Genomic DNA, 57,671 nt, shown 5'->3' with positions numbered 1-57,671 from the left:
CCTGCTGCATCGCGGGAGCGGGCCTCTTTAAACTGCATGGTGCCGGCGGGGTCTTCCAGCCAGCTGATTTCATCATTGGTGAAAATATACTCTGCTGTGGTGTGGTTGATGTGTACAGGGCGCTGTGCCTGCACGCTGGTGGAAATACAGAAGCATAATAGCATTGCTATAATACAGCAGCGTATCATTTTTGAATACAGTGGCATGTTGGTTGAATGCATCGTATAAGCATAATAGTTATACCGTATTGCGGTATAAGGTACGTGGAATAACGGCGAATCTATTTAGGTATCGTTGACGCCCTAAATTAAGGAAAGTCGCGGATTTCTGGCATCGTATCCTGAAAAGAAATTAGTTTGAAGAGGGGATAAGCGTCAATGGTGAAAATAAAAAGCCGCCTCTACTGCGTAGAGACGGCTTTTTGAATGGCGGAAAAACAGGTTTACCTGCTGCTTTCAGCGGCTGATACTGCTTTTAGCTTTTCAGCCATGGCATTGGTTTTTGTGGGATCTTTTTTTGCGAGATTGTCTTTCTCGAATACATCTTTTTTAATATTATAGAGCTGTGGTGCCGGATCGGTACCCATTTCGATCTGAACCTCATCGGCATATTTACGGCCATTGGAAGGGGTGATATATTTATAATCTCCTTCTATGAGTGCGAGTGCATTTCCCTGTGTGATAATATAGGGGCGACTCTTACCCGATTTTCCCAGCAGTTGTTGCAGCATATCGAAGCTGTCCGGTGCATCATCATTCGCGATAGGCTGACCGGTGAGTTTTGCCAGCGATGAAAAGAAGTCTATCTGGCCTATCAGGGCATTGGAAACGGACGGCTTTTTAATAGTGGCAGGCCATTTAACGATCAGCGGAACGCGTGCGCCGGCTTCAAAGCTGCTGTATTTACCGCCTCTGAGCGGGCCTGCGGGCTTATGGCTGCCAACGAGTTCAACTGCCTGGTCGAGGTAGCCGTCGTTGAGAACAGGTCCATTATCACTGCTGAAGATGATCATGGTGTTTTGTGTCAGCCCGAGGGAATCCAGTGCATGAACGATCTGGCCTACTGTCCAGTCGAGCTGCAGGATGGCATCACCACGGAGTCCCATACCGCTTTTACCTCTGAACATACTGTTAGGGTAGCGGGGTACGTGGATATCGCCGCTGGCGAAGTAGATAAAAAATGGGTTCGTTTTATTTTCTCCGATGAAGCTGATGGCTTTTTGTGTGATGATGCCTGCGATATTTTCATCTTTCCACCTGGCGCTGTTGCCTCCTGTCATCCAGCCGATGCGGCTGATACTGTCGATGATGGTCTGGTCGTGACCCTGGTGGGGATCTGTGCGCATACGTAGCTTTTCCGGATTTTCTTTTCCGGTAGGATCGTTGCCTACTTTATGTTTATAGCTGACGGTGATAGGGTCATTTTTGTCGAGATTGACGACATGGTGGTTCTCCACGAAAACGCAGGGCACGCGGTCGAGCGTTGCCGGCATGATAAAGGAGTAGTTGAACCCTACTTCGTTGGGGCCTGGTTTCAGTTCGGTATTCCAGTCGATGGTGGTACCCGGATTTCCTATGCCCAGGTGCCATTTGCCGATGGCTGCGGTGTGGTATCCGGCATCCTGGAGCATCCCTGGCAGCGTTTTATGGTCTGTTGGTATGATCAGGGACGCATCGCCGGGAGCGATGCCGGTGCCTTTCTGCCGCCACGGGTAACGGCCGGTGAGTATACCATAACGGGAAGGTGTACACGTAGCACTGGTAGCATAGCCATTGGTAAAGCGTACACCCTGCCGGGCGAGCTGATCGATGTTAGGCGTCTGAATTCTTTTCATACCATAGCAGCTGATATCGCCATAGCCCAGGTCATCGGCATAAATGACGATGATGTTGGGCTTTTGCTGCGCGGATAGTCTGGTGGTGGTTCCCAGCAGGAAGAATATCCCTGCTGTGAACAGATACAATCTTTTCATATGCTTATTGCTGAGTTATTGCAACTTTGGATTGATATTTACTTCTGACAGCGGTACCGGCCATTTTTCATCTGTGCCTGCTCTGAAAGCCTTGCTGGTGACGTACCAGCGGCTATAAGGGTCTACGGTGCCGGCGGCATTCTTACGCAGGTTCTTTGCGTTCGGGAATGGAGCGCCATAGAAATCACCTTTTAATACCTGGGCGGCAATACCCCAGCGCAGGAGGTCCCAGTAACGGAGGCCTTCCATGGCGAGTTCGTTGCGGCGCTCACGGCGAAGGACAGGCCGCAGGGTAGCGGCGTCTGTAACCTTTACCGGTGGCATATTCACTGCTGCACGGCCACGTACTTTGTTGATGGTAGCATCGAGTAACGACTGGTCAATGGCATCTCCGGCTTCCAGTTTAGCTTCAAGGTAACTGAGCAATACTTCTGCATAGCGGATCACGGGAAGGTCGATGCCTGAGTTCTGCAGGTCGCCAGTGAAGGTTTCACTGTTATATTTCCTGATACAGAAGCCTGTTCTGGTGGCTTGTTTGGTGGTAGTCAGCTGGTCGCTGCTGCTGACGGAATCCGGATGTGATACATAGCGCAGGTTTTTAAATAAATTCCCGTTATACAGGATATTCAGTTTCAGCCTGGGATCCCTGCCGGCACCAAGATCATTCGGGTTGTAACGGGCATCAGTAAACGAAAATGGGGTGCCGTCGTTGAATTCATATGATTCTACCAGGCTTCCCAGCGGACAATACAGGTGCCAGCCGCCGGCTACTGCCGGGTACATATGCTGTAACATGGCATTGGAGCCATAATCCACTACATATTGCGTAGCGAAGATGATCTCCTTGCTGGTTTCATTGCTGCCGTTAAAAAGGCCCGCATAGTCCGGGTCAATGATGTTGTCGTTATAATCGATGATCTGTTTGTAGGTACTGGCTGCCTGTGCATATTTTTTTTCTGAGAGATATAATCTTCCGAGAAAAGCCAGGGCAGCCTGCTTGGAGGCACGGCCACGCTCTGTTGATGCAAGGTCTTTGTATTGCGGAAGATCTGCCACGGCGGCATTTAATTCATCGATCACAAACTGAACGATGGAATCTTTGGGCGCCTTTAAAACGTGGTTGGCTTCATATGCAGACAGCGAGCGGGTTACAAGGGGTACCGACTGCCAGAACTGCGACATGTAAAAATAGGTGCAGGCACGCAGGAAGCGGGCTTCTGCTGTCAGGCGGGCGAGTTTATCTTTTGATACAGGCGTTTTGGCCACATTCTCCAGGAAGTAATTGGCTCTTGCAATACGGGTATAGCTGGCCGACCAGTATTCACCGAGGACACCAAGATCATTGGTCATGGTGCCATTACTGAGACGGTTAATGGCGGAATTATCGCCACGGCGGTCGTAGGCATTGTCGGACGCAAACTCCTGGAACAGCAGCCCGTAATACGACCACCAGTCGGTGGCAGTGAATTCTGCAGCCTTGTTCATCTGGATATTTCCTCTGTAAACACCTGTTAAGGCAATCATGGCATTTTGCTCACTGGTCCAGAATGTTTCGTTGGAGTAAGTGGTAAGGGGAGAGGTATCCAGGTCTTTTTTGCAGGCACTTATGGCAAGTAGCAGCAACAGTAAAACTGTTGTTGTCAGCGATGTATATTTTTTATGAATAGTCGTCATGATAAGCAATTTTGTCGGTTAGAAAGTGACGTTCAGGCCCACGGTGTAGTTGGCAAGGATAGGGTAATAGGCGCCGCCGGTATTGATTTCAGGGTCCCATCCTTTGCGGTAATGGCTCCAGGTATGCAGGTTTTCTCCTGCCGCGAAAATGCGCACACTGCTGATGTTGATCGTTTTCAGCAGGTCTTTGGAGAAGGTATAACCCAGCTGCACATTTTTCAGACGCAGATAAGAGCCATCGAGCAGCCAGTAGGAGGAGGTTAAAGTATTGCCTGTACCCTGGTTGCTGATGATTTCCATACGAGGATATTTTGCGTTTCTGTTTGGATTGTCAGCTGTCCAGCGGTTATCCATCTGCCAGCGCTGTACGTTGCCGTTGCTGTATAATGCATAGCCTGCATAGCCGTCCAGGCGGCCTTTTACACCGGCAACGCCCTGCAACATCATGCTGAGGTCGAAGCCATGATAGGCTGCACCGAGTGAAGCGCCAAAATTGTATTTAGGAATGGTAGAACCAAGTACAACGCGGTCATAGTCGGCGGAAACTTTTCCATCAGGTTTGCCACCGGGGCCGCTGATATCTTTATAACGGATATCACCAGGCTTAGGGGATGGACTGATAGCAGTCATGTTGTTATTCTGCTGCCATGCTGCCACGTCAGCAGCGTCTGTAAACAGGCCATCAGCAACATATCCATAGTAGGAGTTGAGTGGGTAACCGATGAAAATATTGCTGCCATTGCCTACCAGCCCGTTCGGCTGTACTACGTTGCCCACGCCGAGGTCGAGTACTTTATTTTTTGTAATGGAGAAATTGCCGTTGACGAAATAATCGACCTGACCAACATGATTTTTATGGCCGATGGTAAATTCCCAGCCGCGGTTCTGCAGTTTTCCGGAATTCTGGTAACCAATAGCAGTACCCAGAACGGCGGATACACTACCGGAAGGTTTAACCAGGATATCATAGGTGTACCTGTCGAACCAGGCGGCACTGAAAGTAAGTTTGTTGTTGAAGAGGGCACCATCGATGCCGATGTCTTTGGTGCGGGTGGATTCCCAGTGAAGGGTAGTATCGTTTAGTGTCAGGCGTACGGCGCCTGGACTGGCAACACCGCCAAAGGCATAGTTGTAGCCGGTTGTCAGGGTATTCTGGTAAGGGTAGGTGCCGATGTTCTGGTTGCCGAGGGTACCGTAAGAGCCTTTAATTTTAAGCTCGTTCAGCCATTTGATTTTATCTTTTATAAATTCTTCTTCAGAGATACGCCAGCCTATTGCGGCAGAAGGGAAGAAGGCATTTTTTTTATTTGCCGGAAAGCGGGATGAACCGTCATAACGCATATTTGTTTCGAAGAGGTATTTATGCGCGAAGTTATACTGGATGCGGCCGAAGAAGGATCTCAGGGCGGAAACTTCGTTGTTGCTTCCATTGGTTTGCGTAGCCACATCACCGAGTGGTAGTTCTGTCAGGTCGTTGCTGGGCAGGTTAGACCTGCCGGCACTCAATGTTTCTGTATTCCATTGCTCAAACGCATATCCTGCCAGCACAGCGATTTCGTGCTGTTTGATGGCTTTGTTGTATTCGGCGAGGCCCTGTACTGTTTTATATTGACGATATCCTGTACCCATTGTCAGAGAAGAGGGGGAAAGGAAGACGGTGCTGTTGATCTGTTGTGTAGCGAGGAAATTTTTTGTTTGTCCCTGCGTTTGTGTGTAACCACCGATGGCAGAGAGTTTCAGGTCGGGGATCACAAACCAGTCGAGGCGTGCGTTGGCATTCAGGTCAGACTCCCTGTCTTTATAGAATGAGGCGCTGTTCAGCCATGATACGGGATTGCCTTTGTTTACTACGCCTGCGCCCCAGCTACCGTTGCTGAGTTTGATCGGGAAGGTGGCATTGGTACGCACCACACTGGAGATGATGTCTGTCATGCTGGTGGCGTCCAGCGTAGCAGGGGTGTTGGGTTGTTCCAGGTTCGACTGGATATATGAAAGCCTGGTCGTGAGTTTCAGCGTAGAGGTGATATTGGATTGCAGGTTAAATCTTGCGCTGTATTTCTTGTAATCGTTTTTAGCTACCACACCATCCTGGTTGAGGTACCCGAGCGAGAGCATGTATTGCGTGTTGTCGTTACCGTTAGACAGGCTGACGTTATGGCCTGTTTGCATGAAGTGCTTCTTGAAGGTAGCGTCGATCCAGTTGGTGTTTGGGTAGTTGTCGGGATCGGAGCCATCTTTGAATTTAGCGATCTGGTCTGCGGTATAGGAGCCGGGCTGTGCTTCGTTGACCATCTGTGCATATTCCCAGGAATTCACAAAATCAGGTGTGGCCGTTATTTTTTGCATACCTACATAGCCATTATAGCTGACTTTCATTTTCTGTTTGCCACCGGTTTTAGTAGTCACGAGTACTACGCCGTTGGCGGCTCTGGCGCCATAGATAGCGGCGGAAGAAGCGTCTTTCAGTACAGAGATACTCTCGATATCGTTGGGGTCAATATCATTAAAGGAGTTGGTGGGAATGCCGTCTACGAGCACCAGTGCTTCAGTAGATGCACCGAAGGAGCCTACACCACGGATCTGGATGGTACCGGCTGATCCGGGGGCACCAGTACGCTGGATAACGCTAACGCCTGGCATCTGGCCGGTGAGTGCCTGTGTGATGTTAGGCACAGGTCTGTTATTGATATCTTTACCAGTTACCTGGGAAACAGAACCGATGAGCTGTGTTTTTTTCTGGGTACCATAACCTACTACTACCAGTTCATCTGCCTTAAAACCCTTGCGCTTTAAGGTGATAGATAGTGCTTGCTGGCCGGTATAGGGCACTGTCAGTGTTTCATATCCAAGAAAAGAGATTTCCAGTATAGCCGGCGACGTTGGTATATCGAGCGTGAACCTGCCTTCCGTGTTGGTGGTCGTACCTTTGCCGGAGCTTTGAATGCGCACGGTGGCACCCACCAGCAGCTGACCATCTTCATCTTTAACAGTGCCTTGCAGCAGCTGACGGATGTTTTCCGGGGTGAGTGGCTGCAGGAATGGGGATGTATTCTCCGCCGGTTTTATGACCACAATTTTATCAACGATTTCAAAGGTGAGGCCTTGTTGGGGGAGGTACTTACTCAGCAATGTTTTGATGTCAGCATTGGCTACGTGAACATCTACCGGATGGGTATCCTGCAATAATTTCTCTTTAAAAAAGAACTGGTAACTGCTTTGTTGCTCAATCTTTTTGAAGAGCGTTTTTATAGCGATTTTGTTTTCAGAAATAGAGATATTCTGAGAATAAGATTTGGCGCTGATTTGTAGGCATAGTACCAGGTTCAGGACGATTGACCACTTCATGGCGAGCAGTATTTTGGAGGTAAGCCCCCGTTTTTTCGGCGGGGCATAAAATTTCGCTTTTAATAGCATAATTTTGATTGATTTCGGTGAAAAATGTAGATCCTCAAATGTTTACATCCGCCCAATCACAGGTCGGCAGTGCTGGAACACTGCCGGCCATTTTTATTTCGGGGGAATGTGGTTATTGCGTTACTGTAATAACTTTGCCGTTAATAGAACAATGCACGCCGTTCAGGTCGAGTACCTTCAGCACTTTCTCCAATGGCACATTCCGTGAAATGGTGCCCGTGAAGCCGTCTTCTGATGGTTGTCCCTTGTAAACGATGTCTACATCATACCATCTGGAAATTTCTTTCATCAGAGATGATACGCTGGTATTGTCAAATTTGAAATAGCCGTTTCTCCAGGCGAGTACCTGGGAAAGGTCCGGATGCGTATTCAGCAGGATGTCTGGTTGGTGGCTGATGACAGCCTGCTGTCCGGGTGAAAGTACTTGTTGTGAATGGCCGCTGCTAACTTTTACAGCGCCGTCTATCAGCGTGGTGGCACTTTTATCGTCGTCTTTATATGCTGCTATGTTAAACGCTGTTCCTAAAACTTCTATGGTCCCTTTATTGGTGATATGTACACGGAAAGGTCTGGTGGCATCGGGAACTACCTGGAAATAGGCTTCTCCGCTGATGTTTACGCTACGTTCCGTTTTTCCAAAGGTGGCCGGGAATTCCAGGCTGGTGGCGGAATTAAGCCATACCTGGGTGCCATCGGAGAGGCGGATGGTAAAATGATTGCCCCTGCCTGTTTTCAGTGTATTGTATACCAGCTGTTGTGCGTTGCCGTTACTTTCGTAATGCAGCTGCCCCTGTTGTAATCTTACCTGGGTATTGCCCTGCTGTGGCAGTGTTGCGCTGGCGTCAGTATCCAGCGTTACCGTGGTATTATTGCCCAGTATCAGCGTAGCTTTTTCATTGGCAGGCTGGATATTGGTTTGCAGGGTAGCCACTCTTTCCGGAGGATGGCTGCTACGTTTAAAGGTAAGCGTTGTAACAACGATTCCTGTCAGGATAGCGGCAGCAGCGGCAGCAGCGGTGGCATATTTCCACCATCCCCGGCGGGCAGCTGCAGGGGAAGCTGACTGTAAAATAATTGCCAGCATTTCCTGTGCTTTTACGGGAGATGTCACCGGATGTATATCGTCCAGTTGCAAACCTTCTGCTGTAATCAGATCGCCCAATGCCTCCGGGGCCGCATGGGATAAGTATTCCATGAGCAAGGATCGTTCCTCCTGGCTGATCTCATTATTGTAATATTTGCGGAATAACTCCTGTAGCTGCTGTTGTTCCATAGTCCACTATTCATATACAGGACAAACAAACACGTAAAAAAGGGGGAGGGGGGTACAGAAAAAAATTATATATTTTTTCTGACAGATGATTATTTGAGAAGAGAAATGATGGTAATCGCTAAGGTCAGTTTAAGTTGTACATGCCTGGAAATGTGTCTGGTGGCTGTTTCCAGGTGTGTTTTAACTGTTTCCCTGCTGATGTTTAACTGAGCAGCAATCTGCTGGTAGGTAAACCGCTGGTGTCTGTGCAGCAGGTAAATTTCTTTTTGCCTGGGCGACAACTGATCTATGGCTTCATCTATCAGTTCATATAAGTCAGCATCAGGTTCAGCGGCATCTGCCGGTTGTCCGTTTTCTATGCTATAGCGTTCGAGTGCGCTGAATTCCCGGGCTTTTTTCTGTAATGCATTGATGGCATGATTACGTGAAACTACCAGCAGGTAGGGTTTGAACTGTTTTACATCCAACAATGCGCTGCGGTTATGCCATATTTTTAGGAAAACATCCTGCACTATTTCTTCGGTCAGTTGTTTACAGCCGGTTACACGAAAAATATGGGAATCCAGGTATGGATACCAGGCATTGAATAATTGGGTAAATGCTGCCTGATCGCCATGGGCCACGCGTTCAAGCAAAACCTCGTCAGCTTCATATACCTTGTTCACTATATCAGCTAAAATTTTGGTGATAAAATACAAAAGGGCAGACCCTGGATGAATAGATTGGTGGAATTACAGATTAAACGCGATCAATACGAATGTAGGAAATTATTTGAAATTGAAAAATCCCGGGAAGAATTTCCTTTGATTGGGCGGGAGCGCTAAATGGAAAAGCATTCGTTAATTCTGCGAATATTTTGTTATGATTCGCTTGCTTTGGACTCTGGTAAATAATAAAAGTCCCGATCAATTTAAATATTATGGAAGCGCCGGTTATCATTGCCATAGTTACTGCTACTGCGTCTTGTGTTGTTGGGGTTATCAGCCTGGTGTCTGCCAGAAGTATAAGTACCAGGAATGCAACGGTAACGCTTGAATTAGAGCAACTCAGGTTCGAACTGGAACAGAAGAGAAAAGCTGCCCAGATCAAATTCGAATTAAGGATGGCGCAGTTAATTACTATTGGTCGGGTAATCACCATCATGCAGGATGCTAAAGAGCTTTTTCAGATTGCGCAGCAGATGAATATAGATAAAACTGTTGATATAAATTTTATCAGGAACAGGCATCAGGAGCTACGCAGTGAATTATCATGGTTATATATCTCAGAAAATACGAATCTTAAGGGAAATGCAAAGAAAATAACGCATGACTTCAAACATCTATATCTTTATTCAAACCACACGATCTTTGTATTATTTACCCGAAAATATGAAAATCAGCAAATCGAAATGCTAACAGAGCTTCGAAGGAAATTTGATGAACTTCAAAGTGGGTTAAATGTGGAGCGGGAGCGATTGGAGGAGGAGCATTTTGAGGAGATATAGTGTATTTATGATCTTTGGCCTGCGGCCTTTCAACAGTTGATATCCTCTTTTTGTTAATCTTGAATAGTATATGGAGGGGGGCAGCAAAAGCCCCGTCTTATAAATACTACAACTGTTTAACTGATGCCGCAAACCTATATCTGTACGCGCATAGGCTGGGCTGTGTTTTTATGTTTGCTATTATCTGTTAAGCAGATCCGGGCGCAACACGCGCCAGCTATTAATGGAAAGGTGGTTAATAAATTCACAGAGGAGCCGTTACCCTTTGCTACCGTCTACTGGAAGGTGGCAGGCTACGGTGATATGACCGATAGCGCCGGAAATTTTAAACTCGCGGTAAGTTCCCGCAAAAATGACACCCTCATCATCCGCTATGTTGGCTATGAGGTAAAAGCGTTGCCCATGGAAGCTACGCGTACCACGCCGCTGCTTATCCAAATGGAAGCCGTAGTGAAACTGGGGGTGGAAGTAAAAGCCAAAATGGATAAAGGCCTGGTATGGTGGCGACAAATCATCACCCATAAAGAAGAGAATTCACCCGCCCATTATTCAAATTATTATGCAGAATTATATAATAAACTTGAAATAGATCTCTCCAATATCAACCGCCAGCGCTGGGAGAAATCCAGGCTGATGAAGCCCTTCTCTTTTGTCAATCAACAAATCGATACCACTTCCGAGCAACGTCCTTTCCTGCCGGTATTCCTCAGTGAGTCTGTGTCTGACTACTATGCCGCCGGCACACCACCTGTTGTCAGGGAGGAAATCCGTGCGCTGAATACCAGCGGCATAAAAAATGAAACCGTCATGCAGTACCTCGGCGGTATCAATCAAAAGATCAATACCTACCAGAATTCGCTCTACATCTTCGGCCGTGAATTTATCAGTCCGCTCAGCAGTGTGGGAGATCACTACTATCATTATAAAGGCCTCGATACCATTGTCCGGAACGGAGAACAGTATTACCACCTTGCGTTTACACCGCGGCGGGAAGGGGAAAACCTGTTTGTCGGCGACTGCTGGATTCAGGCCTCCACCTGGGCCATACAAAAAATCAGCCTGTCGGTGGCAGGCGCTATAGATATTAACTTCGTAAAAAGACTGGATATCATCCAGGAATTTGCACCATATAAATCCCGGGAATGGGTGGTGACAAAAGACCGCTTCATCGTGGAGCTGGCGCCACTGGGAAACGATAGAACAACGTTTATTGGTCGAAAAACAACGCTGTACCACCATATTGCCACCAATGAAGATTTCATCACGGCTAAGCTGAACGCCAACAGGAAAAGGGAAGAGGTAGTGATACCAGACAGTGCGCTGGTTTCCGGGAAGCGCTACCTGGAAGCGAATCGCCCGGAAACGCTGACGAAGAATGAGGTACGGGCCATCACGCTGGTAGATACCCTGAAATCGTTGCCGGCTTTCCAGCGCCTGAGTAATACAGTTACGTTTTTGGTAGATGGACATATAAAACTGGGCAAGGTAGAAATCGGCCCCTGGTATAAATGGATAAGCCGCAACAAGCTGGAAGGTTTCAGGACACGCTTCGACCTGGGTACTACACCGGCTTTCAGCCGCGACCTTCGTCTCTACGGATACCTTGCATACGGCACCAAAGACGAATCTATGAAAGGGATGGGTGCGGTTTCCTATACATGGTCGCACGATAAGAGCTGGCAGCTGATGGCCTTTTATAAAGATGACCTGGATAATAACCAGCGTGGTTTTAATGGGGAAGAGGTATCGCTGGATAATATCTTTGGCCAGATAGTGCGGCGTCGCGGTATTCCGCAGAAATTCATCCGGGAGGCTACAGCGAGCGTGTCCGTGCTCAAACAATTCCCGCAGGAGTTCTCCCTGCAAGGCACCCTTGCCCGCACACATTATACCACCTTTGATCCGCTGCCACCGCATAAGTTGTTCCTGTCTGAGGAGAAAGGGCAGGTGGTAAATACTGAAATGCAGTTTAAATTCCGTTATGCGCCGGGAGAGAAAGAGGTACGCACTTTCCGTAAAGTGAAGCATGTACGCAGCAATCTGCCGGTGACGGAAGTTGCGTATGCCTTTGCCCCCAACGGTATGTTCGATAGCAAATACCAGTACCAGAAAGTGAGTCTGAGTGTACGGCAGCAATTCCCGCTGCCAGGCTGGGGTAAAGTGTATTACATGGTATATGGCGGCAGAATTTTCACCGATCGTTTGCCCTTTATGTTATTGCAGATGCATCCCGGGAATGAAACCTATTATTACAATAAAGAGGCTTTCAGTCTCATGAACAAATACGAATTTTTTAGCGACCGCTATGCCGGTGTGAATATAGAACACAATTTCAACGGTAAACTGCTGAACCTGCTGCCATTCATGCGCAGAACAGGCGTACGTCAGTTCTGGAATGTGAAGTCTGTCGTTGGTGATCTCTCTTTACAAAACAGGATATTTAACCATATGGAATTTGCCGGTTATGGCATGCGCTCGCTCAAAGGCAATGTATATACAGAAGTAGGTACCGGTTTTGATAATATCTTCCGCTTCTTCCGGGTAGATGCTGTATGGAGAATATATCCGCAGCAGTCCACCTTCTCCCATACCAGCAACTTCGGTATGTTCGGCAGTTTCAGACTGCAGTTCTGATATTTTTTATTATCCATGACACAAGTGCGCAAAAATATTGCGCACTTGTGTTTCATTTTTGGGTAATAATTAATATATCCTATACCCTATGATTATAAATGTAGCAGATGGTAAAGCCATCATAGATCTGATAAATGATAAATATACTACCTGTCTGAAGATCAAAAGACCAGTAGCCGTTTCTTATGGTTTACCTGACCCCAGTGTGGGTTGCTATTATGATGCGGCCGGATTTGAGCCCTTTATGGCGGAACAGGTAAATGAGGTGATGATTAACGGTGACGACGCCACGATTTTAGAAAATATGCAGGAGTTCCTGCAGTTGTTCCCGTCAGGTAGTTATCGGGTGGATATTGTAAGACCTGAGCAGGAGCAGCAGATTCCGTGGTATTGCTGGGCGCCGGGAGCCTCCTATGGCGGGCCTATCTGGATATTTACACAACGGGAAGCGTCATTGGACCAGGAGCGGATCAAATATTATGAAACCATGATCAGGAATGGAGGCCGGCCCAAAGTAATGGTATTTACACAGGGAGAGGTGCGTCCGGAGTATGGTGATTTGAAGAATGTGTATGAAGATTCCACCTGCGATATTTATTTCGTTATAGATGGGCATCATAAAGCAATGGCCTATAGCAATTGCGGTGTGCCGCCAGCTTATGTATGTATCTGTAAAGAAGCACCGGTAGAAATAGCTGTGGAAGATAAAGAAGCGCTGTTTTATGCCTATGATTATCTGCTGAATGATACACTTCGTGATAAGCTGATCAGGTGGCAACCATTGGTGCTAACGAAAGATGACCCTATTGCCAGGTATTATAATCAGCGCATGGATGAGATGCTACGTGTCGACACTAATTTCTGCAGATGGCATAGCGAATATTACAGAAATATATTCAGGAAGAAGAATCCTGCCGAATTACATTGGCTGACAGCGCGATTAAACGCTATCCGTGAAAATACGCTCAGGAAGGGCTTCAATCCGGTTGGTCCTGACCCATATGTCAATGGGCAATGGATAAGTGTAACAGATGAAGTAAGAAGAGCGAATAATAAAAAATTCCGCAAATGGATAAAACAGCTATTTGGGATTACTTGGGAAGAAATGGTAAAGGCATACGGTGACCCATCTATAAATTACTTTACAGATACTACCAACCAATGATAAACAGGGAAGAAATAAAGTGAGTTTTAAAAAGCCTTCACGAGGTAAGCGCCATAGAAATTAGGAGCTACTGCCGGCATCAGGAATGCATGGGAGCGCTTTTTATTTTTTACATGCACCTTTATTTTATCGTACAACCAGTAGGCTGTAGTGGTGGAAGCAATGCCTATACCGGCGCCGGCGATTACATCAGCCGCCCAGTGATCATCTTTGGCCACTCTGATAATGGCAGTGGCAGTTGCTGCTGCATAGCCGCCAATGGTATACCATACAGACTGATCTCCATATTCTCTTCTTAAAAATTCAGCAGAAGCAAAAGCAATCGCCGCATGTGTAGACGGGAAAGACTGGTAATCCGTATTATCAGGACGCAACACGTGTGTGGCTGACTTCAACGGATAAACGATGGCTGCTGTGATGCCAGCCGATGCAGCATACAGCAATGCCTGTTCCGCAGGTTCATGTTTTCCCTTTACGCCGGCCAGATTGAGTACGATCACCGCTGCTGCAGGTGCAAAAGCGGTATAGTTTTCAGGCTGTGCAAACAGGCCGGGTTCTTTTTTAGTGGTATTGAGCACCACATCTTTGTATTCGTTGTCGTGTACCCTGACAATAGTAGCTACCGTACCAATGCCTATGAGTGCTGCCGGAACGATGTAGGAGCAGCCACTGACTTTTCCGGGACTAAAGATTGGGTTTTTATGATGTGCAGCTGTGGTGGTATCTGTTTGGGCGTTGGTGATCAGCTGTGCCAACAATAATACCATAATCAGGATAGTTGGAGCCAGTTTTTTCATGCTGCTTTTCAATGTCAAAGTTTTCATTAAAAGATATGTAAATATAAGATCTGACCACCAAATATATTGAATTACAATCAATATAACCCATCTTAATGTTGTTGGTACAAGTGGGAGGATTTGCAAATTTGAAAGGGATTTATTTATATTTATGCCTAAACCTTTTGTGATTGGATCGATTGCCGGATATCGTTTTATGGGAACGTATGCGGGTGCAAGATGATAAGGCAGCTTTTGATGAATTATATCATCGTTATTGGGAGCAGCTTTACATAGCCGCCTATGCCAGACTACACCAGGACGCAGATGCGAAGGACTGTGTGCAGGATGTCTTTATTGCCCTCTGGCAAAAAAGAAAAGACCTGGTCATCCGGGAACAGTTTGCGGCCTATCTGCATGTAGCCCTTAAAAACAGGGTATTTAATCATTTTCGTCATTCCACTACTTACCAGCAACGCCTGGATATCTTTGCTGATATTGTTGTTTCGCCGCTCTTTAAGGCCGACGGCCCTTTGCTGCTGAATGAAATGCAGCGAATCATCGCCGCTACCGTGGCAGCCATGCCACAGCGTATGCAGGATATCTACCTGCTCAATCGTCGTGATTTCCTTTCCATCGATGATATTGCCACCCGGCTTGGCATCAGCCGCCAGACGGTCAAAAACCAGCTAACCCTTGCCCTTGGCCGTATCCGGGAACAATTACTCTCCTGCAAATAAAAAATCTGGAATTTTTTTTAGTCTGATACGGTACGCTGTCTTTTGAGGCGTGTCATATATACAGGCAAACCGAAAAATACGTGAACGACCAGGAAAAAATAAGGGATATCCTGTCGCGGATCGATACCGGTACCTGCACCCCGCAAGAGCTGGAGTGGCTGCAATCCTGGTACGATTCCCAGGAATTGCCCGCGGAGGAGGTATTCAGGAATGATGCGCACAGAAAGAACATACAGCACAACATGCTGCAGCAGATCCATGCGGCCATGGAAGAACATGCACCGGCAGCGGAACATGTTGTGCCGCTGTACCGCCGCTGGTGGATGGCGGCCGCTGTGGTAGCAGGTTTGCTGGCAGCAGCAGGATGGTTGTTTACATCGTATAATAGTGACCGTGAGCTACTGCTGGCAACTGCCGGACCCGGACAAATAAAAGAATTCGTATTACCGGATAGTTCACGTGTATGGCTAAACGCCGGCGCTACCATTAAATATCCCCGCGCCTTCGGTGCTGTAAGGGCCGTAGAACTGGAAGGAGAGGCGTTTTTCGATATTCATCCGGATGTAAAGCATCCTTTTGAAGTACATACTTCAGAAATCAATGTACAGGTGCTGGGTACCTCCTTTGATGTAAAGGCCCACTCCCTGCTGGATGAAACACAGGTGACCGTGAAAACGGGCATGGTAAAGGTGTTGCATCAGCAAACCGGCCTGGATGTGCTGAGTGCCAACGATCAGCTGACCTTCAGCAGGGCAGCACAGCAATACATGAAATCTACGGTGAACAATGAACAGGTAAATGAATGGATGAATGGCATGCTCTCCTTATCGCAGGTGGGCTTTGCGGAACTGGCGCTGACTTTGGAAAATCAATATGGTGTAAAAATCCGTTTCAATCCTGCTGAAATGAAACAGGACGAATACACGCTAAAATGTAGTACTAAGCTAACTATTACACAGGTATTGGATATCATCAGTAGTATACATCCTATACAATATGATCTGCATGACAACGAAATAACTATTCACAAAAAGTATTAATCGCCACACTTTATTTTTTACCGGGATGAGAAGATATGCCGTCATCCCTGGTAGCGTATTGTCTGAAATCAAAAAACCGCACCTGTTGACGCAGGTACGGTCCTGGGTGTGCAATGAATTGCGCACTGTCAGTTAATTCTAAAATCAACCAAAGATATGCAAAAATCGTTTAAGCTGGCGCCGGTGCGCAGCATGATAAGATGGAGCGTAGTGTATGCAGTGTTCTCACTGACCAGTATCACCCTGTTACCAACCAACAGCGTCTACAGTCAAAACCGGCAGGAAGTCCGGATAACAGCAGCCTTCGATAATGAATCGCTGGCATCCTGTATCAAAAAACTGGAAAAGAATTACCAACTATCATTAGGCTATGACCAAAAGCAACTGGCAGATTATAAGATTACCAGATTGCACTTTACGAATGAACCACTCAAAAAAGTGATGGCAGCCCTGCTGCAACACACAGCCCTCAGCTTTGAAGAAAAGAATGGGGTAATAATCATTTCCCGTACACCTGCGGCCTTGCCGCTACAGGCTTCCACGATCGTTCCCGGAAAGGTTCGTGGCCGCTGCCTGGAGGCAGGAAGTACGAACCCTATCCCCGGTGTAACCGTTCGCGTTATTGGTACGAAATACACCGCCATGACGGATGCGGATGGCGCCTATGAACTGAATGTACCGCAGGGCGATTATTCCCTGCAATTTTCTTCTATCGGCTACCAGCCGGCCGTATTGACTGCACGTGTAGGCGCTGCCGTTGTTAATCTGCCCCTGAGCATGACCATCAAGGCATCACACCTTACGGAAGCAGTCGTTATCGGCTATGGCGTACAGGAAAGACGTAACCTCCTGGGATCAGTAGGTACCTTCCGGGCAGATGAGCAACCGGGACAGATGCCATTGTCTGTAGACCAGGCAATGGTAGGAAAGCTGGCAGGCGTATATATTGCGCCATCCAGCGGTGTGCCGGGCGCAGCCAGCAACATCACGATACGCGGTATCAGTACCCTTAACCCCAACGGCAACACGCCGCTGATAGTAGTAGATGGAGTACCTATCTATGGTATCGACCAGCAACTGAATACGGTCGACTACAGCAAAGGTACCAATGCCGGCGCTTCCTATGGCGGCACACAGGTAGTGAGTGATTACCGCCCGCCTACCACCTTTGAAAAGAACCCGCTGGCCACCCTCAATCCGGATGATATTGAATCGATTGAAGTGCTGAAAGATGCCTATTCTACTGCTATATATGGTTCCCGGGGCTCTGGTGGTGTTATCCTCATCACCACACGTAAAGGGAAAAAAGGTAGTTCCCGTGTAGATGTGCAGCTGGGAACATCCGTGAGTACGCCGCGCAAGCTGCCTGAGGTAATGTCCGGCGACCAGTATGCTGATTTCTATAACCGCTTGTTTGCGCTGAAAGACTCTATCGGAAAGGCTACCAGCGGATGGTATATTCCAGCTAACTATAAATTCCCCAAAGGGGTAAATACCAACTGGCTGGATGAAGTAGTAAGGAATGCTATCGGTGCAGATGCCAACATTTCCCTCAGTGGCGGCACTGAAAAGAGTAATTATTTTGTGAGTCTGGGTTACGATAAACAACAATCCTATATCATCAACAACGATTTTACCCGCTACCAGGGCCGCGTAAACTTCGATAACCAGATGACGAAAGCCCTGAAAGTGGGTGTGAGCGTGGGCTTAAACCAGGCGAATAATATTAGCCTCAATGCCCAGCAGGTATACCGCGATGCAGTGCTGAAAGCGCCCAATATCGGTATATACGACAGCGTTGGGAAATTCAACTGGCTATATGGCAATAATCCTACCGGGCCTTCTGGCGTTTCCAATCCTGTTGGTCAGGCTACCACGGGTAAAAACTATTCTATCGACAACCGGGTACTCGGCAACGTATTTGCCGACCTTAAACTGCTGCCATGGCTGTCGTTCCACTCAGATGCCGGTACAGACTGGATCAACTCCCGTGCTTACAGCCGTGTGCTCGACCGCCCGAAAACCGTTGGCGGCATGGCCACCGAAACGCAGCAACAGCTACGCAAATTTGTGGTCAACAACCGCGTAGATATCAATAAACTTCTTAACAATGGCCATGGTATCAGCGCCATGCTGGGCCAGAGCTATGAAACATCCACAGAAGATGTGACTACGGTGGTAGGCGATCAGTTTATCAATGATGAAATGCTGAGTATTGCTACCGCTAAAAATAAACGCGTGGTGAATTCGCTGCAACAACAATGGGCGCAGGTATCTTTCCTGGGAAGATTGAATTACCAGTACAAAAATCAATACCTGGCAGGTGTAACCTATCGTATGGATGGTTCCAGCCGTTTCTCCAGGAATCATCGCTATGTGGGCTTTCCTTCGTTCGCATTGGGATGGGTGCCCAGTGAAGCCGCTTTCCTCAAGGGCAACAGCTGGATCGATCAGCTAAAGATACGTGGTAGTGTAGGCTTCACCGGTAGTGACGGAGGTAATGGCTATTACGGCAACCAGGGGCAGTATGTTGTCAATGCCTATGCGGCATCTTATGGCAATGTGACGGCCATCGGTGTAAAACAGCCTGCCAACCCTAACCTGGCCTGGGAGCGTACCACCACCTGGAACGTAGGTATGGACCTCGCCATCTTCAAAAGCAGGGTCAATGCCACGCTGGATTTCTATCGCCGCCAAACCAATAACGCCATCGTAAGTTCCGCCCTGCCTTTTTTTATGGGCTTCGCCGTACAGAAACAAAACCTGGCCGACCTGAGCAACAACGGGGTGGAACTGACCATCAACAGCCAGAACATCAATGGGAAATCATTTACCTGGACCACCAATTTCAATATATCTGCCAACAGGAACAAGGTAGTACGGTTGCATAAAATCAATGAAGATGATCTGGCAATGCAGAATGAACTCGATGGCGGGCGCTTCTGGAAAGTAGGACATTCTGCAACTGCATACTATCTGTACCAGTGGGGGGGCGTGAACCCGCAGGATGGTCAGCCGCTATGGCTGGATAAAGATGGTAAATCATCTGAAACGCCTATTCAGCAACAATATACAGACCGTCCCTATCAGCACAGGGCTTATAAGGGCGATGCCATGCCGGTTGTCTTTGGTGGCTTCGGTAATACTTTCACCTGGAAATCGCTGGAGCTGAACTGCTTCTTTAACTTCTCTGCCGGCAATAAGATCATCAATGGCGCGAAGGCAGCACAGTACAACTATATGGGTAGTGCTTCCACCTCCAATGATACCTGGAACCTCTCGCCTGATATGGTGCAGTACTGGCAGTATCCTGGCCAGCAGACTCCTGTTCCGGCAATGATCAATAAATCCAATTATGCGAGTGGTGGCTTCGGTTCATCGTTCGATTATACGCTGAGCCGTCAGAACGACCGCTTCCTGGAGGATGCTTCTTTCATCAAGCTACGGAGTCTTTCGCTGACATATGATTTTACTAAGCTCCTGAAGCATGTGAAAACGATCCGTTCACTCCGTGTGTTTGCGGAGGGTAATAACCTGCTCGTTATTACCAAATATTCCGGTATAGACCCGGAAGTGAGCGCCAGCGGATCTTCTGCACTGGGTATGGGTTTCGATGAACTGACGATGCCGGCTCCACGTACCTGGAGACTGGGAGTAAAAGCATCACTCTAAAATTGTTTTACTATGAAGAAATTATCCTATAGTATATATCTGGCCGGACTGCTGCTACTGAATGCTGCCTGCAACAAGCAACTGGACCTGAAGCCGGAAGGGACAATGGTAGAAGCAGATCTGCTGAAAGACAGGCAATCTGCAGAAAGTTTTCTGGCAGATGCTTACCTGCAAACGATGAATGCCTGCGGCGCCAACGCCTATATGCTCGGTGATGTAACCGGCAATATCGTGGGTTCCTATGATCAGGCGCTGGTGAGTGGTGGCGTAGACCCTAAAGATAAAAATTATGAACCGTACTGGTCGCAGCCCTATGTCGCCATTAACGAGGCCAATGTGATCATCAATAACCTGGGGAAATACGCCACTTTTGATGTAGCCATACAGCGGCAGTTTGTGGGAGAAGCTAAATTCATCCGTGCTTTATGTCACCTGGTGCTGCTACAGCAATATGGCGATGGCGCTTTGCAGGGAAAGGGAAGTAATATGGGCGTTCCTATTATGCTGGATGCCTTTGAGGGATATGATGGCTCCCAGAATAAAGCCAGAAATACTAACGCAGAAGTATATACGCAGATTTTAAAAGACCTGGATGAGGCCATTGCGGTATTGCCTGCCACCAGGAGTACCCCGCTGGACCAGGCATCCAGGGCTACCAGCGGCGCTGCGGCAGCACTGGCTTCCAGGGTTTGCCTCTATATGCAGAACTACCAGCGGGCGGCAACCTATGCCAATGCGGTTATTAACGGTAACCAATATACGCTGCAAAAAACATTTGCAGCTATGTGGCCCAATAACAGCACCGGTTCAGGAAAATACCCACTCAATGCGGAAACAATTTTTGCCTTTCCGGAGAGTTATAATGCCACCTCCAACTATGGAGAGAATAATGGTATTTACTATGCCTACGGCTACTACAAGCCGCTGCCGGACTTCCTTTCCTGCTACGACGCCACAGACGACAGGGTGCTGGCCATCACCGGCGGCACTTTTATTCCCAAGTTTACGGACATGAATATACGTGATAACGTTGTTATGCTGCGGCTCGCAGAAGTAATGCTCACCGCAGCGGAAGCGCAGGCACAGGTAGCCGGCGTTAACCAGGTGTCTGTTGACCTGCTGAATAAAATATATGGCAGGTCTTTCTCTGTAAATCCTCTCCCTAAAATATATACGGTAGCAGATTTTACCAGTAAGGAACAGCTGGTAGACAGGATACTGCTGGAACGTAAGCGGGAAATGGCTTTTGAAGGGCTTGCCCGCTACGATGCCATCCGGTATGGTAAACAACCTAACCCGCTGTTACAGCCTTCCAGGTATGCGATGCCCGTGCCGCAGCATGAAATCGATATTACCGGTGGCCTGATAAAACAAAACCCGGGATATCTTAAATAACGTAAACGACTAAACGTAATATATATGAAAAAAACAATTGGCATGATGGCCGGTGTGCTGCTGGGTTTCAGCAGCATGGCCCAGACGATTACCATAGAAGGTGATCTGGCCGGCGACCTGAAGGGGCATAATAAAATGTACCTCTATTCACGCACCTATCATGATTCAGCAGATATCAATAATGGTCATTATACTTTTAAAATTCCATTTAAAGAACCGATGTTCCTGATGTTGCTGCCACAGTATGTGCAGGCAGAACGGCAGATGTATGTGCCATATGGCGTATTGTTCGACCGGCCGGTAACCTATACCGTTAAATCCGATATCAGCAAGGGTATGAGCGAATCGGTTGTAAAAGGCTCTGAGGCCACAGAGCTGTTGCTGGCATACGGTAAAGAGAAATCGGCAGCATGGGGGAAAATCGTGGAGGCATTGAAGTCAGAATTTGGTGCGCCATGGATGGACGAGAAAGACCCTAAATATGCCGATTTTGAAAAAAGACGTGCTGCATTGCAGGTACAATACCTGCTCCCATTGCTGCAGCAGCTGGTGAAGCAGCATCCCAATTCCTACGCTTCGGTATATAGTCTGAACGATAGCCGCGAAATGGCTACGGTAGCCCAGCAGGAACAACTATATGCAGGATTGTCCAAAGAAATGAAAGCGACCGGACAGGCGAAAGAATTTCATCAGTTCAGCGAAGGACTGCGCAATTCTGCCATCGGTAAGCAGGTGAAAGATTTCAGTCTGCCAGATCCTGCAGGCAAGCCGGTGAAATTCAGTGACCTGAAAGGCAGGTATGTACTGATCGACTTCTGGGCCAGCTGGTGCGGCCCTTGCCGTAAGTCTTTCCCGCATATGCGCGAAGTGTACCAGCAGTATAAAGATAAAAACCTGGTGTTCTATAGTATCTCCATCGATAAAAGCAAGCCAGACTGGCTGAAGGCGGTATCGCAGGAAAATAACCCCTGGCTGCAGTCGCTCGACGATAAAAATATTGCCGGCAGTGGCTTTGCGATCACCGGTGTGCCTACCACTTATCTTATCGGCCCGGATGGTAAGATCATGATGAAAGAAGTAGGCTTCGACGAAAATGGTAATGGAGAGATAGAAAAGAAACTGGCTGACCTTTTTGGCGGTACGGTTAAAGCAGCTGCACCTGCGGCGGCAGCCAAACCTGCGGAGCAGAAAATTACACCAGCAGCGATGCTGCAATAAGTATCACAATCAAAAATCAACCCATACATGAAGCAATACCGGATTAAAATGGTAGCCTTCCTGCTGGCCGCCGGGAGTATTTTCCCGGCTGCTGCCCAGCAGACGAAGAAGTATATCACCGTTAGCGGTAAAATCAAATTCCCGCCCGATGCAGAACAGCAGTCGAAATTTCCTTTCCTGGTACAAAAGCAGGTAGGAGATGAGCGTATTACCATTGATACCATCCACCTGCGCCCTGATGGTTCCTATACGCATAAACTGGATGCCACCAGGCCACAGTTCTATATCCTGAACGAGTTCGAGGAAGACCGCCTGACGGTTTGGGCCAACAAGGAAAACCTGCGCATTGATTTCCGGGGTATCGATACCGCGTTGATTAAATATAAAAATCCACCCTACGTCTATATCGAAGGTAGTGAAGAGAATAAGCTGATCAATGAGCTTAATTTCATTTCCTATCGTAATTATCAGGCGATGATCCAGAACGGAAGGCTGCAATATCTGGCTTCCAGTGCAAAGAATAAGTCGCTGGACAGTACCTTCCAGGATATGTACGGCTGGCTCGGCGATGATATGGGTGAACGCGTGAAACTACTGATGCGCATGAACCCTAATACACCGGTAACGCTGTATGCGCTGGACTTCCTGCATCCGCGCAGGGACAAAGCATTGATTGCAGCGGAGCTGGATAGGCTGATCAAAAAATATCCTTATCTCGAAGAAGCTAAAAGAAAGAAGGCGGACATCTTACTGGCAGAAGAAATCGAACGTAAAACAGGTATCGGTGCTACTGCCATGAATTTTACACAGAACAATGTAAAAGGAAAGGCGGTACAGCTCTCTGATTATCGTGGTAAATATGTGTTGCTCGATTTCTGGGCCAGCTGGTGCGGGCCTTGCCGCGCTGAAAATCCGAATGTGCTGGACAACTTCGAAAAGTACCACAGCAAAGGGCTGGAGATACTGGGTGTTTCCCTGGATAACTCCAAAGATGCCTGGATAAAGGCCATTAAGGATGATGGCCTTACCTGGGAACATGTCAGTGACCTGAAGGGCTGGAAAAATGAAGTGGCCAAATCATATAATATCCGCGCGGTTCCCAGCAATTTCCTGATCGATAAGGAAGGGAAAATTATCGCGGTTAATTTACGCGGAGAAGAACTGACGCAGAAGCTGGCAGAAATTTTCGGAAAATAAAAATAAGATAGACCTGTAAAAGAAATGATTATGAAGAAATTACTCACCCTGTTGCTCATCTGTTGTAGTACTGCTGTAATGGCGCAAATGCAGGCCGCGCAGAAAATTATACCGGATTATACCCACGAAACACAGATAAAAAGTACGCCGGTGAAAATCTGGCGGGTAGTCCGCGATCTGCCACAGGTAAAGGATTACTCCAATGGTACCATTAAAGAAGTGAATATCCGTACGGTAGGTGAAACCCGTTACCGCGACCTCGTTTTCACGGACGGGCATAAACGAACAGACGAAATTGAGCAGGTACATGAACAATACAAGTTTTTCGTGTTTCATGTACTTGACCCTTTGCCGGCAGGCATTACCAAAGCCATTGTTACGGCCCTGGTAGAGTCTTCCGCCACCAATGATGATATGGCCGTAGTAAGATGGAGTATCATCCTGGAAGGAGATAAGAGTGCGCGTAAGCCACTGGTAGAAACGCTTTCTGCGGAGATAGGCAACTATGAAGCAGGATTGAAAAAATTACTGGAATAGTAGGAGAGATGCCCCCGGAAGTTTAATGCTTCAGGGGGCATTTTTTCTTCAGTTATAGCAGCATGGTACTATGTTTCTGCTAATGTTTACCAGTTGTACTATGATATTGTTCTTTTTATTTTTGGTTTATTAGTAGTTGAGTGATTTTTACAGCGTGTGAGCCATTGGGATCGGTCCAGGCAATGTAAGGGAATGCAATGACAGGATGGTCGAGGCATTGTTCATTGATCTCCAGCGAATTGGGGCCACAGGATGTATTACTGATCGCAATATGACCATTCCCGTTTATCCGGTTAGTATACCACTGTTCTGTGAGCATTAATACCGGAATATCAAGAGCCGATGCACTGTAAGCGTTGCTTGCACTTATATACTGTATGATCTGTCTGTTGAAAAACTCTTTACCATCAGGACTTTGTAGCTTGAATGCCAGTCCGCTTTCGAAGTCAACTCCGCCTATGAAGAGGTCATCATTAGATATGAATGCAGATGGAGATCTGGCCGTTTTATAACCCAGATTAAGTTGTGAGATAGTCTGGCCATTTTTGGTACTTAATAATACGATGTATCCTTTCGTTGATTTGACAACTACCTGGAAATAATCATTGAACCATACTGCTGCCGGTGATTCTGTTGCAATTACATCATTAATTTGGGTGCTGTCCCAGTGCTGACCATTTGCACTTGTTGCAATTATAGGATGGTCGCTGGAATCCAGCCAGGCGGCATAAACCTGATCATTGTGTACTGCAATTGCCGGAGCGCTGGCGATTGGATAATTTAGCACGGAAAGTGTGGTAAACTGTTTACCATCATTACTTTTTCTAATTACCAGGTGTTGATCAGCATTGACATTAGCCAGATAGATTGTTTGCCCCGAAATAGCTAATGCCGGTGGATAGTTGCTGGATTCAGGAAGCTGTACAGGCGGGGCTGTATGGCAATTTAGTTGAGAATACTGAAGTGGGAATGGACCGGAATAAAAAATGAATTCACCAATTATCTTTTTATCTGAAGTTATTAATTTGTCTTTATCAGTTTTAGTGAGTTTTATTATACTGTCGTTGTACGGTATTTCAAGTTCAATTGTTGAGTAACTCTCCGTGATTTTTTTCCCGGCTCCCACTTTAACCAGGGTGTCACCATCTTTAAAGAATAATTCAGTTGACTCATTATAATAAATCCTGGGTTGTCCTGAAAATATTTTGCGCCCTGCGGCAAACAGATAAAATTCTCCCATTACCTGTTTATCATTAAAAGGTTTAATAAGCGTACCAGGGTTGATGTAATAGAAAGAATTTTCATAGACATTGCGGAGAAAAGTTAATTGACTCACGCCTGTACCTAACGTGACGGCACTGGATCGTTGCAGGGGAGATCCATGGTGAGAGATTTTATAGAATCCAAAATCGCCAAGAAACTGTGCGGTATTCGTAAGGTCTTGTGCAAATGATGGGGTAATGATTCCGGATTTATATAGCACATAACCCGCCAGATAATCTGCCTGCAATTCAAATGAGTTTTTATTGTTGTCATCTGCATAGAATTTATTGTTGGGGTCCAGATATTGGTATAGATGGGCTAATTCATGTGCCACCAGGAATGCGATCATTAATTTACCATTGGGGCGGCTAAGAATACTGTTTATCAATGGAACCCCAAGATAGATGTCGTGATCACCAGGTAAGTTATTGGCGTAAGCATTTTTGACGTTTGGCAAATATTTAACCTTGCATTGTACATTGTAAATTGTGGAAAGACGATCGTAATATTTGCTTATCAGGGAGTCTGTTTCAGAGGAACCACTGCTGAGACCTGCTTTATTTGTTGTGGCCATTACCGCGGTGGAACCATCATCTTGTACAGCACACTGAGCAAACCCTTTATTGAGTTGAATTGTACAAATTGTGATAATTAATATGGTAATAAATCTTCTCATTTGTGTGGAATTGGGAAGGTGGTATTAAGATCATTCAGACATTTTTCATCCATAGTTATCCATTGTATAGTAGTAGATGGATTCGCTGCGGTCGAATTGAAATCCCCCTGGTTGTTGATGAAGTGAACATACCATCCATGTTCATCAAGTTTTACGGAGTCGGCCATGGATACACCTTGCAGGTTATTGAACTGAACGGAGAATATGGTTTTTTTCGGACACTTTTCGTCTGCTGTTGCTGCAGATGTTGAAAAGTTTGATCCCGGATGTTTGCATTGATTGTCAAATGCAATTCCCACGATGCCTGTCCATTTGAAAATTCGTTCTTCTCCTGTACAATTAATTTTTAGTTTTACCTGGTTTTTGTCGATGTAGACAATTTTTCCATAGAATTGATGACGCCCGTCATTGACGTAATCGGCCTTTACGACAAATGTCATCAAAAGTAAAAAGGCGCTGATAATATATTTCATAGTTATTTAATTTGAGTTTTAAACCTGATAACATCACTTTTAGGTATACGATCTATAATCGGAGGACTCGTAGAAATATCTTCAGTTGTATCAAATATGTAAATGAAATCCTTATCGATCAGCAGTAACCGATAGCGGGCCATTGGTGGTATCGTCTCAGTTTTAGTTTCAAGTTGTGTAATAACAGGCAATGAACTTGTAGTACGTGACATGTCGCGGGAAGCCTGATCTTGTCCGGCATGGCGGGCAAGCGGGAAAATCAGCAGTAGTATTGCTAATAGCAGGAGGTAGGCTATGGGCGTCCGGAAAAGCAGGAAACGGTTCCATCTTCTTTTGATCGCAATGAGTTCGAAGACCAGCAGCAGTACTGTAAGCAGGTATGGGATTAATAATGACGGGTGATTCGTAATCATGATCATACCTTTATAAATCACATACATTGCGCTAAAATCCAGGCTCTCAAACTTAATTCCAAAGACCTGGAAATAAGCATCTATGGATACCAGGCCGCCGGCTAATACAATAAAAGAGATCAGGAAAAGTTCGTCTTTAATATTACCGAACCGAGGTGTTTTGTTGTCGTTTTCAGGCATAAGTTTTAGGGATGGAGTTTTAAAATTTGCTGGGAAATGATTGCTAAAATTGATGGACAGATTTTCTGTCAGTATATTAACTGGAATATCCTGTAAAACAGATTATAAATAGTGTGCTGATACCAGGGTATTTAATCTCAATAGTATTTGCAATAAACATCACTTCAGTATTTTCTTAACGTGTTAGCTTGGGGGATGTATGTTTATTTATTGGATATAATATTAGGTATATATGATTGAATATTGAATTAAAATCGGGCAAATGCATAATTTAACTGGTAAACGTTCGCTTAAAGGGGGTAAATGTTTGATTTGGTGACAATTGTTCCCGGTTGCGTAATAACTTTTCCCGATCCGACATGACAAGAATATTCAGATGCCTCAATTTTGCAGGAAATCTGAATTTATGGTACGCCGGTTTGGCTTTGTAATTTTCAATACAATAGTAATTTGTTTGTCGCTGATGGCCACTTTGAGTGCCTATGCCCTGGATGACGAAGCAGAAAAAAATGGTACGATCCGCGGAAAGGTAATAACCGCTGATGCCAAGCCTGCACAGGAAGTAATGATTGTGCTGGCAGAACCAAATGTATCTACTACCACCGGAAATGATGGTAGTTTCACCTTCCGCCACGTGGCTCCCGGAAAATATCACCTGCTGATTACACTGGCCGGCTATAGCACCATCACGGAAGAAGTGACGGTGGAGGCAGGTAAAACAGCCACCGTTTCTTTGAAACTGGAGGCTTCCAGTAAAGCTTTGAAAGAAGTAGTGATAACGGGTAACCATAATAAGCTCATCCGTAGCAGTACCTACGATGTGGCTAAAATTCCTTTAAAGAACTTAGAGAATCCCCAGGTTTATACGACTATCACCAAAGATCTGCTGCAGCAGCAACAGGTATTTTCTGTGGATGATGCCATGCAGAACGCGACGGGCGTTACCAAGATGTGGGATGCTACGGGTCGTGGTGGTGATGGTGGCGGCTACTATAATATGCGTGGCTTCGTGGTACAGAGCCAGCTGCGTAACGGCGTGGCGGGTAATGTAACCTCCCGTATTGATGCTGCCAACCTGGAAAGAATAGAAGTGATCAAAGGGCCCTCTGCCACCTTATTTGGTAGTAGCCTTACCAGTTACGGTGGTTTGATCAACCGCGTCACCAAAAAGCCATATGACCATTTCGGTGGCGAAGTAGGCTTTGCTGCCGGTAGCTTCGGTTTTAACCGCTTCAATGCCGATATCAATACGCCGCTGGACAAAAACCATGATGTGCTGATGCGCGTCAACGCGGCATACAATTATGAAAACTCATTCCAGGACTACGGCTTCAGCAGAAGTGTAGCCGTGGCGCCAAGTCTTTCCTACCGCGTAAATGACCGCCTGTCCTTTAACTTCGATGCAGAATACATGGCAGGCCAGAATACCGGTTTAAGCGCGTTTTTCTTCTCTTACGGCCAGCCGATCAGTGCTTTGGGTACCAATCGTGCAGATAAGCTCAATATAGATTATAACCGTGCCTATGCCATGAATGATCTGTACCAGACTTATCGTAATACGAACCTCTTCGGTCAGATGACCTACAGCCTGTCGCCGCAATGGACCATGCAGACGAACGTCACTACTACCAGCAGCTATTCTGACGGACCTTCTCCATATTTCTATCTCCTGACAGATGCACAGGTGAAAAATGATCCCACAGCAGTAGGTAACGGCTATATTTCCCGCAACGACCAGTTCACCGATAACAGCCATGACAACGTAGTGGAACTCCAGCATAATTTTAATGGTGACTTCCATATCGGCAGCCTCAGGAATCGTTTTGTGGGCGGTGTCGATTTCTTCCATCATAATTCCAACCAGTTCTTTGGTGGTAATACTTATGATACCATTTATGCCAAAGGTGTTATCCCTACCTATAGTGATTTCAACCGCAGGAACCTTGACAAGGTATATGCTGAAAAAGGATTGTCTTTCACCTATCCGGCACATTATATCACCAATACCTACAGTGCCTACGTTTCCGATGTACTTAACATTACGGATAACCTCCTCGTGCAGGCAGGGCTGCGTATAGACTACTTCGATAACAAAGGCAGCTACGTAGACTCACTGGGTACTTACCAGAACGGTTATAACCAGACGGCTTTATCTCCCAAATTCGGGATCGTATACCAGCCACTGAAAGATAAAATTTCCTTATTCGCCAACTATCAGAATGGCTTTACCAACAAAGCCGGTGTTAACCTTGACGGCAAGGCATTTAAGCCGGAACAGGCTAACCAGCTGGAAGGTGGCGTAAAGGTGGCTTTCCTGCAGGATAAAATTACCGGAACAATCAGCTATTACGATATCAAAGTGACAGATATTATCCGTCCTTCCCCGGTGAATCCTAATGTTTCCGTACAGGACGGTACCCAATACAGTAAAGGTGTGGAAGTAGAAGTGGTGGCACATCCGGTAAATGGCCTCGACATCGTGGCAGGTTATGCCTACAATGACTCCAGGTACGAAAAAACGGAGAAAAACCTGGAAGGACTTCGTCCGGCAACAGCAGGATCTCCATCCGTTGCCAACCTCTGGGTGAGCTATCGTATTCAGCAGGGAGCAGTAAAAGGCCTTGGCTTTGGTGTGGGCGGCAATTATGCCAGCGACAACAAAGTGGTAAATGACAAATCATTAGGTTATTTTATTCTGCCTTCCTACACAATCCTCAACGGTAGTATCTTTTATGAAAATAGCCGTTTCAGGGTAGGTTTCAAACTCAACAACATTACAGATAAACACTACTGGATCGGATATTCTACCGTTAATCCGCAGAAAACACGCAACTTCAGCGGCAGTATTGCCTTTAAATTTTAAATGCCGGCAAAGTACAAGCTGCTGACATTTTCATCTACAATATGCTTCACCAGGTGGCCGGACAATTTTGTCCGGCCATCCTGTTTATTATAATTTATGAAGAGAATAAATGTGTCAACTGCCACCAAGATGCAGTTGGAAAAGAGGCCGGAAAAATTTTTACTGATGTAATTTCCTGATTCTCGTTGTATTGAGAAACGGCCGTCATTTGCAAGGGTACTATTTTACAGGTGTTGCTTGTGGAATAGGAAATAAATTACAATATTGTCTGATATTTCCCCATTTTACCAAAATCTAAGTAACAATGAAAAAAAGTCTACGCACAAGGCTATACGCCTGTTTGTGGTGCCTGGGCATGTTTGTTTTCCTGATGCCTGAGCACACAAACGCACAAGGGGCCGCCCCTTCCGAACATCTTGTTTTTTCTTTTCCCGCAGATGCCGTTTTAAAAATGCACAAGGTGAAAATTGTGCAATCGGCCTACACGGAATATTTTGAAATGAACAGCTTTACCAGTGGCTATGCAGGCTTGCAGCAAACGCCCGACAGCAGTAAAGGCAGTTCTCACACGCTGATCTCTTCTCTTTGGGACCCCAACACCAGCGCCGGGATTTATTCCAGTGTGGCCTACCAGGCCTCCAATACCTATACCGGCAGGTTCGGTGGGGAAGGAGACGGTTACCAGAGTATCAACCCGTATAACTGGGTGATGAATACCTGGTACAACCAGGTGATCAGGGCCTGGAAATCTAACGGGCAGCTATATGTGGCTACATTTATGAACAACCTGAGTACCAATCAATGGTTCCATACGGTTACCCTGGCAATGCCGGCGCCTTCTAATTTCCTGGGATCAGGTAACGACGCCTTCCTCGAAAACTGGGACAGCAACGTGAAGTGGAACGGGGCTTTTGTTCGTAAGGCCTTCTTTAAAGACTGCTGGAACCTGAATACTTCAGGTGTATGGCAGAAGCATACCAGCCGCTATTTCAGTGCCAATGCCGGCGATTCGGCGCGCAATGGTATTTATGACAGGGCATTCGATGCGGGCTATGATTCCACAGAAGATGCCTACTATATGGTGCATGGTGGCAGTACTACTCCCGGTGCAGGTTTTGGTACAGGACGTACGCTGACATTACCTGCGCAAACCAACCAGGGTACAGCTCCCGTGATTACGGCGGGTGTAATTTCCTCGGTGACAGCATCCTATGCTTCCGGCATTACAACTGTCAACTGGACGAACGATAATACTACTTCGCCACAATTATCTGCCAAAGTAGAAATCCTGGATGCAGGCGGAACAGTATTATACACCCAGCAGGACACCCTGCCACAAAAACGTAGTACCACGTTTATGGCTACACTGAGCGCGGGTTCCTATACTGCAAGGGTAACGGTAAGGGATATATTCAATAATTTGTCGGCCGCAGTCACCGGCAGTTTCACTGTGAGCGGCAGAGGTACAGACACTACCTTCTATAAATTTAAGAACGCCTACAGTAACCTGTACCTCGGTGTAAAAGACAGCAGCACGGCCAATTCGGCCACGATATCACAGTATGCAGGCAGCAATAGCTATAACCTTCAGTGGTATGCAAGCACCCAGAGCAATGGCTCCATAGTGCTGATCAACCGCCGGAGTGGTAAGGCGCTGGACTTACCGGGAAGTGCGCAAACAGCAGGTACTCATCCAATTCAGTATACTGTTACCAATGGCACCAACCAGCAATGGAACCTGGTAGTCGCTACAGGAAGTACTTTCCTGATACAGAGTAATATGTCTAACCATTATGTGCTGGATGATTCTGCGAGCAGTACCTTGCAGGGCACAGGCATTATTCTGTATGCTGCTTCCGGAACCAGTGGCTCGGCGAACCAGCAATGGTACCAGGAATCTGTCAGCAGCGGGCTGAGTTCCCTGAGCGGTGCCGCTGTGAGTGCGGCGCTGATGCCTGCTCCCCCTGTTACCGCTTCTGTCCTGCAGGTATTTCCAAACCCCGCTGTCAATGTGGTAAATATTACCTGTAAGAAGATGAATGCCAAAATGTGGATCTGGTTTTATGATGTACCGGGAAGAGTAGTAAAGCGTGTAGCCGTTACCGGTAGTCCTATGCAAGTGGATATTTCATCGTTGTTGCCAGGAACTTATTTTGTGAAGTACGGCAACGAAACAGTGACGTTTGTAAAAGAATGATAGCATAAGTCTGATGAAAAATGCCTGTCTGTACCCTATACAGACAGGCATTTTTATGTATAATATCACCTATTTTACCCTTTCTTATCGAGTGGGCTGCAACCATTGGTACGTCACTGCATCTTTATTAGAGACCCTATTTTGCAAAGAGGTTTTGCAACCAAAATTAAGCAACCAAATGGATAGATTACGTTTACTGCTTTTGCTGGTACTGACTGGAAGTGGCCCCCTGCGTGCACAGCAGTTGTTGAACATTGAAAAAGCACCGTCTACGGTGGTCTTAAAGCTTACAGGTCCTAAAGGTGAGCCCGTTCCTTTTGCCCGCGTAGCGTTGTATAAGAAGGATAATGCAGTTAATCCGTTATATACACGCAGTACCGATTCCACAGGAAGCTGTCAGCTGGAGATTCATCCTGATGTTGCCTATATGATCCGGACAAGTCATCTCCTTTACAGGGATACTACGTTATTGGCAGATTTCGGGAAAATACTTCCGGGAGGCAAGTGGGTATTGCAGTTACAGGAAGTGACTGGCACCCGCCTGAAGGAAGTCACCGTAAATGGCCGGCCGCCATTCATGGAACGTAAGATTGACCGTGTGGTTTTCAATATTGAAAGCAGCGTCAACACTATTGGTACGGATGCTTTGGAAGCTTTGCGGCAATTGCCGGGTGTCAGTATTACAAACGACCAGCTGGGTATCATTGGCAAAGGAAGTGTCAATGTACTGATGAATGGCAGGATGGTACAGCTTTCCGGGCAGGACCTCGCCAATATGCTCCGTTCTATCCCCTCAGATCAGCTTTCAAAAATTGAAGTGATCACCAACCCCCCAGCACAATATGATGCTGCCGGTAATGCAGGTCTGATCAATATTATCACTAAAAAAAGAACTTCCAGTGGCTTCGATGGCCTTGTATCTGTAGGCTACCGGCAAACAACTTATGGTACGGGTAATGCAGGCATCAACCTGAACTGGTCTGCCCCTAAACTCAACAGCCGCCTTGGTCTTAACTACAGTAACGGATCTACGGCCCGTCAGGACCTGCACAATATCAACTTCCCTGATCTGCGCTGGCAAACGGAAAATAACATTAAAACAAATGCAGGCAGGTTTTTTGGAGAAGCAGGCCTCGATTATATTATCAACCGGAATACCTTGATTGGCGCCACTTACCGCATCGCTTCCAGTGATGTTATCATGAACCAGCACATCCGCAATACTTTCGCAGCAAAAGATAATATCGAAGACTCAACTATCCGTACCCTCAGTCGCAATCAGCAACAGCCAATTGCACACGGACTCAATCTGCATATGGACTCGAAACTGGATACTGCCGGAAAGAAACTGACGGTTGATGCCGATTATTTATATTACAATAAATCGCAGCAACTGGATTTATCTGCCGGTACATGGATGCCTGCTAATCCTGCATTTCCTGTCAATAGTTATTCGCTGCAGATATTATCTCCACAGGAAATAAAATTATATACCATGCAGGCAGATGTACAACTACCGTTCAAAATTTTACGCCTTGCCTTCGGTGGTAAATTATCTTTTATTGAAAACAACAGCGCTACTGGATTTTATTGGATGGAACATGCTGTTTCCAAAGCGGATAGTGGCCGGAGCAATACATTTATTTACAAAGAAAATACGCAGGCATTATATGCAGATGCTGCCGGGAAGTTTGGTAAATGGGAACTGAAAGCAGGTCTGAGGGCAGAATATACACAGGTAGATGGTTTGTCCGTATATGACGGGTCGCACAACAAGCAACAATATCTGCAACTTTTTCCCACCTTTTATTTAATGCGTGGACTTGGTAAGGATAACGATCTTTCATTTTCATATGGTAGGAGAATCAGCCGCCCTTCCTTTATGCAGCTGAGCCCTTTCCGCTGGTATACTAATCTCTACAGTTACAGCGAGGGGAATCCTTTCCTGCAGCCATCCTATAGCCATAATTTTGAGCTCGGCGCTAATCATAAAAACTGGCTGTCCGGTAGTGTATATGTTAACGTTAGTACCAATGGATTCAGCGGACTTTCGCTCCCGGACTCCAATAGTCTGACAGTGGCTACCGTGCAACGGAATTTTCTACAGACAACCTCCACAGGTTTTTCCGGAACGGTAACGGTGAGGGGTATACGCTGGCTGGAGAGCAATAACGAGGTGGATGTTTACTATGTAAGGTCTGTTTCACATGATGCCGCTGTAGGTAATACTACCGGATGGGGTGGGTATATCAGCAGTAACAACAACTTTGTTTTAAACGGTAGCAGGACCCTGATGGGAGTAGTGAGTATATCTTATCAGTTCCCGCAAATGCAGGGTTACATGTACTCAAATGCCTACTATTACATCAATGCAGGCATGAAAATGATGTTGTATAAGAAGCGTTTAATTGTTGCACTCAATGCCAGTGATATTTTCAGAACATTTACACCGGGATATAGTAGTAAAGTAAACGGTGTACAACAACGATTCAGCAGTTATGATGACTATAGATACCTGCGCCTGAATCTCAATTATAAATTTGGTAATAATAAGTCCAAAAACCGTAATACCAACAATAGTAACAAACAGGAAGAACAGCGGTTAAACTAGCATACGAATGATTAATTTCCATAGCGATGTCAGCCTTATGCCGGCATCAAACTTAATGCTGATCAGCTGCTATGCCTTTTTTTCATCTACATAAAACATCTAGCTAAAACTAAAATCATTATAAAACAATACTTTATCTCATCTACCTGAAAAATACCTTAAAAACATACGGACAAAAAGTCCAGTGGCCATTTCATAAATGTGGCTGCTACCTGCCATAATTACGCCGGCAGTCGTCAGGATTGATTATTGTGGAGATTTATTGAGGAGATTTTCATATGATAACAGATCAGGAACTAAATTTTGTTGCTGAAAAAGACCGGCAACTCCTGGACGCCTACTCATCCATGGTGACAGGCGTCGTAAAGCATGCAGCGCAGTCGGTAACCCATATAAAAATAGAGAAGAAGGGCCGTGATCCACGGACGAAGCAGGTCGTAGATCAGCAGGCTTCCGGCTCCGGCTTTGTCATATCTTCTGATGGGTTTATCGTTACCAACAACCATGTGATCGAAGGGGCGGATACCATCAAGGTGGCTTTTGCTGACCAGACAGAATACAGCGCTTCCATTACAGGCGCCGATCCAGCCACGGACATTGCGGTTATCAAAGTTTATGATGGTAACCTGAAGCCATTGAAGTTTGGTAATTCTGACCTGCTGGAACCCGGGCAGATAGCCATTGCCATTGGTAATCCGATGGGGTTGCAGCATACGGTGACTACCGGTGTGGTCAGTGCGCTTGGCAGAACGCTCCGTGCAAAAAATGGCCGGCTGATAGATGATGTCATTCAGACGGATGCCGCACTGAATCCCGGTAATAGTGGCGGGCCACTGGTGGATTCAGAAGGGAACGTCATCGGGGTAAATACTGCCGTGATCTCAGCAGCGCAGGGACTTTGTTTTGCGATATCGTCCAACCTGGCAGCCTATATTGCCGGCAAGTTAATCATCCACGGAAGGGTGAAACGCGCACAGCTGGGGATTGCCGGGCAGCTCGTTAATCTGACGCCTCGCATCACGGTGGCCAATAACCTGCAAACCAAAACAGGGGTGTATGTTTATGAAGTTCATGCAGATGCCAACGTCTATAACAACCAGCTCCGCAGTGGTGATATCATTGTGGCGTTCGATGGTAAACCCGTAGCAAGTATCGACAACCTGCACAAATACCTCACAGAAGAAGTTACCGGCAAACAAAGCATCGTAACGGTTTTGCGCGGTGGAAGGAAGCAGGATATACATGTTATCCCGGGAGAGTTAAAGTAAATTTTTTAAAAAAGAAGGCGCAGCAAATGATCATTTGCTGCGCCTTCTTTAACTGTTGGTAATAACTTTGTTATATTTTATTAAATAGTTTCTGAGGATGAAGGGCCATCTGATTTAGGCGGTCTTTTATTTTTTGCCACGAATAATCTCCATCCAGCATTATAATGGGTTCGTTAAAATCAATATCGTTATGATAATCCAGCGCCTTAAGAACCATTACAGGATTTCTGGAGGCATACTTTTCACAATATGCCTCTACCATATCAGATAAAGTAAGGAATGAAGAAAGATAGGCAATGTCTATAAAATCCTTTAAACGCGTTCCATTTCCAGTAATTGCATTTAGCTTCATGGCTGCGATGTCTTTAAGGCTAGCCATTCGTACATTTTCTTCTACAATTATTGGATTGACCGTAGGATATACATGTGCAATTAAATCTACTTTTACGTCCTGAATCCATCCCTTAATAGTATTTTTAGATTGAAAATCTACCTGGAAACTATAATTGTTCTCCAGTTCTGTTAAAAGCTCATTTTCATTAAATGGAGCAGCTGTGAAAAAATCCAGATCAATGCTGATACGATGGCCGATTTGTAATGAAAGAGCGGTTCCTCCTGCGAGGAAAAAATCTTTCAAAATATCATCTTGCATTAATTTTTTTAGGAGTTCCAATGTAGATTCCCTGACTGTTTCTTTCCGTAGCATTTCAGATCGGATAATGGTATGTTAAATTGATGGCTTACAAAATTCATATCTTTTTCATTGAGATACGATAACCCTTTTATTGTTTCAACAACATCTTCAATGCCATATAAGTTTAACATGGCGTACCAATCGTTGGGCCAACCTCGTTCAATTACACGTTGAACAACTACGTTGCGCATACTCATAAAATCTAATCGCGATTTATCATACTCCCAAAAAAGTGAAGTATTAATTTGCGCATTGGGGAAATTCCGGTAATTATCGAAAAACATATAAATATTTAATGTGTATTTTTCTTACTATTATTACGAAAATACGAAAAACTCCCCAAAATATGTAGCATACTGCATATTTTGGGGAGTTTTTAATGACAGAAGGCGCAGCAAATGATCATTTGCTGCGCCTTCTTTTTTATTGATACCTGTTTACCAGCCTGTATTCTGTGGTGCCAGGTTCGGATTTAAATTCATTTGCTGCAATGGAATAGGCAGCAGGTACATTTTATCGTTCCAGGTACGGGAAGGTATCGCATACGGCTGTACGTAGTAATCGCTGTTTACCCGCACATTGCTTACATCATAGGTATATTGTGCGCGCATGGCCGGCAGCAGCTTCATGCCCAGCATGGTTTCGTTATTGTTGATCAGCGTACCGGCTTTCCATCTGTGGAGGTCATCGAAGCGGAAACCTTCCGTAGCCAGCTCAATCCTGCGTTCTCTTCTGATCTCATCTATCAATACCGGTACATTCGGGAAATGCGATTGCGGATCACGTTGCAGTGCTCCGAGCGTCATATGTGGCATGCCTGCTCTGTCGCGCAGCTTATTGATGGTGTTGTCCAGCACATCCTGCGTACAGGTTCCCAGTTCAGCCCTGGCTTCTGCTTCGATCAGCAGTGTTTCTGCATAGCGGAAGATGAAGAAGTCGAACGTGGAGTTGTTGGCATTCCATGCGCTGATACTGGAGGAGCGACCTTTTATCGGCTGATAGCCGGTAGAAGTAACATTCGTTCCTACGCGTGGTAAGGTGATGAGATCACCGTTCAGGAAGTTGAATCCTCTGGTGGCAATGGTTTGTTTGATACGCGGATCTCTGTTGATGATTTCCATGCCGAGGGAGTCGTCGCCTTTATACAGCGGACTTAAGCCGGTAGGCAGACCATCCGTGCAGAGATAGGACCGCACGAAATCCTTGCTGTAGCCGTCGCCTGATTCACCCAGTTGTCTGTCTACGTTATTGTAGGTATTGGCAGATGCCATAAAGCGCATAGACATGATGGCTTCCGGGTTGCCTTTTAATTCATCCTGGATAAAGAGATTGTAATAATCTGATTGCGGATTGCCGGTGGAATAGATGCTGTAATTTTTTGAGTTCATCAGCTGTTCAGCGGCATCAGTAGCGGCTTGCAGATAGGTAGTTCCATCGGTGCCGGCATAATATTTACGGTAGGTGCCTTCCCATAAAGCTACCCTGGCCTTGAGGGCGAGTGCCTGGTATTTACTGAGGCGTCCGTCCTGTGAAGGGGATAAGGGCAGGTAGCTGATGGCAGTATTCAGGTCGGTCAGCACAGAGTCCATGATCTGCTGGTGCGGTGTTTTAGATCCGTACAGCAGTGATTTGCTGGTATCTGTCAGATAGCGGGTAATATACTGGACATCGCTATATGTTTTCACAAGGTTGAAATATTGCATGGCCCTGAAGAACAGCGATTCTCCCACATAGATGTTTTTTATTGAGTCTGAGATATTCGCTTTCTGGTAGCTCATCATAAAGAAGTTAACCGCCCTGATATGAGCATAGGCCGAATCATAGTTGTCCGGGTCCTTTTGCGGAACGGTATAAGTGCCTGCCAGCATGGTGTTCAGCGATTGGGGGGCTTTGTCGTCCGATTGCAGATCGGCACTTACGAGGTACTGAACAGGCAGCCAGGCATAATACTGGTTGCAATATATCTGTAAATCACCTTCGGTATTGAAAAATGTTTGCGGTGTAACGGCGCTCAGTGGCTGTCTGTCGAGGAAGGAATCCTTACGGCATGAACTGACAACGCACATCACCACAGCTATAAATAGAATATCAATCAATTTTTTCATACGAATACGTTTAAGCATTTTATAAACCAACCTGGATACCTGCCGAGAGTGTTTTGTTCAATGGGTACTGTGAATAGCCGGAAACCAGGTCCGGATCAAACCCACCGAATAAAGACGTTACTTTAAAGAGGTTTTCTCCGGTCAGGTAAACCCTTACATTTTTGATCTTCGAATTACCAAACCAGCTGTTAGGGAAATTATATCCCAGGGTGAGCTGTTTTAATCTTGCGTAGGCAGCTTTCTGAAGATATTTCGTTTGTGTCTGCTGGTTACCGGAACCGCTGAATCGTACTCTTGGGAAGTAGGCATTGGTATTTTCAGGTGTCCAGGAATTCAGCGCATATGCGTAAGGGATATTCCATTCGCCATAGGAGAAGGCGTTGAACACGGTGCTGCCAGTTGGGTCGAAATCCTGTTTCAGCAAGCCTTGTATGAAGGCGGTAAAGTCGAAGCCTTTATATTCCAGGTTGAGGTTTACGCCAAATTTGTAGCGGGGTTGTGTATTCCCGATAACGCTTAAATCGCCATGGTCTGCCAGCGTTCTTTTCCCGTCATTGATTTTATTATCGCCGTTGAGATCTTTGTATTTGATGTCGCCTGCCAGCCATTTATAACCAGCAAGTCTGCTATTGTCTACTGCCTGTGCTTCTGCATCTGTTTTATAAAATCCTTCGGTAGTGTATCCCCAGATTTCACCCATCTTTCTGCCGGCATTCAGGTCATCAATACTACCGGTAGGGTTCTGGTCGTATTTGGTGACGGTGGTTAACGCATCGGACAGGTTAACGGTGATGGCATATTTGAGTTGATTGTGCAGGATTCTATCTCTCCAGGTGATATTGAATTCCCAGCCATTGGTGCGGAGGGAAGCGGTATTCTGTTTAGGTGCGGTTGTTCCCAGTACGGCCGGCAGTTGCTGACCTGCGGTAATCAGTCCGGTAGTATTGGTAACGAAATAATCAAAGCTACCGATCAGCCTTTCGTTTAAGAGGGCATAGTCCAGACCGAAGTTGGAGGTAGCGATCTTTTCCCATGTCAGGTCGTTACGTACCAGTCCCGGAGGGGTTACTACTATACCCGGTTGATTATTGAACAGGTAGCCGGTAATACCGGTACCCATGGTAGATAGGGTAGGATAGTAGTTAGAGATAGAAATGGTATTGTCAGCAGCGCGCTGATTAGGCAGGTTACCGTAGGAAGCGCGGAGTTTCAGCTGGTTGATCAGCGTTACGTTCTGCATGAACTTTTCGCGTGAGATATCCCATCCTGCGGATACTGATGGAGAGAACACATAACGGTGTCCCTGCTGGAACCTGGAAGTTCCGTCATATCTGCCATTTACTTCCAGCAGGTATTTATCTTTATAGGCGTAGTTAACGCGGAAGAAAGTACCAATGAGGGCGTACTCTGCTTCCAGGCTGCTGATAGAAGGTTTGGGATCATTATTCAATCCTATGGATGGAATAGACGGCACGATAATATTGACAGCAGTTGGCTGTATGTTAATATAGTGGCGGTATTCCTGGTTAAAGCCGACCATGGCCTTTACGGCATGTACATTATTGAAGGTATTATCGTAGGTAGCATAACTGTTGAAGGCATAATAGGTATTGTTCCAGCGGGTTTCAATAACGCGGGAGGTTTTCGTCCATGGATATACATCCAGGAAAACGCCATTTACGCCATATTCATTGAAAGGCACCAGGTTGGCTTTATCATAATCGGTATTGCTGTTCCACGTATAGTCGGTGATGATAGACAGGTGTTTTACCGGTGTGATGGTAGCCCTTGCAGTGGCCCAGTAATCATTGACATTATCGACATCGCGGCCGGAGAGGGCGTTGATGGCCATTGGGTTGGTGAAGCTGCCCTGGCCGGAATAGTTTCCGTCGGGATGTGTTACGGGCATCACGGGGCGAAGATCGCCCGGCATCCAGGAGCCGCCGCCATTAACGAGGGTGAGTGCTGGTTTATTGTTAGTAGTACGGGTCATGCTCATATTCAGGTCGAGCGAGAGCCAGTCTGTCACCTTAGACGTCATTTTCAGGTTGGGCGTATACCGGCGAAATGCCTGGTTGGCGGATTTCTGTAGCCCGTCCTGCGCGAAATAGCCCATGCTGGCCATATAGGTCAGCTTTTCGGTACCACCGGAGAGCGAGACATTATGCTGCTGCATTGGCGCCCATCCCGGGTATAATACTTTCACCCAGTTGGTATTACCTACATAACGATAGAGGTTAGGATTGGCGGGGTCCACATACATGTCCGGATTATTTTTCGGATCGTTGTAATAAGCCATGATCATGGCAGAGTCTTTGGCTGTAAACGGACTGGTACTGGTATAACCACCAGTGATACTGCCTGTATATTGTGCCTGGTTAAAGAGGCTGAGGTATCCTTTGGAGTCGACATACTTTGGAAGATTGGCCGGTTTTGCCATGGAATAGGAGCCGGAATAGTTCAGGCTTGGTTCCCCTGTTTTTCCTCTTTTGGTGGTGATGAGAATTACGCCATAGGCAGCGCGGCCGCCATAGATGGTAGCGGAAGCAGCATCTTTCAGCACGGTTACACTCTCCACATCAGAAGGATTTATCAGGTTGGGATCGCGCTCCACGCCGTCTACGAGTACCAGCGGACTTCCTTGTCCGGCGCCGCCGATGGTAGGTAAGCCGCGGATGTTAAAGGTAGCGCTGGTTCCTGGTTGTCCGTTGCCCATGCTGACATTCAGGCCGGGTACCTGGCCCTGTAATCCGTCTGCGAGGTTCACCAGTGGCCTGTTGGCCAGTTTCTCCGAACCTACAGATGCTACGGCGCCTGTCAGGTGTACTTTCTTTGTAGAACCATAACCCACATTTACTACTACTTCTTTCAGCGTGCCGGTAGAAGCACTCAATGTAACATTTACGGTGTTGCCTTGCTGTACGGTTACTTCTTTCTGGTCGTAGCCAATAAAGGAAAATACCAGTACATCGCCGGGATTGGCATTGATGCTGTAGGTACCATCGACATTGGTGATAACACCTTTGCTGGTACCTTTGATATGGATGGATACACCCGGCAGTGCAAGCCCGGTAGAGTCGGTAACGCGGCCGTGTATATCTGCACGTTGCTGCCCTGCTGGCAGTGCTTTTACGGTAATCGTTTTTTCACTGATGTCATATGTTAAGGGCTGGTCCTTAAAACATACGTCCATGAAGTCTTTCAGCGGAGCGTTTTTCATATTTATCTCCCTGATTACTTTTGCATCAGACAACAGTTCGTCCTGGTAGAAAAACTGATAGTTCGTTTGCTTTTTTACCTGCTGAAAAATTTCTGCCAGGGATAAATTCTTCCCGTAAACAGTAACTTTCTGTGCCAGTGTTTCAGCATGGAGCTGTGTCACTGCGATCAGTATCAGCAGACTGCTTAATTTCATCATCAGCCATGATTTTGGTTTCCTTTTACGCTGGTAAAAGGTTTGTTGAGAAAGCTTGATCATATACGCGTGGAGGTTTTGGTTTTTTTGAAAACTGGTATTTAATGGGCGTAAATTTTATCCAATATTTTATTGATGGTAAACATCCGTCCACTGGCAGACTTCCCAGTCCTGCAGTGGATGGGATTCATTGTTCTATATGTTTGATTACTTTTTAGTAGACGATTAATTTATCTTTCTGAATCTCAAATTGAAGTCCTCCTGTTTCTAATATTTTTAATACCTGTGACAGATTATTGTCCCGCTTTATAGAGCCGGAAAAATGTCCGGCGGGGATACTGGATTTGTACTCAACCGTGAAGTTGTACCATAGTGACAGCATGTTGAGGATGGCGGGTACTTCCCAGCCATTGAAATTAAATTCATTGTTCTTCCATGCGAGCGCTTCGTCCATATCGGGATGTTTCAGCAGGTTGGGAGTATTGTTTTCTACAACCGCCTGTTGGCCTGGTTTCAGCACTACATTATCATTTACGGTGACCTTACCTTCTATGAGGGTCACTTTCGTTTGTGCATCGTTATTATAGGAGCGGATATTGAAATGTGTTCCCAGCACTTTAACCTGACCTTTATCCAGCTTCACGATGAATGGATGAGCCGGGTCGTGTTTTACTTCAAACCAGGCCTCTCCATAGAAAACTACTTTACGTTCATTACCAGTAAAGGCACTGGGGAAAGTGATACCTGATGCGGCATTGAGTAATACGAGGGTACTGTCTGGCAGCAGTAGCCGGATAGGCTTACTGCCTTTAGGAACGGTGAGGGTACCGGACATAGGCTTATTTGTTTTGCCGTTGAAGGCAATGGTGCCGTCGTCGTACTTCACAATTTTTATATTTTCCTGGTTGGTGACGGTGCCGGACCTGGTGTCTTCAAAGTGAAAGCTGTTGCCGTTTTCCAGCTGCAGCAATCCGATAGCAGCCGTAGGAGCGGCAATATCATTCGCCAGTATTTTCCCTGTATTCGCAGTATGTTTTTTACTGAAGAACAGATAACAGCTAACACCAATCACCAGGGCGATGCCGGCGGCGATGCTGGTGATATACTTTATTTTGCTGCCGGAAAAATCCGCTGGCCGCACGATCTCCAGGAACATTTTTCTTTTTTGTTCCGGTGTAAAAAATGGTGTTGCTTCCTGCTGAAAGTAAACTGCACGGGTGAGTTTTTCCAGCTCCTGATGCATTCCTGTATCCTGCATCAGCTGCATGAGTTCAGGAATATCCTTTTCGTCAATAGTATTGTCGCACCACTGCCGGAAAAGCGCTTCCAGTCTTGTTTCCATTGAATACTGTTCCATCGGTTTTTTTATACATGGTTCGCTGTCTCAGACAGCCTTCAACTTAATAGACGCAGGAATTATAAAAAAGGGGGTATCGGGAAAGGAAAAAATTAAAAATTTTTTAAAATAGCGATCAGAAGTCCGGTGGATATGGCACCTGATACTTCTGCGATGATAGACTGGTTGGCTATCTGCAGGTATTTCTTGACTGTTTCTGTGGATATGTGCATTTGTGCGGCAATCTCTTTGTACGACAATCCTTCGTGCCTGCTCAGCATAAATACTTTCTTCTGTTGCGGCGGCAAGTGTGCGATGGCCATTTCTATGGCACTTAGTTTTTCATCTTCCCAGCTGTTATCTTCTTCGCTCCAGAGGTTGTGTGAAATCAATTCTTTACCGGCTCTTTCGCGGATGACTTTTCTTAATGCAGAAATAGCCTGATTTTTAGAAACGATATACAGCCATGCCTGAAAGTTAGTGACGGCGGGAAGTGTATGGCGTGCGTTCCAGATCTTCAGAAATACATCCTGTACAATTTCTTCTGTGATCTCTTTCGAGTGTGTAAGTTTAAATATATATGCTCCGAGAATATCACTAAACCGGTTGATCAGCATCTCAAATGCTTTTTCGTTACCATTGGCAACCTGAGCAAGTAGTTCTCCTTCCTGGATATTATAGTAATAGTTGGGCACAGTCCAATTTAATGAAGTTTGCAGAGATACAATAGTAGAGATATGGATAAGCTAGTTTAGTATAATTAAATGAACAAAAAGTATTATAAAGGTAGCAGCACCGACTGTTGGGTTGTATTTTTTTGTCGGGAACAGGTATTAAATTATCAGGGAAAGCCAATGGGGTAGTCGCTCGTTAACAGGTAGGATTTAGATGTTTTTTGCTATTTCCCATGAATATATTATAGAAAATAAGTATAGTTTATAGAAAGACAAATTTATTATAATTGTGCAGATAGCAGATTTTCAGCATTTCATTTTCCAGAATGCCAGAATTTGTTTTTATTTTGGTCTTTCAGAGTCTTATTATTATCAGGAGTCACGTAATGAATTTAACGGAGGATAGGGTACTTTTTTCACAAATTGCCAGTGGAGATGAAACGGCGTTCAGGACACTGTATCACCGCTATAATGCTGTGTTGGCAAGGGCTGTAATGAAGTTACTACGTTCAGAGACAGCCGCAGCAGAAGTACTGCAGGAGGTTTTTCTGAAGGTTTGGTTACAACGGGACACCTTAGTGAATATTGAAAATCCAGGCGGGTGGCTATATACACTTGCCTCTAATTACTCTCTCTCCTTGTTGCGGCAATATGCCCGCGAAAAAAAGCACACGCAGGAACTTCCGGAGGAAGATATCCAGGATTACCAGGATTTGTCAGAAAAATTTTATGCAAAAGAATTGCAGGGTATTATCAAGCATGCTATTGAAGCCTTGCCTGCTTCGCGTAGGGAAGTTTTTTTGCTGAGTATGGTGGATGGCAAGTCGCGCCGTGAAATTGCTGATACGTTGGCTATTTCGGAGCATACGGTCAAAAACCAGCTGCTTGCTGCCCGTAAATTTATCCGGGAATACCTGGAATTGAAAACAGGGAATCCGCTACCAATGCTGCTTTTGGGCTTGTTGTTAAGATTTTTTTAATTTTTTTTGAATTCGGATAGTACAGCAATCCCTTTTTTGCGTCTAGCCTGTAAAGATCAGTGTGCCGTGGAGTCAACAGCCTATTATAAATATCTTTTAAGTCGCTACTACAACGGAACCGCCACTCCGGCGGAAACCGAAGAGCTGATGGAAGAGCTGCGCAAAAATGCAGATGAGGAACAATGGCAGGAATTGGTCCGCGGTATTTATATGTCCGAAACCGCCGATCCACACTATCTTCCGCAGGATTATGAACTGGTTTTACAACGTATATTGGATACGCCGGTAGTAATGCCTGTTACTATCACACGTCGCCTGTGGCTGCGTCGGATTGCCGCTGCGGCTGCCGTTTTGTTATTGCTGGGAACAGGTACTTATCTGTGGCGTGCGCATTCAGGGCGGCGTCCGGGTCCCATAGCCGTACAACAGATAGATGTGAAGCCTGGCAGGGAAGGAGCAGTGCTGACTTTAGCCGACGGCACACAGGTAGACCTGGACAGCCTGCAAAATGATACGGTTACTAATCAGCAGGGGGCAACAGTTATACTGCACAATGGGCAGCTGGCCTATCAGCAGAACGGACAGGGAACCAGTTATAATACCATGTCTACGCCGAAGGGCCGGAAATTCAGATTACAGTTGCCCGATGGTACGCATGTATGGATAAATGCTGCGTCTTCGTTACGTTTTCCTACCGCATTTACCAAGGGCGACAGAACAGTGGAACTCAGCGGTGAAGCCTATTTCGAAGTGGCACCATTGCCAAAGCAACCATTTAAAGTAAAGCTGGACGATGGGACTTTTATTCAGGTATTGGGAACAGATTTCAATGTGAATGCCTATAAGGAGGAACATCTTATCAGTACAACATTATTAAGGGGAGCAGTGAAGATCTCCCGGAAGAATATACAACAAGTGCTGAAGCCAGGCCAGCAAATGCAACTGGTACAGGATAGCGAGGCTTTTACTATAGTGAACAAGGTAGATACATCGGCTGTCATGGCCTGGAAAAATGGGTTTCTCAGCTTCCAGGATAAGAAACTGACCGAAGTAATGCACATGCTGGAAAGATGGTATGGTATAGAAGTTATATACCAGGGCATCCCGCCGGATATTGTCTTTTATGGCGAAATAGGCAGTGATGTAAACCTTTCCGGCGTATTAAAATTCCTGGAGGATTCAGGTGTAAAGTTCAGCATGGAAAAAAATCAGCTAACAGTAGCAGCAAAACAATAGCGATCGTCGTCAGCCAACAAGAACAGTGAAAAATAAATTCCAGATATAAGTTTACCTGTAATTAAAAAAGCGAAAGTGATTGCACTCACTTCCGCCAGAGCGGTTATAGCTGAACATAACAATCGAATGTAACACCAACTGTTTATCATTTACTAAGCCAAACCAGTACAAAGTTATGCAAAAAAATGCTCTTTGTAACCGGGAGTCCTATGCGCCTATGCGAAAGAAGGACCGCCGGTTTTCAACCAAAATCCTGTTAGTTATGAAACTGACTTTTTTATTAATGACGACCGTTTTCCTGCATGCCAGCGCTGCAACCTATGCACAGCTGATCTCATGGTCGGGGAATAACGTGCCTTTAGAAAAAGTATTCTCCGTTATCCGCCAGCAATCGGGTTATACTATTGTGGCCAGCAAAGAGGTATTACGGACAGCACATCCCGTGACCATCAATGTACATGAGGCTACCATTAAAGACTTCCTGGACATGGTGGTAAGGGAGCAGCCATTGAAATATAGTATAGAGAACAAATCTATTTTTATCTCTCCAAAACCAATATCCGTCGTAGCCACGTCAGGCATTGTACAAGGCATTGATATCAAAGGTAAGGTTACAGATGAATCCGGGAGCCCGTTGCCAGGTGTATCCGTACGTATCAAAGGTACATCACTCGGTACTTCCACCGGAAATGATGGCTCCTTTGCATTGCATCTGCCGTCGAATGGACCATCGGTACTTGTATTTTCCTATATGGGTACTACCCCGCAGGAGGTAACCGTAAATGGAGATAATCCGTCGCTGAATATTAAGCTCAAAGCCGCAATAGAACAGCAAACAGAAGTAGTGGTAGTAGGGTACGGTACCAAAAAGAGAAGTGATGTTACAGGTTCAATTTCTTCTGTACCCAAAGACCGTCTGAAAAATCAACCGGTAAGCAATGTACTCCAGGCGATCCAGGGTTCTGCCGCAGGCGTAAATATTGTCAACAACTCTACCCGCCCAGGTAGCTCACCTGCCTTTTACCTGCGTGGATTGAAATCTATTTCCGCCAGCAACGCACCGCTCATCGTACTGGATGGTATCCCCTTTAATGGTACCTATAACGATATTAATCCAAATGATATAGAATCCATTGATATGTTGAAAGACGTGTCGGCATCTGCTATTTATGGAGCCCGCGGTGCAAATGGCGTAATCATGATAACCACGAAGAGAGGGAAGTCTGGCAAACCGGTAATCGCCTACAATGGTTATGCCGGTGCAGAATATCAAACGAATGTGGTGAAAAATATGAACGGTGAACAGTACCGTGAAAAGAACCATTGGTATAATATCCAGGCAGGCCGCCCGACAGCACCGGATTTGCCTTATCTCTCAGAGCAGCAGAACTATGCCAATGGTGTTCCTGAAGTAGACTGGCAGAAAGAAATCAGCCAGCAGGGCTATATGCACAGCCATGAACTGAGCATTTCAGGTGGGTCAGACAATGTGAAGTATTATGTTTCCGGAACTTTTCTGAAACAGGATGGTACGCTGAAAGGTTACCAGTTTAACCGCTCCAGTATCCGCTCCAATGTAGACATTAACGTGACCTCCTGGCTGAAAACAGGCGTGAACATGTTTTTTGTGAATAACAATGAAGACGGTGGCCGCGTATCCCTCTTCAATGCCAACTCACTGAGCCCGTACGGAACACTATATAATGATAAAGGTGACTATGCAATTTATCCTATTGCACCACAAACCTTATATACCAATCCACTGATAAACCTGTATAATCCAGGGCTCAATCGCAATAAGAATATTAACGCGAGCGGCTATGCTGAGGTGGCGCCAACTTTCCTGAAAGGCCTGAAATACCGCGTAAACGCATCTTATGGCTATCGTCCTAAACGTACTGCAGACTATACCGGCCGTAAAATGGGTGATAACCTCGGTACGGCCAATGTATACAACGAAGAAGCCAAACAATGGATAGTAGAGAATGTGCTGAGCTATGCGAAAACTTTCGGTAAGCATGCCCTCGACTTTACTGCGTTATACAGCGCCCAGCAGGATATGTTGTTTACCTCCACACTGGCGGCCAACAGCTTCGTAAATGATAACCTGCTCTTCAACAACCTTGGTGCAGCACAGGTACAGAAAACCTATTCCGCGGATTCTGTTACATCTATGTTATCGCAGATGTTCCGTGCCAACTATGTATACGACAGCCGTTATCTTATCACTGCTACTATCCGCCGTGATGGGTTCTCCGGATTCGGGGCTTCCAATAAATACGGTGTGTTCCCTTCCGTAGCCATAGGCTGGAATATTCAGAACGAAGCCTTCCTGAAAGAGATACCAGCCATCTCACAGATGAAGCTCCGCGCCTCTTACGGCCGTTCCGGTAATCAGGCCGTGGGTGCCTACCAGACCCTGACCCGCCTTACCACCAGCCCTTATATCTATAATGGCGTTACTGCTGTAGGTGTGATCCCTGATAAACTTGGTAACCCTAACCTTAAATGGGAAAGTACTACCGGTTTGAACGTAGGCGTTGATTTCGGTTTCTTCAATAACCGCCTCACAGGTAGTATTGAAGGATACAAAACCAATACATTTGACCTGCTGCTGAGTCGTAAAATACCTTCACTCACCGGTTATAGCAGCATCTATGATAATATCGGTAAAACAGCCAACAAGGGACTGGAAATATTAGTGAACAGTAAGAACCTTACCGGGAATGACTTTACATGGTCTACCTCCTTTAATATCTCCTTTAATAAGAATAAAGTAGTGGCATTATATGGAGATAGTAAAGATGATATCACCAACAATCTCTTTATCGGTAAACCACTGTTAGGCATATACGATTATACCATGGCCGGTATCTGGCAGGAAGGAGAAGATAATTCTATAGACCCGGGTACCAAACCAGGTTACATTAAATTCAAAGATATTAATGGCGATAAAAAGATCGATGCTAACGATCGATCTTATCTCGGTACTCAATTGCCTAAATATATCGCAGGCCTGACCAATACATTTACCTATAAAAATCTTTCCCTTAATATATTCATTCAGGATGTACACGGATCACTGCGTCCGGATAATATCCTCGATAACCGCGACCAGGGTGGTGTAGTGAATCTTCCTGCAAATATTCCCTACTGGACATCTGAAAATAAGATCAACACCAATCCGTCCCTGTACTATTCTAACCCAAGAGGTTATAAGTATGCGGAAGATGCGTCGTATATACGTTTGAAAGATATTACACTGAGTTACCAGTTTGATAAGAACTTACTGCAACGCTACCACATTTCTAACCTGATGATGTATCTCAGCGGTCGTAACCTGGCTACGTTTACCAAATGGAAAAACTGGGACCCGGAAACATCACCTTCTACCATTACCTCCACACAGGCAAGGCTGAATAATGGCCAGGGTACTGGTCAGCAGAGTTCAGATTTCTACCCAAACAGCGCAACAGTAGTATTTGGTATTAACCTCAGTTTATAATTTAAAAATGATATAGACATGAAGAACAGGCGAAAAATATATAGCTTATTGCTGGCAGGGGTGATGACTACATCATTTATGGCTTGCCGCAAATCTTTCCTTAATGAAACATTGAAATCCTCCTATGCTCCGGGTAATACGTTGGTAGATGCACTTGGTTTTGAAGCCTCCATTGCAGGTTTACAGAGCATCTTCCGTAACGATTACGGCAACACGCAGGGATTAATGGCCACCTATTTTGTGGGTACTGATCTGGCCATTACCGGCCAGCCCAACGCAATACAGGCGCCTTACGACGACTATCGTAACCTGAACTCTTCCGTAAGTTCTGTTAGTAGTATCTGGAGCTGGTGCTATAAAATAATCAATGCATCCAATACCATCATCGCAGGTACGCAGAATCCGGCTGCTTCACTGACAGATGCGCAGCGCGCGCTGTATAAGGCGGAGGCAAGTTTCTTCAGGGCTTATGCCTACAATCACCTGTCGATCCTCTTTGGTGGTGTTCCACTGCTGACAACGCCGGTAGCAGCCCCTCGTACAGACTATACCCGTGCTTCAGAAGCAGATGTGATCGCACTCATCATCAGTGACCTGACCTTTGCTGCTGCAAATTTGCCCGATCCGGCGAACGTAACTACACAGGGTCGTATCAATAAATTTGCCGCAGCGCAATTGCTCGCTGAAGCATACCTGCGAGCTAACAAGCCGGCAGATGCCCAAAAAGCAGCACAAAGTATTATCGATAGTAAATTCTATTCGCTGGTAACTGCGAGATACGGCGTAAAGGCCAGTCAGCCCGGCGACCCGTTTGCAGATATGTTTACCTACGGTAGCATGCGCCGCAGCCAGGGAAATACAGAAGCGATCTGGGTGGTGGAACAACAATATAATATTACCGGTGGAGGCGCCGACTTCGACCAACGTCGCAGAGAATGGGGCCCATTTTATGTAAATATAAGCGGGATGTTGGTAGCGGATTCTCTCGGTGGCCGCGGTATCGGAAGGATAAGGCCTACCAACTGGTGGACCTACGGATTGTATGAAACAAAGGATATGCGCAACTCGCAGTATAATATTCGCCGGAACTATTGGTACAATGATCCCGCCGGCGCCAATTACGGCAAGCTGGTAGTACCCAAAGCTGCTGATACAGCCTATTACATGTATGCACATACTACCAAATGGTACGAATTCCAACCCGGCGATCCACAAGGTTCCAGCTCCTTTAAAGACAGGATTATGATGCGTCTCGGTGAAACCTATTTACTGCTGGCAGAGGCACAATTCATGCAGGGAGATCTTGGTGGAGCCGCTAACAGTATCAATGTGATCAGGAACCGCGCAAATGCCACACCAGTGACCGCTGCGGATATTACACTGGACTACATCCTCGATGAAAGGGCCAGAGAACTGACCGCGGAAGAACTCCGCAGGCTGACGTTGATCAGAACAAATAAACTGGTAGAACGTACCAGGAAATACAATCCTTCCGCAGGGCCTAATATTGCTGATTACAATATCCATCTGCCTATTCCGCAATCTGAAATAGATGTGAATAAAGATGCTGTATTGAAACAGAACGATGGATATAAATAATGTCCTATACTTCGTTTATTCGTTAGGGTTATAGAATAGTGCATGAAAAAAATTATAATACTAAGTATCACCTGCCTGCTGGTTACCCTGGTCGCAAAGGCCCGGCAAGGCAGGCTTAACCAGCCGTTTAACGACGGCTGGTATTTCAGGAAAGGAAGTTTTAACCAGCAAAATATTGACAGCGGATTTAGGGCTGTGGCCATCCCGCATACCTGGAATAACAAGGATATGCAGGAAGGGCGGAATTTTTATAGCGGTGATGGATGTTATAAAAAGATATTTAAGGTAGATGATCAACTGCGTGGGAAACGTGTTTTCCTGCGCTTTGAAGGAGTGGGGTCAGTGGCGGACTTATATGTGAATAATAGGCTCATAGGCCAGCATAAAGGATCTTACAGTGCTTTCTGCTTTGAGATCACACACGAATTAAAAGAAGGAGAGAATACCGTTATCGTAAAAGCCAATAACCAGCAAAGGGAAGATGTGCTGCCCATCAATAATTTTCTTTTCGGTATATTTGGCGGCATCTACAGACCTGTTTCGCTGATTGTTACCCACGACATCAATATTACTACTACGGATTATGCCTCTCCCGGAATATATATCCGTCAGGAGATGCAGGATGGTAAAGCATTGATTACAGTCAAATCAAAGATTGAAAATAAGCGGCAGCATACCAGTAGTATTACGCTGAAAACAGAGATCAGAGATCAACAGCAACAGCTGATTACGGCTACTGAGAAGTCGCTGCTGGTGAGCCCGCAGGGAATTAACATCAACGAACAGCAACTCACTATTGCCGGGCCACATCTCTGGAATGGCCTGCAGGACCCTTACCTGTATAGCGTTACCACTACCGTAATGGAAGGCGAAGAAATCCTGGACGCTGTCACACAGCCTTTAGGTGTGCGTACTTTTGAGGTAATACCAGGAAAAGGCTTTTACCTGAATGGAAAGCCTTATGCCATGCATGGCGTTACCCGCCACCAGGAGTGGCAGGACTATGGCAATGCACTCAGTAATGCCCAGCATAAAGCTGACCTGGATGTTATCAGAGAAGTAGGTGCTACCACCATCCGGTTTGCACATTATCAGCAAGCAGAATACCTCTATGCACAATGCGATACCATGGGCTTTGTTATCTGGGCGGAGATACCTTTTGTGAATGCCACTTCAGGGAAGGAGGGGGATAATGCCAAACAGCAACTGACAGAATTGATCCGGCAAAACTTTAATCATCCTGCTATTTACGTATGGGGCATGCATAATGAAGTTTATAGTAAAACGCCTGATGAACCCGTAGCTGTTTTGACACGTCAGCTCAATGACCTGGCGAAAACAGAAGATCCTGATCGTTTAACCACTGCCGTTAGTGGTTATGGAGAAATGAACAGACCTGCCAACCTTGCGGCAGATATACAAGGTATGAACCGCTACTATGGATGGTATGAAGGGCATATCGGCGATTTGGAACAATGGGTAACAGGGCTGGAAAAAAATTACCCGGATTATAAACTGATGCTGACGGAATATGGTGCCGACGGGAACATCAACCAGCATACAGATAGTATCAACACCGATTTTAATCCCGTAAACGGACAATTCTTTCCTGAAACCTATCAGACAGCCACACATGTGCAACAGTGGGCTATCATAGAAAAACATCCTTATATCGCTGCTTCCTATCTGTGGAATATGTTCGAGTTTGCAGTACCCATGTGGAACCGTGGAGGGGTGAATGCGCGGAACCTGAAAGGTCTGGTTACCTACGACCGTAAGCAACGTAAAGATGCATGGTATTGGTATAAAGCCAACTGGAACCCGGAACCGATGGTATACATCGCAGAACGCAGGAACAACAGGAGAAGCAAAGCCCTCAATACAGTGGAAGTATTCAGTAACCTGGAAGAAGTAACAATATCCGTCAATAGGGGAAAACCGCTGCAAGGCCACGCCGGCGCCAATTCCCGTGATATATTGTTTGATAGCGTAAAATTATCTCCCGGGAAAAATATTATAACAGCAACGGGCAAACGTAATGGGGTAGTTGTGTCCGACACAATTACGTGGGAATATAAATCTGTTTATTAATTTTAAGTGAAATGAGAAAATTAAGGCTTTTCGGAGTTGCTATTGCCTGTTTGCTAAGCCATCAGCAAAGCATCATGGCACAAGGCAGCGATATAAAGAAAGATACAATTGCACTGCAACATGGCGCACATCGTATTGGTAACAGAACAGATGCGGACATGGAACGCTGGCGCAACCTGCGTTTTGGTCAGTTTATCCATTGGGGCGTATATGCAATACCGGGAGGCATCTGGAACGGTAAAGTATATGATGGCGCAGCAGAGTGGATACGCAGCTGGAAAGAAATGCCAAAAGACGCATATGATAACCTGTACAAACAGTTTGATCCTGTTGCCTGTGACCCTGCAGCATGGGCGCAACAGGCAAAAGACATGGGTGCAAAATATATGGTGATTACCACTAAACATCATGATGGCTTTTGTTTGTGGCCCAGCAAATTTTCTAAATACACCATTGCTGCTACGCCTTATAAGAAAGATATCATAGGGCCGATGGTGGCTGCCTATAACAAAGCCGGAATTGATGCCTATTTGTATTTTTCTATTATCGACTGGAACAATCCGGACTGGAGAACAAGTCTGAAAACAGCTGCAGACACCGCTGCCATGGTGCGTTTTAAAGTATTTGTTAAAAATCAGCTGAAAGAATTATTGGAGCGTTATCCAACGGTGAAAGGATTTTGGTTTGACGGCACCTGGGATGATTCATGGAAAAACGACGGTGCGTTCAGTGATGAGCTGGAGCAATATCTTCAGAAATTGCATCCTGGCTTAATTATCGGCAGCCGACTCCGGGCCGATGAAAAAGGCGCCAGGCATTTTGATAGTAACAACCGCCTTATGGGCGACTACGAACAAGGCTGGGAACGGAAGCTACCTGAGAAGATCGCAGATGTTCATGGCCACGACTGGGAGGGTGTTATGACAGTGCCTGAAAACCAGTGGGGCTATCACCAACGTTGGGATGGTCACATTAAAAGCAGTAATGAAATAATAGAAATGCTCGCAAAGTCGGTGTCGCTCAGCGGCAACTTCGTATTGAATTTCGGTCCTAAGCCCGATGGTACTTTCCGAACGGAAGAACAACAGCTGATGACAAATATCGGCAGTTGGATGAAAGTCAATGGAGAAGCTATTTATGGCGCCGGATATGCCGGATTTGAAAAGCAGGACTGGGGTTATTTTACCCGTAAAACAGGAACAGACACCGTTTATATGGTGGTGTGCAACGTGCCGGTTTCTGGCAAGCTGCGCGTGAAACTGCCCGCAGGAAAAGTCATCGGTAGCGCCTATACGCTGGAAGAACCGGGTACGCAGCTTTCACCTGAGCTGATTGTACGCAACGAATACTTTATTCCTATTGCACAGAAAGTATATACCACGCCGTTAGTGGTGGTACTGACGCTCTGGAATGGTGCGGCAGCTGATCATTACGAAAAAGCTAAAACCTGATGGTTGTAATTATATTAAAAAAGCTTCCTGATTTTCAGGAAGCTTTTTTAATATAAAATTATATGGACCTTATATGAGATGTACTTTTGACTTGTTACCATATCTTACCAGATAACCGATAACGATCAATACACCTATAAACGACATGCCTACACCTACCAGTGACGGGTAGTTATAGCCGTAGCCTTTATTGAGCGGAATGCCCCCCAGGTATGCACCTGCGGCATTAGCTACGTTGAAGGCAGCCTGCATAAAGGCAGCACCCATCATTTCGGCGCTTGGTGCGCTGCGCATCATCATGATATTGATGGGAGCGGAAACGGACATCGACAATCCGCCGCAGAGGAAAGTCAGTGCCAGTGCCACTGGCGTGTATTGTGCAAATAAGAAAACACCCAACAGCGCACACATCATCATCGTTAGCAGGATGGCGGTAGTTTTGGGTGCACCAATTTTATCGGAGAGATAGCCACCGAGCAGGTTTCCTACTACCATGCCGGCTCCTGCCAGTACCATGATATAGGCCATATTGCGCTCTGGTATACCCGCTACTTCCGTCATCAGCGGTGTGATGTAGCTGAACCAGGTAAACAGGCCGCCAAAGCCGATGGCTGTGATCAGCAGAACATACCAGGTTTGCGGATTGGTGAGAAAATGTAATTCACTTTTATCATGTGTTTTCGCTTTTACCGGTAATGCAGGCAGCCAGGCAATCAGCGACAGGATAGTAAGAATACCGATAACGCTCACAATGCCAAAATACAGGCGCCAGTGAAAGGCATGCCCGATAAAGGTAACCAGCGGCACCATGCCCAGATTGGCAACGGTGAGCCCTGTAAACATCAGTGAAATATATAATGCCTCTTTACCTTTTCCTGCCAGCCGGGAGGCTACTACCGTACCCACGCCAAAGAATGCACCGTGTGGGAGCCCGGAAAGGAACCTGGCCAGCATCATGGTAGGGTAGGTAGGTGCTATCGCCGAAAAGGCGTTAAACACCGTAAATAATATCATTAATGCCAGCAATGTCTGCTTGGGAGGCTTCGAAACGCTGTAGCGGATCAGTAATGGTGCTCCTATTACCACACCCAGTGCATAGGCCGATATCAGGTGCCCTGCTTCCGGTATGGTGATATGTAAGGTTTTTGCAATGTCAGGGAGCAGCCCCATAATGGTGAATTCCGTTGTGCCGATCCCCAGGCCACCTATGGCTAGTGGTAATACACGCTTATCTATCATTCTCTGAACTTTAATTTCCGTTTAATCAAAAAACTGTAGGCGATGCAAAGGTCTAAAAGAGAATGGTATTTTTAAAATAATAAAATTCGGTGTATGTATTATTTTTCTGATAGATGAGGGCTAATTTGCCGGATAACGGAGATTCATTACCCCGGCCAGTGATTCAATTTCATTTTTAGACCATAAACGATTGCTCCAGCCGGATTTCGAACGCATCAGCCCTAAAATATGAGGATGATATACCTTCTTCAGCCGCCAGTTACGGATATGCTTTGCGGGCATTATGATACAGATATTGCGGGAGGTTTTCCGATGGCGCCCTATAACTAGGATTTTCTCATAGCCATCGCCCCACTGGCTGGGAAAGCAGTAGACTTTGGTGCCCGTTGAGAAGTGCTTCGTGCCATACACGGTATTACCATCGCCATTGATACGCTCGCCAACGATATTACCCACCAGGCACCAGACAGAATTATCTGCGGGCATTTCTCTCTTTTCAATTTTAGGGAAATAGGTAGCCCAGTCTATCTGCTGTTTGTGGACAGGAGGCTCGGGGGCCATCGTCGGTTCGGGCGAGTGTTTATGACTAAACAGTTTTCTGAGTAAACGTAACATACTACGAGTTAATAGGGATAAGGTCTGCCAAGATATAAAATATTTGAAGACGAATAACGTCAAAAACAAAAGGGCGCCTCTTTTCAGAAGCGCCCCGGTACATACAGCAACATTGCTTATCGCAATATTATCTTTCTTAATGATTTATTATATCGCTCTACTACCAACAAATTGCCATCTCTGTCCAGTGCGATATTGTAAAAAGTATTAAACAAACTTTGGCTCAGGGTGCCGTCCACAAACCCGAAAGCTGGTGTAGTACCACCTTTCCAGCCTGCGATACGTGTCACCTGTCCGTCTTTGATATAACGGATAGCGCTGTTCTCTGCCAGGTACATTTCATTGGTATTGCGGTTATAGGCGATACCGTTGAGTCCCGAAAACTGTGCAGTGGCAAGCGTTCCATCATTGTAGCCGAAAGAAGAGCCGGCATAACGGGAGATAACATCGTCTGTAAAACTATAAACATAGGAGTTGTCTGCATCACCTGCAAAGTATACCACACCTGCATTGGAGACAGCGATATTCCCCTGAGGAGAGGTGTAGTTGACACCCACTTTGGAAGGATTACCCAGTGCATCTATTTTAAACAAG

Annotated in this window: 38 protein-coding genes (2 of these 38 only partly in view); 20 read left to right on the top strand and 18 right to left on the bottom strand. The window is 46.0% G+C overall.

All coding sequences use genetic code 11. The annotated features are described in order from the left end of the window. The 6 genes from F3J22_RS25195 to F3J22_RS25170 all read right to left on the bottom strand — a co-directional run. On the bottom strand, window positions 1–221 hold the 5' portion of the coding sequence (locus F3J22_RS25195; protein WP_240155172.1) for a 7TM diverse intracellular signaling domain-containing protein. 1,663 nt of this gene lie to the left of the window's left edge; the window shows 221 of its 1,884 coding nt (coding positions 1–221); the start codon lies at window positions 219–221; its stop codon lies off the left edge, out of view. Between the two features lie 221 nt (window positions 222–442). Next, window positions 443–1,972: an arylsulfatase gene (locus tag F3J22_RS25190; protein WP_167020679.1), complete on the bottom strand. Its 1,530-nt coding sequence runs from the start codon at window positions 1,970–1,972 to the stop codon at window positions 443–445. Between the two features lie 15 nt (window positions 1,973–1,987). Then, complete coding sequence (locus F3J22_RS25185) at window positions 1,988–3,646, bottom strand: RagB/SusD family nutrient uptake outer membrane protein (RefSeq protein ID WP_167020678.1); 1,659 nt, start codon at window positions 3,644–3,646, stop codon at window positions 1,988–1,990. 18 nt (window positions 3,647–3,664) lie between these two features. After that, on the bottom strand, window positions 3,665–6,991 hold the full coding sequence (locus F3J22_RS25180; RefSeq protein WP_167020677.1) for a TonB-dependent receptor: 3,327 nt from the start codon (window positions 6,989–6,991) through the stop codon (window positions 3,665–3,667). 181 nt (window positions 6,992–7,172) lie between these two features. Next, entirely contained in the window at window positions 7,173–8,333 is a 1,161-nt protein-coding gene (locus tag F3J22_RS25175) for a FecR family protein (protein WP_167020676.1), read from the bottom strand. Between the two features lie 89 nt (window positions 8,334–8,422). Next, window positions 8,423–8,998: a sigma-70 family RNA polymerase sigma factor gene (locus F3J22_RS25170; RefSeq protein ID WP_167020675.1), complete on the bottom strand. Its 576-nt coding sequence runs from the start codon at window positions 8,996–8,998 to the stop codon at window positions 8,423–8,425. 254 nt (window positions 8,999–9,252) lie between these two features. Here F3J22_RS25170 and F3J22_RS25165 point away from each other — a divergent pair, with 254 nt between their 5' ends. From F3J22_RS25165 to F3J22_RS25155, 3 genes are all read left to right on the top strand, one after another. Then, window positions 9,253–9,819 (top strand): hypothetical protein, encoded by a 567-nt coding sequence (locus F3J22_RS25165; RefSeq protein ID WP_167020674.1) that lies wholly within the window; start codon window positions 9,253–9,255, stop codon window positions 9,817–9,819. A gap of 123 nt (window positions 9,820–9,942) precedes the next feature. After that, window positions 9,943–12,453: a DUF5686 and carboxypeptidase-like regulatory domain-containing protein gene (locus F3J22_RS25160; RefSeq protein ID WP_167020673.1), complete on the top strand. Its 2,511-nt coding sequence runs from the start codon at window positions 9,943–9,945 to the stop codon at window positions 12,451–12,453. Window positions 12,454–12,541: 88 nt separating this feature from the next. Then, window positions 12,542–13,618 (top strand): hypothetical protein, encoded by a 1,077-nt coding sequence (locus tag F3J22_RS25155; RefSeq protein ID WP_167020672.1) that lies wholly within the window; start codon window positions 12,542–12,544, stop codon window positions 13,616–13,618. 26 nt (window positions 13,619–13,644) lie between these two features. Here the strand turns inward: F3J22_RS25155 and F3J22_RS25150 are convergent, their stop codons facing one another. Further along, window positions 13,645–14,442 (bottom strand): phosphatase PAP2 family protein, encoded by a 798-nt coding sequence (locus F3J22_RS25150; protein WP_240155171.1) that lies wholly within the window; start codon window positions 14,440–14,442, stop codon window positions 13,645–13,647. Between the two features lie 143 nt (window positions 14,443–14,585). Between F3J22_RS25150 and F3J22_RS25145 the strand changes: the two genes are divergently transcribed. From F3J22_RS25145 to F3J22_RS25115, 7 genes are all read left to right on the top strand, one after another. Then, the gene (locus tag F3J22_RS25145) at window positions 14,586–15,134 is read left to right on the top strand and encodes a sigma-70 family RNA polymerase sigma factor (RefSeq protein ID WP_167020671.1); all 549 of its coding nucleotides are present in this window, start codon (window positions 14,586–14,588) and stop codon (window positions 15,132–15,134) included. Between the two features lie 80 nt (window positions 15,135–15,214). After that, the gene (locus F3J22_RS25140; RefSeq protein ID WP_167020670.1) at window positions 15,215–16,174 is read left to right on the top strand and encodes a FecR family protein; all 960 of its coding nucleotides are present in this window, start codon (window positions 15,215–15,217) and stop codon (window positions 16,172–16,174) included. 156 nt (window positions 16,175–16,330) lie between these two features. Next, window positions 16,331–19,846: a SusC/RagA family TonB-linked outer membrane protein gene (locus F3J22_RS25135; RefSeq protein WP_167020669.1), complete on the top strand. Its 3,516-nt coding sequence runs from the start codon at window positions 16,331–16,333 to the stop codon at window positions 19,844–19,846. A gap of 12 nt (window positions 19,847–19,858) precedes the next feature. Then, on the top strand, window positions 19,859–21,241 hold the full coding sequence (locus F3J22_RS25130; protein WP_167020668.1) for a RagB/SusD family nutrient uptake outer membrane protein: 1,383 nt from the start codon (window positions 19,859–19,861) through the stop codon (window positions 21,239–21,241). Window positions 21,242–21,265: 24 nt separating this feature from the next. Then, the gene (locus tag F3J22_RS25125; protein ID WP_167020667.1) at window positions 21,266–22,459 is read left to right on the top strand and encodes a TlpA disulfide reductase family protein; all 1,194 of its coding nucleotides are present in this window, start codon (window positions 21,266–21,268) and stop codon (window positions 22,457–22,459) included. 27 nt (window positions 22,460–22,486) lie between these two features. After that, a complete protein-coding gene (locus F3J22_RS30630) occupies window positions 22,487–23,656 on the top strand; it encodes a peroxiredoxin (RefSeq protein WP_240155170.1) in 1,170 nt (389 codons plus the stop codon). 30 nt (window positions 23,657–23,686) lie between these two features. Further along, the gene (locus F3J22_RS25115) at window positions 23,687–24,193 is read left to right on the top strand and encodes a hypothetical protein (RefSeq protein WP_167020666.1); all 507 of its coding nucleotides are present in this window, start codon (window positions 23,687–23,689) and stop codon (window positions 24,191–24,193) included. Window positions 24,194–24,308: 115 nt separating this feature from the next. On the opposite strand, the gene F3J22_RS25110 is transcribed toward F3J22_RS25115, so the two are convergent. Genes F3J22_RS25110 through F3J22_RS25100 form a run of 3 tightly spaced genes read right to left on the bottom strand, consistent with a single transcriptional unit; the run spans window position 24,309 to window position 27,198 of the window. After that, entirely contained in the window at window positions 24,309–26,132 is a 1,824-nt protein-coding gene (locus F3J22_RS25110; protein ID WP_167020665.1) for an ImmA/IrrE family metallo-endopeptidase, read from the bottom strand. After that, window positions 26,129–26,605 carry a hypothetical protein gene (locus tag F3J22_RS25105; protein WP_167020664.1) on the bottom strand — a complete coding sequence of 159 codons (477 nt, stop codon included), beginning with the start codon at window positions 26,603–26,605 and terminating at the stop codon, window positions 26,129–26,131. The genes F3J22_RS25110 and F3J22_RS25105 overlap by 4 nt, the downstream gene beginning before the upstream one ends. Before the next feature lie 2 nt (window positions 26,606–26,607). Next, window positions 26,608–27,198 carry a hypothetical protein gene (locus F3J22_RS25100; protein WP_167020663.1) on the bottom strand — a complete coding sequence of 197 codons (591 nt, stop codon included), beginning with the start codon at window positions 27,196–27,198 and terminating at the stop codon, window positions 26,608–26,610. A 406-nt stretch (window positions 27,199–27,604) separates the two neighbouring features. Here F3J22_RS25100 and F3J22_RS25095 point away from each other — a divergent pair, with 406 nt between their 5' ends. The 4 genes from F3J22_RS25095 (at window position 27,605) to F3J22_RS25080 (ending at window position 36,137) form a co-directional block, all read left to right on the top strand. Next, window positions 27,605–30,061, top strand: a complete 2,457-nt coding sequence (locus F3J22_RS25095; RefSeq protein ID WP_240155169.1) for a TonB-dependent receptor — start codon at window positions 27,605–27,607, stop codon at window positions 30,059–30,061. Between the two features lie 304 nt (window positions 30,062–30,365). Next, window positions 30,366–32,258 carry an RICIN domain-containing protein gene (locus F3J22_RS25090; RefSeq protein ID WP_167020662.1) on the top strand — a complete coding sequence of 631 codons (1,893 nt, stop codon included), beginning with the start codon at window positions 30,366–30,368 and terminating at the stop codon, window positions 32,256–32,258. Between the two features lie 178 nt (window positions 32,259–32,436). Continuing rightward, complete coding sequence (locus tag F3J22_RS25085; protein WP_167020661.1) at window positions 32,437–34,869, top strand: outer membrane beta-barrel family protein; 2,433 nt, start codon at window positions 32,437–32,439, stop codon at window positions 34,867–34,869. Window positions 34,870–35,147: 278 nt separating this feature from the next. Next, window positions 35,148–36,137, top strand: a complete 990-nt coding sequence (locus F3J22_RS25080; RefSeq protein ID WP_167020660.1) for a S1C family serine protease — start codon at window positions 35,148–35,150, stop codon at window positions 36,135–36,137. A 70-nt stretch (window positions 36,138–36,207) separates the two neighbouring features. On the opposite strand, the gene F3J22_RS25075 is transcribed toward F3J22_RS25080, so the two are convergent. The 5 genes from F3J22_RS25075 to F3J22_RS25055 form a co-directional block, all read right to left on the bottom strand. Then, on the bottom strand, window positions 36,208–36,843 hold the full coding sequence (locus F3J22_RS25075; protein WP_167020659.1) for a nucleotidyl transferase AbiEii/AbiGii toxin family protein: 636 nt from the start codon (window positions 36,841–36,843) through the stop codon (window positions 36,208–36,210). 425 nt (window positions 36,844–37,268) lie between these two features. Beyond that, window positions 37,269–38,936, bottom strand: coding sequence for a RagB/SusD family nutrient uptake outer membrane protein (locus tag F3J22_RS25070; RefSeq protein WP_167020658.1), 1,668 nt, complete (start codon window positions 38,934–38,936; stop codon window positions 37,269–37,271). A 19-nt stretch (window positions 38,937–38,955) separates the two neighbouring features. Further along, window positions 38,956–42,354 (bottom strand): TonB-dependent receptor, encoded by a 3,399-nt coding sequence (locus F3J22_RS25065; RefSeq protein WP_205195557.1) that lies wholly within the window; start codon window positions 42,352–42,354, stop codon window positions 38,956–38,958. Window positions 42,355–42,565: 211 nt separating this feature from the next. Further along, complete coding sequence (locus F3J22_RS25060) at window positions 42,566–43,708, bottom strand: FecR family protein (RefSeq protein ID WP_167020657.1); 1,143 nt, start codon at window positions 43,706–43,708, stop codon at window positions 42,566–42,568. A gap of 92 nt (window positions 43,709–43,800) precedes the next feature. After that, a complete protein-coding gene (locus tag F3J22_RS25055; RefSeq protein WP_167020656.1) occupies window positions 43,801–44,382 on the bottom strand; it encodes an RNA polymerase sigma factor in 582 nt (193 codons plus the stop codon). A 365-nt stretch (window positions 44,383–44,747) separates the two neighbouring features. On the opposite strand from F3J22_RS25055, the gene F3J22_RS25050 reads away from it, so the two are divergent. From F3J22_RS25050 to F3J22_RS25025, 6 genes are all read left to right on the top strand, one after another. After that, window positions 44,748–45,341, top strand: a complete 594-nt coding sequence (locus F3J22_RS25050) for an RNA polymerase sigma factor (protein ID WP_167020655.1) — start codon at window positions 44,748–44,750, stop codon at window positions 45,339–45,341. 66 nt (window positions 45,342–45,407) lie between these two features. Beyond that, window positions 45,408–46,577 carry a FecR family protein gene (locus F3J22_RS30885; protein WP_167020654.1) on the top strand — a complete coding sequence of 390 codons (1,170 nt, stop codon included), beginning with the start codon at window positions 45,408–45,410 and terminating at the stop codon, window positions 46,575–46,577. A gap of 262 nt (window positions 46,578–46,839) precedes the next feature. Beyond that, the gene (locus F3J22_RS25040; protein ID WP_167020653.1) at window positions 46,840–50,082 is read left to right on the top strand and encodes a TonB-dependent receptor; all 3,243 of its coding nucleotides are present in this window, start codon (window positions 46,840–46,842) and stop codon (window positions 50,080–50,082) included. 18 nt (window positions 50,083–50,100) lie between these two features. Further along, window positions 50,101–51,681 carry a RagB/SusD family nutrient uptake outer membrane protein gene (locus tag F3J22_RS25035; RefSeq protein WP_167020652.1) on the top strand — a complete coding sequence of 527 codons (1,581 nt, stop codon included), beginning with the start codon at window positions 50,101–50,103 and terminating at the stop codon, window positions 51,679–51,681. A gap of 42 nt (window positions 51,682–51,723) precedes the next feature. Beyond that, window positions 51,724–53,772, top strand: coding sequence for a glycoside hydrolase family 2 protein (locus F3J22_RS25030; protein WP_167020651.1), 2,049 nt, complete (start codon window positions 51,724–51,726; stop codon window positions 53,770–53,772). Between the two features lie 11 nt (window positions 53,773–53,783). Then, window positions 53,784–55,223 carry an alpha-L-fucosidase gene (locus tag F3J22_RS25025; protein WP_167020650.1) on the top strand — a complete coding sequence of 480 codons (1,440 nt, stop codon included), beginning with the start codon at window positions 53,784–53,786 and terminating at the stop codon, window positions 55,221–55,223. A 69-nt stretch (window positions 55,224–55,292) separates the two neighbouring features. Here the strand turns inward: F3J22_RS25025 and F3J22_RS25020 are convergent, their stop codons facing one another. The 3 genes from F3J22_RS25020 to F3J22_RS25010 all read right to left on the bottom strand — a co-directional run. Beyond that, window positions 55,293–56,462: an MFS transporter gene (locus tag F3J22_RS25020; protein ID WP_205195555.1), complete on the bottom strand. Its 1,170-nt coding sequence runs from the start codon at window positions 56,460–56,462 to the stop codon at window positions 55,293–55,295. 120 nt (window positions 56,463–56,582) lie between these two features. Then, window positions 56,583–57,077 carry a hypothetical protein gene (locus F3J22_RS25015; RefSeq protein ID WP_167020649.1) on the bottom strand — a complete coding sequence of 165 codons (495 nt, stop codon included), beginning with the start codon at window positions 57,075–57,077 and terminating at the stop codon, window positions 56,583–56,585. Between the two features lie 116 nt (window positions 57,078–57,193). Further along, on the bottom strand, window positions 57,194–57,671 hold the 3' end of the coding sequence (locus tag F3J22_RS25010) for an IPT/TIG domain-containing protein (RefSeq protein WP_167020648.1). Its footprint extends 1,673 nt past the window's final position; 478 of the gene's 2,151 nt are visible here — the last part of the coding sequence; its start codon lies off the right edge, out of view; the stop codon is at window positions 57,194–57,196.

Source organism: Chitinophaga sp. Cy-1792 (genome assembly GCF_011752935.1).
Classification (GTDB): domain Bacteria; phylum Bacteroidota; class Bacteroidia; order Chitinophagales; family Chitinophagaceae; genus Chitinophaga.
Note: the sequence above shows the minus strand (reverse complement) of the source record. Positions and strands in the feature narration are given on the sequence as shown.

Excerpts from the sequence above, each read along its gene's own strand:
- F3J22_RS25190 (WP_167020679.1), bottom strand. The coding sequence starts at position 1,972 with ATGAAAAGATTGTATCTGTTCACAGCAGGGATATTCTTCCTGCTGGGA.
- F3J22_RS25185 (WP_167020678.1), bottom strand. The coding sequence starts at position 3,646 with ATGACGACTATTCATAAAAAATATACATCGCTGACAACAACAGTTTTA.
- F3J22_RS25180 (WP_167020677.1), bottom strand. The coding sequence starts at position 6,991 with ATGAAGTGGTCAATCGTCCTGAACCTGGTACTATGCCTACAAATCAGC.
- F3J22_RS25175 (WP_167020676.1), bottom strand. The coding sequence starts at position 8,333 with ATGGAACAACAGCAGCTACAGGAGTTATTCCGCAAATATTACAATAAT.
- F3J22_RS25165 (WP_167020674.1), top strand. The coding sequence starts at position 9,253 with ATGGAAGCGCCGGTTATCATTGCCATAGTTACTGCTACTGCGTCTTGT.
- F3J22_RS25160 (WP_167020673.1), top strand. The coding sequence starts at position 9,943 with ATGCCGCAAACCTATATCTGTACGCGCATAGGCTGGGCTGTGTTTTTA.
- F3J22_RS25155 (WP_167020672.1), top strand. The coding sequence starts at position 12,542 with ATGATTATAAATGTAGCAGATGGTAAAGCCATCATAGATCTGATAAAT.
- F3J22_RS25150 (WP_240155171.1), bottom strand. The coding sequence starts at position 14,442 with ATGAAAACTTTGACATTGAAAAGCAGCATGAAAAAACTGGCTCCAACT.
- F3J22_RS25135 (WP_167020669.1), top strand. The coding sequence starts at position 16,331 with ATGCAAAAATCGTTTAAGCTGGCGCCGGTGCGCAGCATGATAAGATGG.
- F3J22_RS25130 (WP_167020668.1), top strand. The coding sequence starts at position 19,859 with ATGAAGAAATTATCCTATAGTATATATCTGGCCGGACTGCTGCTACTG.
- F3J22_RS25125 (WP_167020667.1), top strand. The coding sequence starts at position 21,266 with ATGAAAAAAACAATTGGCATGATGGCCGGTGTGCTGCTGGGTTTCAGC.
- F3J22_RS30630 (WP_240155170.1), top strand. The coding sequence starts at position 22,487 with ATGAAGCAATACCGGATTAAAATGGTAGCCTTCCTGCTGGCCGCCGGG.
- F3J22_RS25115 (WP_167020666.1), top strand. The coding sequence starts at position 23,687 with ATGAAGAAATTACTCACCCTGTTGCTCATCTGTTGTAGTACTGCTGTA.
- F3J22_RS25110 (WP_167020665.1), bottom strand. The coding sequence starts at position 26,132 with ATGAGAAGATTTATTACCATATTAATTATCACAATTTGTACAATTCAA.
- F3J22_RS25105 (WP_167020664.1), bottom strand. The coding sequence starts at position 26,605 with ATGAAATATATTATCAGCGCCTTTTTACTTTTGATGACATTTGTCGTA.
- F3J22_RS25100 (WP_167020663.1), bottom strand. The coding sequence starts at position 27,198 with ATGCCTGAAAACGACAACAAAACACCTCGGTTCGGTAATATTAAAGAC.
- F3J22_RS25095 (WP_240155169.1), top strand. The coding sequence starts at position 27,605 with ATGGTACGCCGGTTTGGCTTTGTAATTTTCAATACAATAGTAATTTGT.
- F3J22_RS25090 (WP_167020662.1), top strand. The coding sequence starts at position 30,366 with ATGAAAAAAAGTCTACGCACAAGGCTATACGCCTGTTTGTGGTGCCTG.
- F3J22_RS25085 (WP_167020661.1), top strand. The coding sequence starts at position 32,437 with ATGGATAGATTACGTTTACTGCTTTTGCTGGTACTGACTGGAAGTGGC.
- F3J22_RS25080 (WP_167020660.1), top strand. The coding sequence starts at position 35,148 with ATGATAACAGATCAGGAACTAAATTTTGTTGCTGAAAAAGACCGGCAA.
- F3J22_RS25075 (WP_167020659.1), bottom strand. The coding sequence starts at position 36,843 with ATGCTACGGAAAGAAACAGTCAGGGAATCTACATTGGAACTCCTAAAA.
- F3J22_RS25070 (WP_167020658.1), bottom strand. The coding sequence starts at position 38,936 with ATGAAAAAATTGATTGATATTCTATTTATAGCTGTGGTGATGTGCGTT.
- F3J22_RS25065 (WP_205195557.1), bottom strand. The coding sequence starts at position 42,354 with ATGATGAAATTAAGCAGTCTGCTGATACTGATCGCAGTGACACAGCTC.
- F3J22_RS25060 (WP_167020657.1), bottom strand. The coding sequence starts at position 43,708 with ATGGAACAGTATTCAATGGAAACAAGACTGGAAGCGCTTTTCCGGCAG.
- F3J22_RS25050 (WP_167020655.1), top strand. The coding sequence starts at position 44,748 with ATGAATTTAACGGAGGATAGGGTACTTTTTTCACAAATTGCCAGTGGA.
- F3J22_RS25040 (WP_167020653.1), top strand. The coding sequence starts at position 46,840 with ATGAAACTGACTTTTTTATTAATGACGACCGTTTTCCTGCATGCCAGC.
- F3J22_RS25035 (WP_167020652.1), top strand. The coding sequence starts at position 50,101 with ATGAAGAACAGGCGAAAAATATATAGCTTATTGCTGGCAGGGGTGATG.
- F3J22_RS25030 (WP_167020651.1), top strand. The coding sequence starts at position 51,724 with ATGAAAAAAATTATAATACTAAGTATCACCTGCCTGCTGGTTACCCTG.
- F3J22_RS25025 (WP_167020650.1), top strand. The coding sequence starts at position 53,784 with ATGAGAAAATTAAGGCTTTTCGGAGTTGCTATTGCCTGTTTGCTAAGC.
- F3J22_RS25020 (WP_205195555.1), bottom strand. The coding sequence starts at position 56,462 with ATGATAGATAAGCGTGTATTACCACTAGCCATAGGTGGCCTGGGGATC.
- F3J22_RS25015 (WP_167020649.1), bottom strand. The coding sequence starts at position 57,077 with ATGTTACGTTTACTCAGAAAACTGTTTAGTCATAAACACTCGCCCGAA.